This is a genomic window from Thiorhodococcus drewsii AZ1, assembly GCF_000224065.1.
Lineage (GTDB): Bacteria > Pseudomonadota > Gammaproteobacteria > Chromatiales > Chromatiaceae > Imhoffiella > Imhoffiella drewsii.
The window spans coordinates 1-50,827 of sequence record NZ_AFWT01000034.1 but is presented as its reverse complement, the minus strand read 5'-3'; the positions used below and the strand labels follow the sequence as shown (position 1 = coordinate 50,827).

Annotated in this window: 38 protein-coding genes, 1 pseudogene and 1 CRISPR repeat array; of the genes and pseudogenes, 12 read left to right on the top strand and 27 right to left on the bottom strand. The window is 62.3% G+C overall.

The window, feature by feature from the left end:
• Nucleotides 1-208, bottom strand: a pseudogene (locus THIDRDRAFT_RS18225) (IS3-like element ISAzo10 family transposase); the annotation flags it as partial.
• A 23-nt stretch (nucleotides 209-231) separates the two neighbouring features.
• Nucleotides 232-726, bottom strand: coding sequence for a transposase (locus tag THIDRDRAFT_RS18220; RefSeq protein ID WP_007042375.1), 495 nt, complete (start codon nucleotides 724-726; stop codon nucleotides 232-234).
• Nucleotides 727-878: 152 nt separating this feature from the next.
• On the opposite strand from THIDRDRAFT_RS18220, the gene THIDRDRAFT_RS18215 reads away from it, so the two are divergent.
• Nucleotides 879-2,165: a TerD family protein gene (locus tag THIDRDRAFT_RS18215; RefSeq protein ID WP_007042374.1), complete on the top strand. Its 1,287-nt coding sequence runs from the start codon at nucleotides 879-881 to the stop codon at nucleotides 2,163-2,165.
• A 146-nt stretch (nucleotides 2,166-2,311) separates the two neighbouring features.
• Complete coding sequence (locus THIDRDRAFT_RS18210) at nucleotides 2,312-2,827, top strand: OsmC family protein (RefSeq protein WP_216725651.1); 516 nt, start codon at nucleotides 2,312-2,314, stop codon at nucleotides 2,825-2,827.
• A gap of 159 nt (nucleotides 2,828-2,986) precedes the next feature.
• On the opposite strand, the gene THIDRDRAFT_RS18205 is transcribed toward THIDRDRAFT_RS18210, so the two are convergent.
• The 8 genes from THIDRDRAFT_RS18205 to THIDRDRAFT_RS18170 all read right to left on the bottom strand — a co-directional run bounded on the left by THIDRDRAFT_RS18205 (nucleotide 2,987) and on the right by THIDRDRAFT_RS18170 (nucleotide 16,256).
• Nucleotides 2,987-3,694: a P-loop NTPase family protein gene (locus THIDRDRAFT_RS18205; protein ID WP_007042372.1), complete on the bottom strand. Its 708-nt coding sequence runs from the start codon at nucleotides 3,692-3,694 to the stop codon at nucleotides 2,987-2,989.
• 237 nt (nucleotides 3,695-3,931) lie between these two features.
• Nucleotides 3,932-4,423 carry a CreA family protein gene (locus tag THIDRDRAFT_RS18200; protein ID WP_007042371.1) on the bottom strand — a complete coding sequence of 164 codons (492 nt, stop codon included), beginning with the start codon at nucleotides 4,421-4,423 and terminating at the stop codon, nucleotides 3,932-3,934.
• Between the two features lie 27 nt (nucleotides 4,424-4,450).
• A complete protein-coding gene (locus tag THIDRDRAFT_RS18195; protein WP_007042370.1) occupies nucleotides 4,451-5,644 on the bottom strand; it encodes a protoporphyrinogen/coproporphyrinogen oxidase in 1,194 nt (397 codons plus the stop codon).
• 10 nt (nucleotides 5,645-5,654) lie between these two features.
• Nucleotides 5,655-6,161, bottom strand: a complete 507-nt coding sequence (locus tag THIDRDRAFT_RS18190) for a hypothetical protein (protein ID WP_007042369.1) — start codon at nucleotides 6,159-6,161, stop codon at nucleotides 5,655-5,657.
• Nucleotides 6,162-6,166: 5 nt separating this feature from the next.
• Entirely contained in the window at nucleotides 6,167-6,775 is a 609-nt protein-coding gene (locus tag THIDRDRAFT_RS18185) for a Tll0287-like domain-containing protein (RefSeq protein WP_007042368.1), read from the bottom strand.
• Between the two features lie 176 nt (nucleotides 6,776-6,951).
• Nucleotides 6,952-8,481 (bottom strand): methyl-accepting chemotaxis protein, encoded by a 1,530-nt coding sequence (locus THIDRDRAFT_RS18180; RefSeq protein WP_007042367.1) that lies wholly within the window; start codon nucleotides 8,479-8,481, stop codon nucleotides 6,952-6,954.
• 292 nt (nucleotides 8,482-8,773) lie between these two features.
• Complete coding sequence (gene uvrA, locus THIDRDRAFT_RS18175; RefSeq protein ID WP_007042366.1) at nucleotides 8,774-14,410, bottom strand: excinuclease ABC subunit UvrA; 5,637 nt, start codon at nucleotides 14,408-14,410, stop codon at nucleotides 8,774-8,776.
• Between the two features lie 229 nt (nucleotides 14,411-14,639).
• Nucleotides 14,640-16,256, bottom strand: a complete 1,617-nt coding sequence (locus tag THIDRDRAFT_RS18170) for an RNA-binding domain-containing protein (RefSeq protein ID WP_007042365.1) — start codon at nucleotides 16,254-16,256, stop codon at nucleotides 14,640-14,642.
• A 169-nt stretch (nucleotides 16,257-16,425) separates the two neighbouring features.
• Between THIDRDRAFT_RS18170 and THIDRDRAFT_RS18165 the strand changes: the two genes are divergently transcribed.
• Together THIDRDRAFT_RS18165 and THIDRDRAFT_RS18160 are read left to right on the top strand one after the other, a co-directional pair.
• The gene (locus THIDRDRAFT_RS18165) at nucleotides 16,426-16,890 is read left to right on the top strand and encodes a PH domain-containing protein (protein WP_007042364.1); all 465 of its coding nucleotides are present in this window, start codon (nucleotides 16,426-16,428) and stop codon (nucleotides 16,888-16,890) included.
• Between the two features lie 17 nt (nucleotides 16,891-16,907).
• Nucleotides 16,908-17,207, top strand: coding sequence for a hypothetical protein (locus THIDRDRAFT_RS18160; RefSeq protein ID WP_007042363.1), 300 nt, complete (start codon nucleotides 16,908-16,910; stop codon nucleotides 17,205-17,207).
• A gap of 49 nt (nucleotides 17,208-17,256) precedes the next feature.
• Here THIDRDRAFT_RS18160 and THIDRDRAFT_RS18155 read toward each other — a convergent pair whose 3' ends face one another.
• The 6 genes from THIDRDRAFT_RS18155 to THIDRDRAFT_RS18130 form a co-directional block, all read right to left on the bottom strand.
• Nucleotides 17,257-18,861, bottom strand: coding sequence for a glucosyltransferase domain-containing protein (locus tag THIDRDRAFT_RS18155; protein WP_083827519.1), 1,605 nt, complete (start codon nucleotides 18,859-18,861; stop codon nucleotides 17,257-17,259).
• The gene (locus tag THIDRDRAFT_RS18150; protein ID WP_007042361.1) at nucleotides 18,773-19,840 is read right to left on the bottom strand and encodes a lysylphosphatidylglycerol synthase transmembrane domain-containing protein; all 1,068 of its coding nucleotides are present in this window, start codon (nucleotides 19,838-19,840) and stop codon (nucleotides 18,773-18,775) included. The genes THIDRDRAFT_RS18155 and THIDRDRAFT_RS18150 overlap by 89 nt, the downstream gene beginning before the upstream one ends.
• Nucleotides 19,837-20,577, bottom strand: a complete 741-nt coding sequence (locus THIDRDRAFT_RS18145) for an SDR family oxidoreductase (protein WP_007042360.1) — start codon at nucleotides 20,575-20,577, stop codon at nucleotides 19,837-19,839. The genes THIDRDRAFT_RS18150 and THIDRDRAFT_RS18145 overlap by 4 nt, the downstream gene beginning before the upstream one ends.
• Nucleotides 20,574-21,893 carry an FAD-binding protein gene (locus tag THIDRDRAFT_RS18140; protein WP_007042359.1) on the bottom strand — a complete coding sequence of 440 codons (1,320 nt, stop codon included), beginning with the start codon at nucleotides 21,891-21,893 and terminating at the stop codon, nucleotides 20,574-20,576. Before THIDRDRAFT_RS18140 ends, THIDRDRAFT_RS18145 begins: the two co-directional genes overlap by 4 nt.
• Nucleotides 21,890-23,335 (bottom strand): UbiA family prenyltransferase, encoded by a 1,446-nt coding sequence (locus THIDRDRAFT_RS18135; RefSeq protein ID WP_007042358.1) that lies wholly within the window; start codon nucleotides 23,333-23,335, stop codon nucleotides 21,890-21,892. Before THIDRDRAFT_RS18135 ends, THIDRDRAFT_RS18140 begins: the two co-directional genes overlap by 4 nt.
• Nucleotides 23,336-23,521: 186 nt before the next feature.
• Nucleotides 23,522-25,003 carry a leucyl aminopeptidase gene (locus tag THIDRDRAFT_RS18130; protein WP_007042357.1) on the bottom strand — a complete coding sequence of 494 codons (1,482 nt, stop codon included), beginning with the start codon at nucleotides 25,001-25,003 and terminating at the stop codon, nucleotides 23,522-23,524.
• A gap of 112 nt (nucleotides 25,004-25,115) precedes the next feature.
• On the opposite strand from THIDRDRAFT_RS18130, the gene lptG reads away from it, so the two are divergent.
• Nucleotides 25,116-26,180 carry an LPS export ABC transporter permease LptG gene (lptG, locus tag THIDRDRAFT_RS18125; protein WP_007042356.1) on the top strand — a complete coding sequence of 355 codons (1,065 nt, stop codon included), beginning with the start codon at nucleotides 25,116-25,118 and terminating at the stop codon, nucleotides 26,178-26,180.
• Nucleotides 26,181-26,263: 83 nt separating this feature from the next.
• Here the strand turns inward: lptG and THIDRDRAFT_RS18120 are convergent, their stop codons facing one another.
• Nucleotides 26,264-26,728: an RDD family protein gene (locus THIDRDRAFT_RS18120; RefSeq protein WP_007042355.1), complete on the bottom strand. Its 465-nt coding sequence runs from the start codon at nucleotides 26,726-26,728 to the stop codon at nucleotides 26,264-26,266.
• A gap of 101 nt (nucleotides 26,729-26,829) precedes the next feature.
• On the opposite strand from THIDRDRAFT_RS18120, the gene THIDRDRAFT_RS18115 reads away from it, so the two are divergent.
• Nucleotides 26,830-29,367 carry a PAS domain-containing sensor histidine kinase gene (locus THIDRDRAFT_RS18115; RefSeq protein ID WP_007042354.1) on the top strand — a complete coding sequence of 846 codons (2,538 nt, stop codon included), beginning with the start codon at nucleotides 26,830-26,832 and terminating at the stop codon, nucleotides 29,365-29,367.
• Between the two features lie 20 nt (nucleotides 29,368-29,387).
• Nucleotides 29,388-30,005 carry a response regulator transcription factor gene (locus tag THIDRDRAFT_RS18110; protein ID WP_007042353.1) on the top strand — a complete coding sequence of 206 codons (618 nt, stop codon included), beginning with the start codon at nucleotides 29,388-29,390 and terminating at the stop codon, nucleotides 30,003-30,005.
• A 243-nt stretch (nucleotides 30,006-30,248) separates the two neighbouring features.
• Here THIDRDRAFT_RS18110 and THIDRDRAFT_RS18105 read toward each other — a convergent pair whose 3' ends face one another.
• Entirely contained in the window at nucleotides 30,249-30,977 is a 729-nt protein-coding gene (locus THIDRDRAFT_RS18105; RefSeq protein ID WP_007042352.1) for a class I SAM-dependent methyltransferase, read from the bottom strand.
• On the bottom strand, nucleotides 30,974-32,197 hold the full coding sequence (locus THIDRDRAFT_RS18100) for a BtaA family protein (protein ID WP_007042351.1): 1,224 nt from the start codon (nucleotides 32,195-32,197) through the stop codon (nucleotides 30,974-30,976). Before THIDRDRAFT_RS18100 ends, THIDRDRAFT_RS18105 begins: the two co-directional genes overlap by 4 nt.
• 420 nt (nucleotides 32,198-32,617) lie before the next feature.
• Here THIDRDRAFT_RS18100 and THIDRDRAFT_RS18095 point away from each other — a divergent pair, with 420 nt between their 5' ends.
• Together THIDRDRAFT_RS18095 and THIDRDRAFT_RS18090 are read left to right on the top strand one after the other, a co-directional pair.
• Nucleotides 32,618-33,601: an aldolase catalytic domain-containing protein gene (locus THIDRDRAFT_RS18095; RefSeq protein ID WP_007042350.1), complete on the top strand. Its 984-nt coding sequence runs from the start codon at nucleotides 32,618-32,620 to the stop codon at nucleotides 33,599-33,601.
• 2 nt (nucleotides 33,602-33,603) lie between these two features.
• Complete coding sequence (locus tag THIDRDRAFT_RS18090) at nucleotides 33,604-34,893, top strand: citrate synthase (RefSeq protein WP_007042349.1); 1,290 nt, start codon at nucleotides 33,604-33,606, stop codon at nucleotides 34,891-34,893.
• 175 nt (nucleotides 34,894-35,068) lie between these two features.
• Nucleotides 35,069-36,347: a CRISPR direct-repeat array (repeat unit 32 nt; unit sequence GTTTCAATCCGCGCCCCTGCACGAGGGGCGAC).
• 184 nt (nucleotides 36,348-36,531) lie between these two features.
• Here THIDRDRAFT_RS18090 and cas2 read toward each other — a convergent pair.
• The 8 genes from cas2 to THIDRDRAFT_RS18045 form a co-directional block, all read right to left on the bottom strand.
• Complete coding sequence (gene cas2 / locus THIDRDRAFT_RS18085) at nucleotides 36,532-36,822, bottom strand: CRISPR-associated endonuclease Cas2 (protein WP_007042348.1); 291 nt, start codon at nucleotides 36,820-36,822, stop codon at nucleotides 36,532-36,534.
• A 14-nt stretch (nucleotides 36,823-36,836) separates the two neighbouring features.
• Nucleotides 36,837-37,871, bottom strand: coding sequence for a type I-C CRISPR-associated endonuclease Cas1c (gene cas1c, locus THIDRDRAFT_RS24820; protein ID WP_007042347.1), 1,035 nt, complete (start codon nucleotides 37,869-37,871; stop codon nucleotides 36,837-36,839).
• Nucleotides 37,872-37,874: 3 nt separating this feature from the next.
• Complete coding sequence (cas4, locus tag THIDRDRAFT_RS18070) at nucleotides 37,875-38,561, bottom strand: CRISPR-associated protein Cas4 (protein ID WP_007042346.1); 687 nt, start codon at nucleotides 38,559-38,561, stop codon at nucleotides 37,875-37,877.
• Nucleotides 38,562-38,601: 40 nt separating this feature from the next.
• Complete coding sequence (gene cas7c, locus THIDRDRAFT_RS18065) at nucleotides 38,602-39,720, bottom strand: type I-C CRISPR-associated protein Cas7/Csd2 (RefSeq protein WP_007042345.1); 1,119 nt, start codon at nucleotides 39,718-39,720, stop codon at nucleotides 38,602-38,604.
• Nucleotides 39,721-39,732: 12 nt separating this feature from the next.
• Nucleotides 39,733-41,550, bottom strand: a complete 1,818-nt coding sequence (cas8c, locus tag THIDRDRAFT_RS18060; protein WP_007042344.1) for a type I-C CRISPR-associated protein Cas8c/Csd1 — start codon at nucleotides 41,548-41,550, stop codon at nucleotides 39,733-39,735.
• On the bottom strand, nucleotides 41,547-42,200 hold the full coding sequence (cas5c, locus tag THIDRDRAFT_RS18055) for a type I-C CRISPR-associated protein Cas5c (protein WP_245535885.1): 654 nt from the start codon (nucleotides 42,198-42,200) through the stop codon (nucleotides 41,547-41,549). Before cas5c ends, cas8c begins: the two co-directional genes overlap by 4 nt.
• A 118-nt stretch (nucleotides 42,201-42,318) precedes the next feature.
• A complete protein-coding gene (locus tag THIDRDRAFT_RS18050) occupies nucleotides 42,319-44,637 on the bottom strand; it encodes a CRISPR-associated helicase/endonuclease Cas3 (protein WP_007042342.1) in 2,319 nt (772 codons plus the stop codon).
• Between the two features lie 268 nt (nucleotides 44,638-44,905).
• A complete protein-coding gene (locus THIDRDRAFT_RS18045; RefSeq protein ID WP_007042341.1) occupies nucleotides 44,906-45,517 on the bottom strand; it encodes a 2OG-Fe(II) oxygenase family protein in 612 nt (203 codons plus the stop codon).
• Nucleotides 45,518-45,789: 272 nt separating this feature from the next.
• On the opposite strand from THIDRDRAFT_RS18045, the gene THIDRDRAFT_RS18040 reads away from it, so the two are divergent.
• Genes THIDRDRAFT_RS18040 through THIDRDRAFT_RS24030 form a run of 3 tightly spaced genes read left to right on the top strand, consistent with a single transcriptional unit; the run spans nucleotide 45,790 to nucleotide 50,700 of the window.
• A complete protein-coding gene (locus THIDRDRAFT_RS18040; protein ID WP_007042340.1) occupies nucleotides 45,790-46,947 on the top strand; it encodes a porin in 1,158 nt (385 codons plus the stop codon).
• Nucleotides 46,947-47,363 (top strand): type 2 periplasmic-binding domain-containing protein, encoded by a 417-nt coding sequence (locus THIDRDRAFT_RS18035; protein WP_007042339.1) that lies wholly within the window; start codon nucleotides 46,947-46,949, stop codon nucleotides 47,361-47,363. Before THIDRDRAFT_RS18040 ends, THIDRDRAFT_RS18035 begins: the two co-directional genes overlap by 1 nt.
• Before the next feature lie 22 nt (nucleotides 47,364-47,385).
• Nucleotides 47,386-50,700, top strand: a complete 3,315-nt coding sequence (locus THIDRDRAFT_RS24030) for a PAS domain S-box protein (RefSeq protein WP_007042338.1) — start codon at nucleotides 47,386-47,388, stop codon at nucleotides 50,698-50,700.
• The last annotated feature ends 127 nt before the right edge of the window (nucleotides 50,701-50,827 follow it).

Here is a 50,827-nt window from a genome sequence, read left to right as displayed (position 1 = left end):
CGTTGCAGACCCCAAGGATCGTGGAACGCTCGGCGTCGCTGAGGCGATTGGCCAGGGTGCGCCCCTGGGCCGCCGCCGCGCGGGCATCGGCCTGGATGCCGTCCTCGCCACGCCAGCGCTGCAGGGTGCGTACCGACAGCCCCACGACCTCGCAGGCGGGTTTCAGGCGCGCTCCGGCGGCGCAGGCCTCCTCGATCCAGGTGCTCACGGCGCGTCGCTGCTCCACGTCGATCAGGCGTCCGCGTCGCCCAGCCAGTGGCGGACTTTTTTTTGGAGCACCAGCAGGGCCGCCGCCTCGGCGAGCGCCTTCTCCTTGCGCAAGAGTTCCTGCTCGAGCGCCTTGAGACGCTGCTGGTCGGCACGCGCCTTGGTGCGATCCACGGGCGCGGATCCGGCGGCATTGGCCTGCTCGCAGGCGCTGCGCCAGGCCATAATCTCGTGGACATAGAGCCCCTGACGGCGGCAATAGGCGCTCAGTTGCGTGTCATCAAGGGTCGCCGTCTCCAGCACGATGGCGAACTTCTCGCCACTGCTGCGTTCGCCCGATCCGCTGCTGGGACGCTCCTGGGTGCCTTGGCGCGCCTTCAGGGCGCGTGAGCGCCAGCTGTAGAGGGTGTCCTTGGGAATCTGCGTCTCGCGCGCCAGATCGCGCACCGGCACGCTCTGCGGCGGCAGCATCTTGGCAATCAGGTTGGCTTTCAGCTCAGGCGAATAGCTTGTACTCATGGTCTGTCACTCTGTCAGGGATGCCGCCAGCGCGAATCCGGCAGCATCCAAATACCCCCAAGGTTGCACATCATCTCCCGGGTGGGAGGCGGCATCTATCCTGACAGAGGGGGGCGGTAAGCCGTTTGTGAGCGACGACGAGGAAAGCTGAGATGACGGATGTGTTGGTGCGAGGCGCGAATGTTCAAATCGATCGTGAACAAGTTCTCGTGGGTGTTGGTTGGGATGCGGACGCACCCTGTGAGATCGACGCCAGCGCGTTTCTGTTGAGCGCGAGCGATCGGGTTCGGTGCGACGCGGACTTCGTGTTCTATAACCAGCCCGTGGCTGAATCTGAGTGCCTCATGCTTAACGCCGAGCCCAACAACGGCGAGGATCGCAGAGCGTTTGCTGTCGATTTGACGGTCGTCCCCGATGATGTCGCCAAGATCGTGATTAGCATCACGCTCGACCTTGGGCGGGGTGGCGAGCGCCCGAGCTTCGGGATGTTGAACCAGGTGTATATCCGACTCGTCGATCCTGTTGGCGACTGCTTCGCACGATACGATCTACAGGAATCGAACGACGAGCTCGCGCTGATCCTCGGGGAGCTGTATCGATATCATGGCATCTGGAAGTTCCGGGCCGTTGGCCATGGCTACAACGGCGGTCTGGAGGCGCTTGCTGTTGCGTTCGGGGTGAACGTGGATTCCTCGGGCGACGGCGAAGACCATGCGGAAGAAAACGATCAGGATGAAGTTCAGGTCCAGACGCCGACACTGAAGCGCAGAAAAACGCGCCAGCAGGCGCTTATGGAGCGTGCGGCCGAGCTACAGAAGGCGCTCAGGTCTCTCATGCCGCTGATCCAGGCTGCTACGGAAAGCCAGTGCAACGAAAGCAACACCAGGATGGTGATCGACAGGATGCTGATGGAGGCTTTCGGATACAGCATGGATGAGGTTAAGGCCGAGCAGCGCATTCAAGGTCGGAAGGCCGATTATGTCCTATCGGTCGATTCCGAAGACCTGATGGTTGGTGAGGCCAAGCGGGCCGGAATGTCGTTGCGTGACAAACACATCTTTCAGGCCACGTCCTACGGTGCCTATTCCGGCATTCGTTGGGCCTTTCTGACCAATCTAACGACCTGGCAGGTCTACCACATATCGGCCCACGATAAGGTGGAAGCGAATCTGGTGTTCTCCGTGGATCTGCAGCCTGATATCAGTCTTGATGATTGCGCCAGACTTGCCCTGATCTCCAGGTACGGACTGGCCCGCAAACGTCTGCTTGAGCAGCATTGGAACGAAGTCAACGCGCTGGCCCGCGAGAACGTTATCAGGGCGATTCTGACCGAGGACGTCATCAACAGATTGCGGATCGTGATCAAGCGCGATTCCGGCTGCAACTTCGACAACGAGCAGGTGCAACAGGTCGTCGAGGAACTGCTGGCCGGCTTGTGATTGGCTGCTGGGCAGCTCTCAATTCATTGGGGTCGGTCTGTGGATCTGGGGCTGCGCGGCTGATCCTGGCAACGGCCGGGCGTTGATCGTCCGGGTTTTGCCCGCATCCCTCCTGTCTGTCAACAACAATGAGATAGCGAGGGTGGATGATGCATTCCGATGAGTTGCGCGCGCTCCAGGCACCGTTGAAGGAGCGATATCGAGAGGATCCCGAGTCGGCGATCGTCACGCTCAAGGCAGAGGGGCGGCTCGGCGAGAACCTCGCCTGCTCGGTCGATACCGGTCGGGCGCTGGTCGAGGCGGGGTTGCATCCGGCGACCGGCGGCAGTGGGAGCCAGGCGTGTTCCGGTGACATGCTGTTGCAGGCCCTTGCCGCTTGCGCTGGCGTCACCTTGCAGGCCGTCGCCACGGCCTTTGGGGTCACGCTGCGTTCCGGGCGGGTATTGGCCGAGGGCGATCTGGATTTTCGCGGGACGCTCGGGCTCGCCAAGGACGCTTCGGTCGGTTTTCGCGAGATCCGCATGCGTTTCGAGTTGGATGCGGATGCCGACGAGGAGACGCTCGACAAGGTTGCCGCTGTGACGGAGCGCTACTGCGTGGTGCTCCAGACCCTGCGTAGCGCACCACCGGTCGTCGTTTCTCGGGGAGCGATGGATCGCTGATTCGAAAGGCGGCCATGAGAACCGCAAAGGTGCGCCGATTGCTAAGAACGACCAAGGCGCGTTACATCCGCTGCATTGCTGTGTGGATGAGCGCCACGGCCTGCCCGATACGTCGTAATCCTTTGCGGTTCCCCGTGCTGCCCGCGTTGCGTTCGACGGTCAGTCTTCCGCTGGAGCCAGCAGTGCCTCATTCAGAGTGTCAAGCTGTTGGTAGGCGCGCTTGATCCAGACCTTGACCCGTTGGCGGTCCATGAGCCCGAGCCCGGCTTCTTTGTTGTTGATCGCGGCCCAGAGACTGATGCCGCCGTGATCGATCTTGTGCATGGAGCCGGCGTGCAGTTCGGGCAGGTCGATCTGATACGCCCCCATCTCCTCGGCCTTGGCGCGAGCCTCGGATGCCTCGTAGGCAGAGAAGTTCTTGCCGCGTCCCTGATTGCGGACGACGACGTAGGCGGCACGCTCGCCGTAGCGGTCGAGTAGGTTGTCGAGCAGGGCGATACCGTCGGCGCCATCGTCGATCACATGCCAGAAGACGATCGGAATGTCTTCCTCGCTTGCCAGTTCAAGGAGATCGGCCTGGTCGATCCAGCGATGTAGCGGTGCCGAGGTCTGCGCGGCCAGATCCACCAAGACATTGCGCTCGGTTTCGAGTGCGGACTCCATCAGGCGGTCGGCACTTTCGGCGTCTTCGAGCAGGATCGGATTGCTGAAATCGGCATAGAAGCGAAGCAGGGCGCCGTGGGAGCGATCGGTGTCGAAGGCCGCGAAGGGCAGGTCCCTGTCGATGTGATACTGCGCCAGGACGCGCGCGAGCACCGATTTGCCGACGCCGCCTTTCTCTCCGCCGATGAAATGGATCTTGCTCATCTTGTCGTCTCTGTATGGTTTGGAGGCGCGGATCGGGATCCGCGAGGCGCGAATAGTACCGGCTTCGCCCCTGCCGGTCATCGCGGCGATGTTGCGGTCGGATCGGGGAGGGTTGAACCGCGAAGGCGCGAAGGGTTTTTGGCGACCCGAGATCGATGTCGCGGTCTCTCGGAACGGACAGACTCGAGTGATGCTTCGCGCCCTTTGCGCCTTTGCGGTTCTATCGATAGAGCGGGATCACTTGGATTTGGCTGGCGCCGGTGCGCTCGGCCAGGGCTGAATGGCCACGGCGGAGACGCTGTTCTTGGGCGAACCTTCGATGATGCGGTCGCTGTAGGTCAGATAGACGACGGCGTTGCGCGGCGCGTCGTAGAAGCGCACGACCTGAAGGGTCTTGGTGATGAGCGAGGTGCGTTTCTTGAACACCTGTTCGCCGTCGTGCTTGCCGGAGCGGATGTCGTCCGTGAGCTGGACCGGGCCGATCTGGACGCATTCGAGCGAGGCGTCGGAGGTATCCTCGGCCATGCCAACTGCACCGGAGACGCCACCAGTCTTGGCGCGGCTCAGATAGCAGGCGATGCCGGGCAGGTCTTCGTCCTGAAAGACCTCGACGACGATCTTGTCGTTGGGCCCCATCAGTTTGAATTTGGTCGAGACGCTGCCGATCTCTTCGGCGGCGGCGGATCCGGTCAGGCAGACCAGGGTCAGTGCGGCGAGTGTCTTGCGCATGCTGTTTATCCTTGGATGCGGTTGGAGTCAGGCGCCGAAGAGTCGGTCCGATTCGCTGCGGCTGCGGGTCAGCGCGTCTTCCATCGAGACTCCGAGGAACCAGTTGCCGGTCACGGCGAGCCGGGTTCCGGCGAGTGTCGCGTCGAGTCGCTTCACCAGATCGAAATGGCCGCTGCGCAGCGCCGGCAGGCGGTTGTGGACGCGTGTCTGGGCGGCGATGTGCTTCGGGTCGACCCCGAGCGCGGTGCAGGCGCGCGTCACCTGGGTCTCGGAATCGAGCATGCCGGGCTTGAAGTGGAACGCGAAGCCGCGATAGTCGTCCGGCTTGAAGTCGCGCGAGACCGCCGAGTAGAAGGCGTCCTCGATGGCGATCAGGCCGGCGATGGGCTTGAGTGGCACGTCCTCGTTACGGAAGGCTAGGATCAGGGTCTCGATCTCGGACATGCCGATGCCCGAGATGGTGTCACGCACCGTCTCGAAGCCGCTCGGCATGAGCGCGGTGGCGACGTCCGGCGGCACGGCCAGGGTCAGGAAGCGGGCGCGTACCTGGCTGCCGTCCTCGTCGTGCACTAGAAAGCCCTCGGCGTCGGTCGTGATACGGGCGATACGCTGGCCGGTGCGGACCTCAATGGCGTCCTGGGCGGCGATGGCTTCGGGGACGGTGGAGATGCCTTTGGCGAAGGTGAACGCCTTGATGACCTCCTTGCGGCGCGGCTTGCGCCGGAACAGCGCCTCGGCCGGATAGTCGTCGGCAGGTTGGCAGATGACGGCCTGGAAGGCGTAGCGCAGCAGGTCGCGATAGTTGCGCCGGCCGAGCACCTGGCCGTAGTAATCGGCGACGCTGCGTCCGTCTTTGGGGGCGGAGAAGAGACGCGGGATGGAGCGCGCGGCCTCGAAGAAATGCAGCGCGGACAGGATCGAGCGCCGCTTGCCGTCCTTCCAGAGCTTGTAGCCGACCTTGAGCTTCTCCTCGACCCTTGGTGTCAGGCCCAGGTCGTCGAGTATGGAGAGCATGTTGCCGTAGCTGTTGAAGCAGGTATGGCCGCCGCCCTCGGTCCAGAAGCCGCCGAGTTCGTCGAAGCGCTGGCTGTTGATGCAGCCGCCAACACGGTCGCTGGACTCCAGCACCAGGGTGGAGTGGCCGCGTTTCGCGGAAAAATGGGCGGCGCCGAGCCCGCTGATGCCGGCGCCGATGACGATGTGATCGAAGTCTGTGGTCATGAGTACCGCTTTAGTCGCCGCTGTCTTTGGTGTCCGGTTCGGGTTCGATCTCGGTGAGCGAGAGATGGCTCGTGTCCGGCGTTTGGACCGCCGATGGAGGCGCCTCGCAGTCTTCGAGGCTCCAGTCCGAACCCTGTACCAGGCTGAGATGGCTGAGGTCGAGGTCGGGCATCTTAACCGTGGGGGGCTCTTCGAGAAAGCCGTCCTGCGGGGCCAGCGAGAGCTGGCTGTCGGTCTCGGCGGACGATGAGGGTGCCGGGTCTTGGCTCTCCTCGTCGTCCGCTTCGATCGGGATCAACCGCAGGATCGCTCCCAATTGGTTGAAGACCTTTTCGAATTGATTCGCGGTTGGCGCATCGACATCGCGCTTGATGAAGACCGGCTTGCCGCTGAAGAGACGGTCGATACCCGCCTCGTCGAGTTTGAAGAGCGACTGCAGGCGTTTGCGGGCCAGCACCGGGTCCGCACCGGGGATCATGCGGCCGTCGAAGGCGATGTCGAAGCGTTGTTCTGCCATTGGACTCACTCGAGATGCAGGTTGGATAGGGCTAAGTTGATGAGCGGCTTAGAAAGCGTAAAGGCGCCGCGAACGTCGCCCGGGGCGTAGCCGCGTGCCTGGTCCTCAGGATAATTCTTGTCCAGTGCGGCCGTCACCTCGGGCGAGAGGTTGCTGCCGTGACAGGCCAGGCAGACCTCCTGGGTTGGGATTGCCTTCATGAATCGAAAGCGCTGGCCCTGTTCGGTGTCGACGATCTCGGAATAGGCCATGGTTTTGACCGATTCGCCCGCCGCTTTGCGCTCCTCGAAGGTCGTGAGCACCGCGCGCTCCCAGTCGTCGGGTGTATTTTGGGTGGTGTTGCGTACCTTGAGGCTGGTACGACCGACCTCCCAGCCGCTGCTGTGGGCGAGGCTGGATGCGATGGCGGGTGCACGCTCCTTGCAGACACTGATGGCCTTGATCGGTCCCCCTTGTTGCATGGCGGACTGCAATTCGCCCTGCAGGCGGGTGGCGAATTGTTTCACGATGCCCTTGGCCTCGGCGATATCGGGATCCATGGCCGGGTCGGCGGCAAGCAGGGTTCCGCTGGTCGTCAGCAGGGCAAGCGCGAGCGAGTGACGGGTCATTTTCATCGAGTGTGCTCCTTGTTATCGGTTTGAGTTTTGAGCGTTCCCTTTCCACAACGGATCAGGTCAAGCGTTTGCAGTGTGACGTCCGAACGGCTCCCTGCCTTTGATGGATCGCATCCGGGGAGTTCCCAGGTGCGACCTGAGTGGCCCGGCGTTGGCGGATGCGCTTGCGTATCCTGTCAATGGCGGTAGGTCGTCGCCATTCGATCGAGCGTCTTGGATACCTTCTGTAGCGTCGAGGCCGAGGAGAGGTTGGTTTTCGACTTTTCGATCACGTTGGCGTTGTGGGTGGCGATGTTGCGGATACTGCTGTCGATGCTCTCGACCACCTTGCTCTGTTGATCTACCGCCTGGGCGACCTGGTCGTTCATGATGCTGATCTGTGAAACGGACTCCAGGATCTCGTTGAGCGCGAGCCCCGCCTGGAGAATCTCCGTTGAGGTCGCCGTGCTTTTCTGGTGCCCGTAATCCGTTTGGGCGACGGAATTCTCGATGTCGGTTTGGATCTTTTGGATCATCGCCTGGATCTCCTTGGTGGAGTCCTGGGTGTGTTGCGCCAGTTCTCTGACCTCGTCCGCGACCAGGGTGAACCCGCGTCCATGCTCGCCTGCACGCGCCGACTCGATTGCGGCATTGAGCGCGACTAGATTGGTCTGCTCGGAGATGCCTCTGATCACGTCTACGACCAAGCCGATGCGCTCGGCGTTGCTTTTCAGTAGCCGAATCGAGTTGTAGGCCTCCACCATGATCTGCTGTAGCTCGGCGGTGGAGCGCACGGCGCGGTTGAATCTGTCCTGCCCTTCGAAGGCGCGGAGGTTGGCGGCATCGGCGACATCCGCCGCCGATCGGGTGTTGGCGGCGACCGCCTCAATGCGCTTGGACATCTCGCCGATGGCTCTTGCGGCCTGCTTGGTTTGGGCGTGCTGCTCCGAGATGTCCTCCTCTGCGGTTCGGGCAATGTGTCCCAGTTGCTTGGATACCGAGCGGATCTCGTCGGCGGCATTCGAGACGTTTCGAGTGAGGATGGCGAACTTGCGAAGGGTGTCGTTGAAGGCGCCGAGTATGGGTGATTTGTCCTCGTCGATAATCTGAAGGGTTAGGTCTCTCTTGTCGTCCAGGACAGAGATCGCGCCCATCAGCATGTCGGCCACCTGCTCGTCGCGGCGCATCAGGATCGCGTAGGCGATCAGCACCAGGCCCTCGACGGCGATGAAGGTGACATGCAGGGCGGTAAGGCTCCAGGAACAGCCGTCATTGAAGAGCATGATCGGCATGCCGCTGACCGTCGTTCCGTTCAGCTGCAAGGCGGTGAATCCGAGGTGGTGTACGCTGATGAGGGCGACCGCGACCAGGATGTACACCCAGTTGCGATAGATGAGCAGGATCGCCAGGGCGCAGAAGATGTGGAAGTGCATCTCGATCCGTCCCAGCTCGGACTGGATCATGATGGCCGATAAGGCCATGAGCAGGATGGCCGAGACCAGTCCGAACGATGGCGTGCCGCGCAGCAGCAGATAGGCGGCGACGGTCAGGGTGCCGACCATGAGCGAGGCGGAGAGCGCGAAATCGCTCGTGCCATAGCCGATGGGTACCAGGAAGATGGTGACCGGCAGGTGGGCGAGCAGGATCAGCAGAAGGATTTTGTCGTAGCGCAGCGTCTTTGCGTTTTTGGTGGACGTTCGATGTCGGAGGGTCGCGGCAGTGTGCATGGCGGTGTTCCTGGTCGTCTCGCACTCAATGGCATCGGTCAGTGTGTTCGGTGGGCTGTCCGCCTACCGTCGCGATTGTCGCGTCCTTACACCAAACGCCGATTATTCGGGCTGGATTGTGCCGTCTTGGTCAACGCAGAGTCTATAAGCGGATTGTGGATTTATGTCACGTGGTAGACCCCGGTTTGTCGCTGCGCGGGCGGAGCCGATCTCGAGGTCCTGGGACCGTCCCACGTCGGTCGGTCTGATCCGATCGGAGTGTGGTGCCCCGGCGTCGGCGCTTCAGCGGCGTTCAGCCGTCGAGATGACGCCTCAGTGCCAGTGCGGTCGGTAGATCATCCGCCGTCGCAATCTCCTCCGGTGTGCCCTGGGCGACGATGAGTCCTCCGGCGTCGCCGCCTTCGGGGCCCATGTCCAGCACCCAGTCGGCCTCGGCGATCAGGTCGAGGTTGTGCTCGATCACCAGGACCGAATGACCGGCATCGACCAGACGGTGCAGCACCTCGACCAATCGCGCCACGTCTGCCATGTGCAGACCCACGGTCGGTTCGTCGAGGACATAGAGTGTCGGGCGGTTGGTCGTGCCTTCGGCGTTCGGGCGTGCCTTGGCCAGTTCGGTGACCAGCTTGATGCGCTGGGCCTCGCCGCCCGAGAGGGTCGGGCTCGGCTGGCCGAGCGTCAGATAGCCGAGCCCCACGTCCTGGAGCAGCGTCAGCGGATGGCGAATGGTGCGGTGTGCGGTGAACACCTCGGCCGCGCGTTCGATCTCCAGATCCAGGACCTGGCCGATGTCGAGCCCCTGGTAGCGGACCTCGCGCGTCTCGCGATCGAAACGGCTGCCGCCGCAGTGATCGCAGGTCATGCGCACATCGGGCAGGAAGCTCATCTCCAGTTTCTGGACGCCCTGGCCCTCGCAGACCGGGCAGCGTCCGTCCGCCGTGTTGAACGAAAATCGCGCCGGTCCCCAGCCTCGGATACGGGCCTCCTGGGTGGCGGCGAAGAGCCTTCTGATAGCGTCCCAGAACCCGACGTAGGTCGCCGGGCAGGAGCGCGGCGTCTTGCCGATCGGGGTCTGATCGACCTCCAGAATCCGAGTCAGCCGCTGCCATCCGGTGATACCTCGGCAGCCGACCAGCTCGGCCTTGCGGGCGCGGCCCTTGGCCGTGCGTTGGTTGCTCAGAAGCTGGGTCAGGGTGCCGACCAGCACCTCGCGCACCAGGGTCGATTTGCCCGAGCCCGAGACGCCGGTCACGCACACCAGACGCCCGAGCGGCAGACGGGCCTCCAGACCCTTCAGGTTGTTGCGCTGCGCGCCTTCGATGGTCAGCCAGTCGGTCGTCTTGTCCACTGGACGCGGCGGCCGTGAGCGTCCGTGCGGACGTCCGAGGAAGCGTCCGGTGATGGAGTCTGGGTTGGCGATCAGCTCCTCGGCCGTGCCTTGCGCGATGATCTCGCCGCCGCGCGTTCCGGCGCCGGGTCCCAGGTCGATGACGTGCTCGGCGCGGCGGATGGTTTCCTCGTCGTGTTCGACCACCACCAGTGTGTTGCCCTTGCCCTCCAACCGACCGAGCGTGTCGAGTAGCAGACGGTTGTCGCGTGGATGCAGTCCGATGGTCGGCTCGTCGAGGATGTAGCAGACGCCCTGCAGATTGGAGCCGAGCTGGGCGGCGAGCCGGATGCGCTGGGCCTCGCCGCCCGAGAGCGTAGGCGCGCCGCGATCGAGCGAGAGATAGCCGAGACCGACCTCGCGCAGAAAGGCCAGTCGGTCGCGGACCTCGGCGATCAGATCCTGGGCGATGGCCGACTCGCGCGCGTCCAGCTCCAGCCTGGCGAGCTGGTCGGCGGCGTCGTCGATGGTGAGTGCGGACAGCTCGGCGATCGAGCGTTCGCGAAAACGGACCGCCAGTGCCTCGGGCTTGAGTCGCGCGCCCGAGCAGGCGGGGCAGGGACGCGAATCGGCGGTGCCGGAATCCAGCCACTGACCTTCCTCGCCGCTCTGTTCGGCGTCGAAGCCGGCCAGTACCTGGCCGGTGCCGAGACAGGCGGGGCACCAGCCGTGAGGCGAGTTGTAGCTGAATAGGCGCGGATCCGGCTCGGGGAAGGCCCGTCCGCAGGAGGGGCAGGCGCGCTCGGTGGAGTAGGGCGTCTCGTCGCCCCAAACGCCGTTCTCGACCCTGACCGCGCGGACCTGGCCCTTGCCCAGATCCAGCGCCTGATCGAGCAGGGCGCGCAACTCGGGCTCGGCGGATGACGTCAGTAGGATCTCGCCCAGGGGGAGATCGATGGAATGTTCGCGGAAGCGGTCGAGTCTTGGCCAGTCGTCGGTTGGGACGGGGGCACCATCCACCCGCAGACGGTCCCAGCCCTTGCCGGCCGCCCAGGCGGCGAGTTCCTTGTAGAGGCCCTTGCGGGCGACCACCATGGGCGCCATGAGGGCGATCCGCTGGCCGGCCTGCTCGCGTTGCAGACGATTCAGGATGGCGTCGCGGCTCATGGGTTCGATCGGAACGCCGCAGTTCGGACAGTGCTGGATGCCCAATTTGACGTAGAGCAGGCGCAGATAGTGATGGATCTCGGTGAGCGTGGCCACCGTGCTCTTGGCTCCGCCACGGCTGGTGCGCTGCTCGATCGCGACCGTCGGTGGGATGCCGAAGATCGCGTCGACGTCGGCGCGCGCTGCTGGCTGGACGAACTGGCGCGCATAGGCGTTGAGCGATTCCAGATAACGCCGCTGGCCCTCGTTGAAGAGGATATCGAAGGCAAGCGTGCTCTTGCCGCTGCCCGAAACGCCCGTGATGACGGTGAGCCGTCCGCGTGGGATGGAAAGCGTCAGGTCCTTCAGGTTGTGCTCGCGTGCGTGACGAATGGAGATGGCATTCTCGGGAATGGCGAGCGCCCGTGCCCGAGCGACGGCGGGATCCGTCTTGCGATAGGTCGTGCCCGATGCCTCGGCGATGGCGGGTTCCTGCTGACGCTGCGCCGAGCGCAGGGCGCGTCCGGTATGGCTCGACGGATGGGCGGCCACCAGATCGGGCGTGCCCGCACAGACCAGGTCGCCGCCGCCGTCGCCGCCCTCCGGCCCCAGGTCGATCAGCCAATCGGCGGCGGCGATGACGTCGAGGTTGTGCTCGATGACCAGCAGCGAGTGTCCCTGATCGATCAGATGACGGAAGGCCTGCAGCAGCACGGCGATGTCGGCGAAATGCAGTCCGGTGGTGGGCTCGTCGAGCAGGAACAGCAATCCGCCGTCACCGGCCTTGCGTCGTGCCGACTTGGCGAGATGTCCGGCCAGCTTGAGCCGCTGCGCCTCGCCGCCCGAGAGTGTCGGCACCGGCTGGCCGAGCCGTAGATAGCCGAGTCCGACCGCCTGTAGCGGTTCCAGCACGCGCTGCAGGTCGCGGTCCCCGGCGAAGAAATCGAGCGCCTCGGTGGTGGTCATTTCCAGCACCTCGGCGATGGAGCAGGCGCGGCTGGGGTCGGTCGCGCTCGGCACCTGGATCTCCAGCACAGCGTCGCGATAGCGGCGTCCGTTGCAGTCCGGGCAGCGCAGATAGACGTCGGCCAGGAACTGCATCTCCAGGTGCTCGTAGCCGTTGCCGCCGCAGGTGGGACAGCGTCCGTTGCCGCTGTTGAAGCTGAAGGTGCCGGCGGTGTAGCCGCGCTCTCGGGCTGCGGGCTGGGCGGCGAAGCGCTTGCGCAGCACCTCGAAGGCGCCGACATAGCTGGCCGGATTGGAACGCGAGGTGCGCCCGATGCTGGACTGGTCGAGCAGCAGCACGTCGGTGATGGCGGCATCGCCCTCAATGGCGTCGTGCTCGCCCGGCGCTCCCTCGGGATGGGCCTTGAGCTGGCACAGCGCCTTGTAGAGCACCTCCTGCACCAGGGTCGACTTGCCCGAGCCTGAGACCCCGGTGACCACCACCAGTCGGTCGAGCGGGATGGCGACGTCGATGCCCTTGAGGTTGTGGGCGCGGGCGCCGCGCACATGCAGCCAGCAGTCGGTATCCGAGGGTTCGCGTGCCGGACGCAGCTCGGCGACCTGGCGGCGTCCGGCGAGATAGTCGGCGGTCAATGAATCGCGGGCGTCGAGCAGGGCCGAGGGCGATCCTTGGAACACGATGTTTCCGCCATGCTCGCCCGGCCCAGGTCCGATGTCGATGATACGGTCGGCGGCCAGCATCACCTGGGGATCGTGTTCGACCACCACCAGCGAGTTGCCCCGATCGCGCAGACGGTGCAGGACCTGAGTCACCCGGTCCATGTCGCGCGGATGCAGTCCGATGCTGGGCTCGTCGAGCACGAACAGGCTGTTGACCAGTGAAGTGCCCAGCGCCGTCGTCAGGTTGATGCGTTGCACCTCGCCGCCCGAGAGCGTGCGCGACTGGCGGTCGAGCGTCAGATAGCCGAGCCCGACCTCGCACAGATAGCGCAAGCGGGCGCGGATCTCGGTGAGCAGCAGATCGAGCGCCTGATCGAGCGGGCCATCGAGACGCAGCGACTCGAAGAAGTCGCGGCAGCGGGCGATCGGCAGTCGCATGAGGTCATGGATGGCGAGTCCGGGCAGCGCATCCCAGACGACTGGGTTCATGCCGGTGCGGGCGTGGCGGAAACGCTCGGATGCGGGCAGGACCTGATCGGCCAGCTCGGCCGAGCCGATGCGCCAGTCCAGCGCCTCGTCGCGCAGTCGGGCGCCCTGACAGCTTGGGCAGGCGTCGTAGCTGCGATAGCGCGACAGCAGTACCCGCACATGCATCTTGTAGCTGCGTCCCTCCAGCCAGTCGAAGAAGCGGCGCAGTCCGTACCAGACCCCCGTCTCCCATTCGCCTTCGCCCTTGATGATCCAGTCGCGGTCGGCGGCGCTCAGGTCGTGCCAGGGGATGTCGCTGGGCAGTCCGCGCTGCTTGGCGAAGCGCATCAGGTCCTCCTGAACCTCTGAGTAGCTGTCGGACTGGATGGGCTTGATGGTCCCTTCGATCAGGGATTTGGACGGATCCGGGATCACCAGCGACCAGTCGATGCCGATGGTGCGTCCGAATCCGTGACAGGTCTCGCAGGCGCCGAAGGGTGAATTGAAGGAAAAGAGATTGGGTGCCGGGTCGCGGTATTGGATGTCGCAGTCAGGACACTGGAGGTCGGACGAGAAACGCCTGGGTACCCCGGCTTCCTTGCGTTCGTCCAGCGGATAGACCAGCAGCCGGCCGTGCCCCTTGGTCAGTGCGGTCTCGATGGCCTCGAGTGCACGGCTGAGGTTCTCGGGCGTGAGCCGTAGACGGTCCTGGATCACCTCGATCCGCTCGGCCTCCTCGTGCAGCAGTCGCACATATCCCTGCTGGGCCAGCATCTCCTTGACCTGGTCGAGTCCGAGCGAGGCCGGAACCTGGACCGGGAAGACGATGAGGACGCGTTGCTCGGCGAAAGCCGGATCGGCGCTCAGTGCATTCCAGACCGATTCGGGCGAGTCCCGTCTCACCTCCTGTCCGCATCCCTCGCAGAAGAGTCGGGCGCCACGGGCGAACAGCAGCTTGAGATGGTCGTTCAGCTCGGTCATGGTCCCCACGGTCGAGCGTGAGGTGCGCACCGGATTGGTCTGGTCGATGGCGATGGCGGGCGGGATGCCCTCGATACGGTCTGCGGCCGGCCGGTCCATGCGGTCGAGGAATTGCCGGGCATAGGCCGAGAAGGTTTCGACGTAGCGGCGTTGTCCCTCGGCGTAGAGCGTGTCGAAGGCGAGCGAGGACTTGCCCGAGCCCGAGACGCCGGTAACGACGATCAGCTGGCCGAGCGGCAGGTCGAGATCAAGATTCTTGAGGTTGTTCTGGCGTACGCCGCGAAGGCGGATCGCGTTTGGGTGGTTGGATTCGGTGGGGGTGGCGTCGGTGCCGGATCGAGTGGTGTCGTTCAAGGGGGCGCGTCTCTGCTGGTGCTGCATGGACCGTCCTGGTTGCTCCCCAGGGCGTGCAAACCTTTATGGGGGCCGTGCAGCGAGATTTCCTATCCTGTCTCTCGAGACCCCAGCGGCCTGGGCCGCACGGGGTCTTCCCGACATTGTCTCCCAGCCAGCGAGGCAGTGTCACCTGGTGCCGGACGTCAGGTGACCGGTCCGGGTCCGGCCGCGCGAACCGGGGCGGTCGCGCCGACTACCTCAGTCGAGAGGCGTGTCAGAAACGGCTGCGGATATATTTGAGCGCGCGGCTGAGGGGGAGCTCGATGTTCGATGGGCCGTTACGGATGATGAAGAGTTCGCGCTTCTTGTCGTCGCGCAGGATCGCGGGTGCGTCGGCACGCTCGCATTCCACTGCGCCGATCCGCAGTCCCTCGAAGTCGAGCAGGAAGAAGCGAACGGAATGGGCGTACTCGGCGCCCAGATGCTGATTGAGCAGGTTCTTGAAGTGCAGTTGGCACTTGTCCTCGTTCTCGAACTTATCGGCCTCCAGCCCGAGCGGCGTGCCGTCGTCGGCGACGCCGATCAGCAGGATGCCACCCTCGGTATTGAGGAAGGCAGCAACGCCCTTGAGCCATGCAAGCTCGATCTCTTTGCCTGGTGTCTTGTTGTGCAGGTTCATCCGCATGGTGGATTTGAATTCCAGATGCGGGCCCTCGCCCGAGGCGATCAGTTCGCGGAGATCCTGGTCGGGATGCCGGCGGTTGATCGTGAGCTTGGGCAGATCGCGCAGCTGGCGGCTGTACCGGCGCACGACCAGCATTGCCAGGCTGAGGCTGGCGGCGAGGATGCCGAGCGCGGTCAGCAGGATGATGTGCCAGCGGTTCTGCAAGATGGTGATGGTGGCCGACACGGGCACGGTGACGCCGATCCAGACGCCTTCCAGGTCGCTGGTGAGCGGACGGAATCCGCCCCACCAGTCCTCGCCGCCGCTGTGAAAGCGGATCAGATCCTGCGTCGGCTGGCCCGCCGCCTTCCAGGCGGCCACGGCATCGAACTGGAGCGGGCCGCCGAGTCGTGACAGGGCCGAAAAGAAGCCCTCGCCGTGGCGATCACTGGAGGATGAGCGCTCGTCTGGAGGCGGTGGAATGAAGACTCCGCCGCTGCCGCTGAAGAGGAAGCCCTGTCCCTCGGGGGTGATGTCGAGACGGTCGATCGCCTTGACGATGGTCTGTAGCGTGACGTCGAAGGCCGTGACCCGCATCTGTTTGCCCTGCTTCCAGGCGATCGAGGCGGTTACGCCGGGTACCCTGAGCGAGGCGAAGACGTAGGGCGGACTCCAGACGACCCGGTCCGGATGTGCCAGGGCCTGGTTGAACCAGGGGCGGGTGCGCGGATCTTCGTTGAAGCGATCGGCCTGCTGGTCCTTGCGCAGCAGGTTGGCGTTCCAGTGCGAGAGGTGCGACTGACTCCGATCGCCCTTTTGGCGTACTCGGGTCAGCCAGCCGTCGCCATCGCGACGCAGAAAATATTCCTGTCCGTCCGCCGAGGCGTCGACGGTGCCGGCGATCTGCGGAATGTGAGCGAGCGTCGGGACCAGACGTTCTGTGAGATCCTGCTCATCGGTCGGTTCGAGGTTGGCGCCAGCCAGTCCGTCGCGCACGATGAGCAGCTGTTGTTGGACCGGCAGCAGCAGGTTGCGGACCTCGTCGCGAACCATGGCGGTCGCGTTGTCGATTCGGGTTCCGGCTAGATCGTGCTTGATATCGTCGATCAGCAGCACGTTGATCATGACCAGCAGACCGACGGTGAAGGCGACCAGTAGGATGAGGTCGCGCAACAGTCGGGAGCGGATGGGACCGGGCGAGAGTTGCAGGAGCGATTGGGTTTTCATGGGGGCCGATTATAGCCGGGCCCCGCGTCTTGCCGGTTGCTTTCTCGGTGTCGTGCCTGCTGCTAGTATCCCCAGCCTCAGCGAGCGTTCTTCGTCGCCTGAATCTGCCGGTGGACGGCGCGCAGCCCTCAAGCCATTCCCGTTTTTCATGATTTCAACGGAGATATCGATGTCCGAGCCCAACTATGACGCGCACCCCTCGCTCTTACGGACCCGTCCCTTCTCAACCCTGATCACCTTGCTGCTGATCGCGGGAGGACTGTTGGTTGCGGTGTTGGGCGTTCAGTTCATACCCCCCCAGTTCACCGGCCAGTTCGATTCAAAAATGGTGCAAATTGCCGGGATTGCCGTCTTCGCCATCGCGACCCTGAAGCTTCTTGTTTCCTGGGTGACCACCCGCTCTGATCGTTTGGTCATCACCGACGAAGAGCTCATCTGGACCCATGGTCTGTTGAGCAAGCAGTACACCGAGATCGGCATGGGGTCGGTGCGCAGCGTCCGGGTGAGTCAGAGCCTGTTTCAGCGCATCGTCAACGCGGGCGATGTCGAGATCTTCACCGCCGGCGACGATCCCGAGCTGGTGGTGCGCGGTTTGCCCAATCCGGGCCGGATCCGTGATCTGGTCAACGGTTGAATGACAGGCCGAACGCCATGAGAAGCGACAATCGCAGTGACCTCAAGCTGTTCGGGATCCTTCTGCTGGTGGTCGTGCTGCTGCTGGCGGCGCTGATCCTGCTGGTTCTGCCGGCGGCGGCGCCGGTCGTGGCGACGCTCGACGAGGGCATGGGGCTGAAGGCCGCCGTTCCCTGGGGCTTTGGCGTCACCGTCGGGCTGTTCGTGCTCTTTGCGCTGGTCGCGGGCGACGGTCTGCTCGGCGAGATCCAGTTCATGCTGGGATCGTTTTTCTCTTTCTTTCTCATCCTCACCCTGCTGATCGCTTGGGTGTTCTGAGGGCTGGTCGAACGTGAAGCGGTCCAGGAGAACAATGAGGAGCGAGCTGCTACTGGTCTGAGATTTTGATCAAGACGACGCCATCAACGACCTTGATGGATCCTTCCAAAGGCCATTCCGGCATCGTCGAGTAGTGTGGCGCTATCCGGGCGCGAGTTTCCTGATCGACTGCAATATAACGATGGTATCCGATAAGGTTCATGTATTTGACCATTCGATAGGGGTTTCCCCCGTCCCACTCGAAGAACGAGGCGCCCGCCGTGGTTGTCGGTAATGCGGGATAGACGCTTTCGAATTTCTTGGCGCCGCTGAAATCGATGGTTATCGGTCCTCGCTTTGGGAGGTTAGGGGTGCGAAGTATGTCCGTATTGATGGCGGATGCGAGTAGCATGTCGTGTTTTTGTGCGAGGGCGGATCGCGCTTGGTGGATCGATTGGATGTATAGTCCCTCCAATGCAATCAATAGTGCGGCGGCTAAGGCGGCTTTTCGCGTGGTGTCCGAATTTGTCGAGTGATAGAAGAGGAGCAGTAGAACCAATAGGGCGAAAGGCGCCCCGAGTAGAGTGCGGAGTGGAAGCTCATGCCCTGATAGCAAGCAAAATGCTGCGGGCGATGCAAGAATTAAGGTAACTCCTAATAAAACCCATAAAATTTTTTGTCGGGAGTCTCTGGCGGCATACAGTGCAATAGCCGCTCCTGTTAATATGGTTGTAGGTATTGCGTAGGATGCGGTGCCGAACGGTTTCCACCAAGCGAAGTAAACGTTCCATAGGTTTTGCATCATGCCTGATAGGGCATTTTGAGGGGCTGAAAATAAAGTTTTTATATTGACGAAGCTGCTGCCATATGGCGATGGGGGTATGCCGTATATTTTCATTGCGATCGCGGCGATCGCGAGATAAATAATGCATCCCAATAGCAAAATGCTCGTGGCCGCGATGACGTGTCTGGTGTTTTTCGTCGCAGGACTGAATGTTGGTTTCAGTCTGTTCTGGAGGAAGACTCCGGTTATGATGACTGGATATATCAGCACCGCGCTTTGATATGCGCCTGCTGCGATGGAAATAAGGGCGGCCGGCGCGATGATGTGCCAAACGCCTTTGCTGAATGACGTGTCGATGGGGCGTGAAGCCAGTAGGATTGAAGTCGAAATGGCTAATGTCGCGACGCCCAATGGGATGACGTTTGCGTTGAATTCGAGCTGGGCTGGCCAGATTGGAAAGAGGATGAATGCGGCAAATGCAGAATAATGAAAGAGTGCGGGTCTAAAAATGCCGAAGGCTCTCAGGATGTATAAATAACCAAGTGCGATGCAGAGTCCGAATAGGATGTATGGTCCGAGTGGCGTGATGACCTGAGGCCAAAAGCTTTCCCTTATCAGCGGGAACAGCCAGCGGCCTAAGTCGACAAATTTAGATGCTGATTGGTACGCCAGTATCTCGTCATCGATCGATATATTGAAATTTGTGATTTCGTAGGCATATGAAACGAAAAATATCAGGAATAGGTGGCCGAATATCTTTAGGTCTTCTTGAGTCAGGTTTAGCACTTTTCGATTTGCTGTTTTAATCTGTTTTACGGCATTCATTGCCGGATGTTTTTGTGTTGTTGAGCTGTGAGCGCGTACTGTTTTCGCCGTTCCCGGTTTGCTCATCGCGACTGTCGCGAAATCGTATCGATAACATCAAAAATCCCAGAAAAACAGCGAACCAGAGTGTCGCCACCCTGATCACCAGGGTTGCCGCAACGGCATCCGAGTTATCCATTCCTTGCCAAAGCAGTAGACCGATCATGACGCCCTCCGCGCCGCCCAATCCGCCGGGCATGAAGCTTAACGCTCCAGCCAGCATCGACAGGGCATAGACGAAGATTGCGAATGCGAGCGAGACGTCCATTTCCATCCACCGTAGGATCAGGAAAAAGGCCACGGCTTCGGATGCCCAGGCGATGAGGCTCAACAGCATTGCGCCGGCCAGCAGTCTTGGCTGATGACAGCGACGTGCCTGGTGCGCGATCTGGAAGAGGTGGCGCAGTAGGTTGGCGAGCTTGGAATCGCCGCTCAATCCTGCTTCCAATCGGTGCAGTAATGCTTGGTTCGACAGGATCAGCAACCCCAGCGCCACGCCGGCCGTGCCGAGTCCGATGATGGGCCAGGCATCCGGATAGAGCGTCAATCCAAACAAGGTGAGCAGCACGACTGCGAGCAGATCCGAGAGGCGCTCGCTGAAGAAGGCGGCGAAGCTGTGCGGATAGGGCACGTTCCAGCGTTTGAGAAGCAGGCCGCGCAGTGCCTCGCCGGCCTTGCCGGGTGTGGTGGTCAGGGCGAAGCCGGCGAGGTAGATACGCAAACTGGGGCGCCAGGGGACCGCGTGCCCCATGATGTTGAGGTAGGTCTGCCAGCGCAGGAATCGCAGACCGTAGTTCAGCAGCGACAGCGACAGGGCGATGAGGATGCCGATGAAGCCGATCTGACCCACTGCCGCCGTCACTTCATGCCAGCCGCCCCACAGTGAGGCGCCCAGATAGCCCAACGCCGAGAGCACGACCGAATAGATGACCGCCCGGTAACGCCAGCCGGACAGGAATGGCTCGCTTGAGGGCGGCGCGATGGCGCGATCGGTGTCTGGCGTCACAGCGACAGTCGCTTGAAGATGGCGCCAGGAATGGAGCGGATGATGAGCATGATCCAGGTCCAGAAGCCGGGCGCATAGAGCACGTCCCTCCGACGTTCGATGCCGCTCAGTATGCGCTTGGCGACCACGTCCGGCTGGGCGACCAGCGGCGCGGGCAAGGGGAGTCCCTGGGTCATGGGGGTTGCGACGAAGCCGGGACGGATATCGATCAGATGCGCCCCTGCCTTGAACAGCCGCGCTCGCAGACCCTCGCAGAAGGTCGATACCGCCGCCTTGGCGCTGCCGTAGAGATAGTTCGATGGGCGTCCCCGATCACCCGCGACCGAGGTGATCACCGCGAGCGTTCCGCCGCGTTGTTGTTCCAGTTGGTTGGCGAGGAGCGTCAGCAGGGCAATGGTCGCGGTGGCGTTGAGACTGAATTCCTTCACGGCCAGCGCCGCATCCCGCTCGCAGGCGGTCTGGTCGGGTAGGGTGCCGTGTGCGATCAGCACGATGTCGATCGTGCCGAGTGCATCTATGCAGGCCGCGAGCATGGCTGGATGGGCGTCGATCTGGGTTACATCCAGCGCATGCGTGTGGCTGGCGCCCGCGCCTCGGGCACTCAGGTCGGCGGCGGTCTGCGTCAGCCTGTCTGGATGACGCGCGACGAGAAAGAAGGATGCGCCCTGGCTGGCCCAGGCGCGCGCGCAGGCGGTCGCGATGGCCGAGGTGGCGCCGATGATGAGGATACGTTTCATGTGGTCACTCGTGTCCAGAAGCGGGAGTTGAGCGCTGGATCGCGCAGTGCTTCGAGTCGTTCCCAGGCTGGATAGCCGTGGCGGAAATCCTCGCCGCGCATGTGCGCATCCTTGGCTGGATAGAGTCGCCCCCCGGCCTCGCGCACGATGGCATCGAGTCGTGGGAACAGGTAGGTGTCGAGCCGTTCGGACTGAGGAAAGTCCAGCGCCAGCGTGGTGCCCGGCGCCGGGAAGGACAGCAATCCCGGAGAGGCGATCGTGCCGCAGCGCTTGAGCACGGCGAGAAAGGAGCCGGTTCCCGAGGCGGCGATCGCGCTGAGCAATGCATGGATGGCCGGCTCTGCCTCGCCATGGGGGATCAGGCATTGGTACTGCTGGAATCCCTTGGGTCCGTAAAGACGGTTCCACTGATGAATACCATCGAGTGGATAGAAGAAGGGGGCATAACCGAGACGCTGGGCTTGGCGGGTGCGCGGATGCTTGCGCCAGTAGACTGCGTTGAAGGCACGCAGCGACAGTCCGTTGATCAGCGAGATGGGCGGTGTCAGTGGGATCCCGAGGCGGGCTGGATCGGCGACTTCGAGTGCCCCTTCGGTAGCGAAATCGCCCGCCATATAGACGCCGCGTCCGGTGGTTCGCCCGGAGGCGGCGCAGTCGATCCAGGCCACGCCATATTCATGCCGACGGTCGAGCTCGTCGGAGAGCGTGAAGAATTCGGCCAGGGTCTCGAAACGCTCGACCTGGCCGTCGATCTGGCTGGAACGGATCGGCAGCAGTTGGATCTCGGCCCATTCGATGAGGCCCGTGAGACCGAGCCCGCCGATGGTAGCCGCGAACAGTTCGGCGTTGTCCTGGGGCGAGCAGACCAGCCGCCCCTCCTGCGAGCGCAGCAAGCCGAAGCGTCGGACGTGACGCCCGAAGGTGCCGCGCACATGATGGTTCTTGCCGTGGACGTCGTTGGCGATCGCGCCACCGAGCGTGATGAGTTGGGTGCCGGGCGTGACGGATAGGAACCAGCCGTGCGGGATGGCGAGCGCCAGGATCTCCTGGAGTGTGACGCCGGCCTCGGCGGTTAGAATGCCCGTCGTCCAGTTCGCCTGGATGAATCGATCGAGGTGGCGCAGATGCATGACCCGGTCGCTGGCGGCCAGGCAACTGTCGCCGTAGCTGCGGCCGTTGCCGAAGGGCAGTGTCGAGCCATGCGCGCGGACGAGCGCATCCAGCGTCTCGGGAAGCATTTCGCGCCAATGACAGGGATGGGGCGTCTGGGGGAACGGCGGATATTGACCCCAGGACAGCAGTTGCGGTGCGCTCATGTCGCGATCCAGAAGATGAGCCCGAAGAGGGCGCCGATGACCAGGCTCGTCCGGTCGCGGATGGCGAATACGACCGGGTCGTCGTGCATCTGTCCGCGATGGGTGAGCATCCACACCCGTGTGATCCAGAGCAGCAGGAGCGGACAGGCGAGCCAGATGACCTCGGGGTGGCGGTAGAGTGCGGTGGTGCTCAGGTCGTTGATATAGAGCGCCAGCACCATGACGGCGACATAGCCCGAGGAGCCGCCGAGCGAGGCGAGCATCTCCAAATCGCTCGGATAATAGCCGCGTCCTCGGGCCTTCTCGGCGTGGCCCTTCTCGCGTGCCTGGCGCAGTTCGGCATAGCGTTTGACGATCGCCAGGCTCAGGAACATGAACATCGAGAATGCCAGCACCCAAAAGGACAAGGGGATCGCGAGCGCAGCACTGCCGGCGATGATGCGCAGCGTATAGAGTGAGGCGAGTGCGATGATATCGATCACCATCCGGCGCTTGAGCGCCAGCGAGTAGGCCAGGGTGAGCGCATAGTAGGCCGCCAGCACGGCGGCGAACGCCCAGGGCAGGAACCAGAGTGCGCCCGCGAAGGCGGTCAGCAGCAGCGCTGGAATGGCGATCAGCCCCGAGCGGATCGAGAGGCGTCCGGCGGCGAAGGGGCGGTGACGCTTGGTGGCATGATGCCGGTCGTCGCCCAGGTCCAGCAGGTCATTGAGCAGATAGACGCTGGAGGCACAGAGCCCGAAGAGCAGGAAGGCCAGAAGCCCTTGGCCGACCAGTGCGATCTCGGTCAGTCGGTGTGCGGCGAGCAGCGGCACGAAGATCAGCAGATTTTTCGCCCATTGATGGAGCCGCAGTGCCTTCGCCCAGTCGCCTAGTGCCGGTCGGTTGGAGCGCATGACGGCCGCAACATTGTCGAGCTGGCGCGCGAGCCGTTCGAGCCTGTGCTCGGGGTTCACGACATAGGACAGCCGTGCCGCCCTCCAGACAGGCAGATCCTCATGGGTGTTGCCGGCATAGTCGAATCCGCCTTCGCCGAAGCGCTGGACGAGCACCTCTTTCTTGTGCTCCGCCGAGAGATTGCGATCGGCATCGCTGGCGATGATCTCATCGAACAGCTGCAGGTGATCGGCGACGCGCTCTGCCAGCGTGCGATGGCTGGTGGTGGAGAGGACGATATGGCGTCCCTTGCGGCGCTCGGCCTCGATGAGTTCGATGACTTCCAGATCGAACGGCAGGCGACTGACGTCGAGATGCGTCGCCTGGGCCAACGCCTGTTTGAGTCTGGTCTTGTCGTGTGTGAGCCAGAGCAGGACGCGCGGGAGTCGAGCTGGATGCGCGCGGACGAACGCCAGTCCAGTTTCCAGTAGCAGATCGGAGCACAGGAGGGTGCCGTCGAGGTCGATGACCAGCGGCGGTTCTGGATGGATATCGGGGGCCGAATGCATCAATGCTTCCCTTCGATGACGAGCGCCTTCACGAGCGATTGGGCATGACGGCCGCATTGTGGCAAGTGAGCGCAGAGTGGCGGCGACTCTAGCACTCGGCCGTCGGGCCTTCCAGCCTGCGCGCTCGCCGTCACCACCTCATGCGATCTACGCTTGATTCGGAGGTGGTGCGGCGAGGATCCCTGTTTAGGCGCGATCCAACAGCAACTGAGTCAAGAGCGCGACCGGGCGTCCGGTGCCACCCTTTTCCTTGCCGGTCAGCCAGGTGATGCCGGCGATGTCCAGATGTGCCCAGCGGTATTTCTTGGTGAAACGCGAGAGGAAGCAGGCGGCGGTGATGGCGCCGCCGTCGCGGCTGCCGACGTTGGCCATGTCGGCGAAATTGCTGTCGAGCTGGGATTGATAGTCGTCCCACAGCGGCATGCGCCAGGCGCGGTCGCCGGCCGTTTCGCCAGCGGTCAGGATCTCGGCGGCGAGCTTGTCGTCCTGGGTGAAGAGTCCGGCGGCGTGCTTGCCGAGCGCGACCACGCAGGCGCCGGTGAGGGTGGCCAGGTCGATGACGATCCCGGGCTCGAAGCGCTCGCAATAGGTGAGCGCGTCGCAGAGGATGAGACGGCCCTCGGCGTCGGTGTTGAGGATCTCGATGGTCTGACCGGACATGCTGGTGACGATGTCGCCCGGCTTGTTGGCGTCGCCGTCGGGCAGGTTCTCGGAGGAGGGGACCACGCCGATCAGGTTGATCGGCAGCTCCAGCTCGCAGGCGGCTTGCATGGCACCGAAGACGCTGGCACCGCCGCACATGTCGTATTTCATCTCGTCCATCTCGGCGGCGGGCTTGAGCGAGATGCCACCAGCGTCGAAGGTCAGCCCCTTGCCGACCAGGACGATCGGCTTGTCGCCCGACTTGCCGCCCCGGTAGTGCATGCAGATCAGCTTGGCCGGCTGGCGACTGCCGCGCGAGACCGACAGCAGCGCGCCCATGCCGAGCGAGGCCATCTGTTCCTCTTCGAGCACCTCGACCTGCAGCTCCTTGAAGCGGTTCGCGAGGTCGCGCGCGGTGTCGGCCAGATAGCTCGGTGTGCAGATGTTGCCCGGCAGATTGCCCAATTCCTTGGCCAGAGAGATTCCGGAGGCCATGGCCGAGCCATGTCGCGCGGCCAGTTCGGCCGGGGCGATTTCCTGTTTCTTGGGTACCCAGAGGGTCAGGCGTTTGAGCGGTGTCTTGAGCGGTTGCTTGTCGTCCTTGGTGCGGGTGTAGCGGTAGGCCTTGTCCTCGGCGGTGAGCACGACATCGCGCACGCTGGTGTAGGTGTCGGTCGGCAGCGGATCCGGTAGCGCGAGCACCGCATCTCTGGCACGGCTCTGTTGCAGCTGAGGGAAGAGGGCGGCCAGCGCCTTGCGGAATGCGGTGCGGTCGAAGCCCTTCTTCTTTCCGAGGCCCAGCAGCAGCACCCGATCGGCGGAGATCTCCGGCAGGTCGTAGAGCATGAGGGTCTTGCCGACCTCGCCATCCATGTCGCCCTTCTTGAGGATGTCGGCAATCCGATTGCCGCTCTTGGCGTCGATGTCTTCCGCTACGCCGGTTAGCTTGCTCTTCTCGAAGACCCCGAGGACGAGGCATGGGGTCTTCAGCGTGGCGAGTTCGCCTGTCTTGATCTTGAATTCCATCGGGGGCTCCTGGCGGGTATCTGGCGAGGCGGACGAGTCTGCTCTGGTCGGCTCGAACAAATGTTAGGATATCGAATATTTAGTCTACCGATAATGATGCCTATAGGTCGAAGTGAGAATCCTCGATCGTTATCTTGCCTGGGCCGTGATCGGCGGGACCCTGCTGACGCTGGGTGTCCTGCTGCCGCTGTTGGGCGTCTTCATCCTCGCCGATGAGGTCGACTCGATCGGCGTGGAACGCTATACCCTGGTCGACGCGCTGCTGTTCATGCTGTTGAGCCTGCCGCGCTACGCCTATCTCATCTTTCCGATCGCGACCCTGATCGGCGCCTTGATCGGACTCGGGACGCTGGCGAGTCGCTCCGAGCTGGTGGCCATGCGGGCGGCAGGGATGTCGGTGTCGCAGGTCGTGCGGGCGTCCATGCTCGGTGGCGTGCTGTTGGCCGTTTTCGCCGTGGTGCTCGGCGAGGTGGTCGCCCCGGTGGCGGAGCAGCGCGGGATCGAGCTACGCCGTCAGGCCCTTTCGGGCGATGTGGCCCAGCGCACGCCAGACGGCTTCTGGGCGGTCGATAAGGGCTCCTACGTCAACATCCGCGAGATCCGTTCGGGAACGCGTCTGAGCGACATCTCCATCTATCGCATCGATGCAGCCAAGGGCACGCTCGTCGCGACCCACGCCGAGGGCGCGCGCTATCGGGATGGGGGCTGGATTCTGGAGAACATTGCCCGCAGTCGGGTCAGCTCCGCCGGAGTCGAGGTCGAGCGTATTCCGAAGGCGGGCTGGGACTCGATGCTGGATCCAGGGCTGCTCAAGGTGGTGGTGGCGGATCCGAACGCCTTGCCGGTCTGGGGGCTTTACACGTACATCCGCTTCATGTCGGTCAACAAGCAGGATGCTGGCTCCTACGAGGTGGCCTTCTGGAATAAGGTGCTGCATCCGGTCCTGACGCTATCGATGATCCTGATCGCCATTCCGCTGCTGCTGGGGTCTTCGCGCAGTACCGGCATGGGGCGGCGGATCTTCGTCGGTATCATGGTCGGGATTTTCTACTACCTGGTGAGCCGGACCTTTGCCTATCTGTCCCTGCTGTTCGGAATGAATCCCTTTCTGGCGGCCATCGCGCCGCCCTTGCTCTTCATCTCGGGCGCGCTGCTGCTCTTGCGGCGCGTGGGGTGAGGGTCGTTCCGTCCTGTCCTTGTTTTGGAAAAGAGGGTCTGCGGGCTGAGTCCCCAAACGGAGCGCTTGGGGACGAGGGGACGTTAGGCGGATTTTTCCAACATCACGAGCTGGGTGTGGGACTTGCGGTCGTGCCAGGCCAAGCCATCGCGATCAAACAGGCTCCACCAGAGGCCCAGACCGGCGGGCACGAAGCTGACGATCGACCAGGCGAAGCGCACGATGGCGGTACCGAGACCCAGGTTGGAGCCCTTGTCTCCGACCACCCGAATCCGCCAGGCGCGCATGCCCAGCGTCTGGCCGCCGTGGGTCCAGAAGTAGACGTAAAATGCGCCGATCACGGCCAGCAGATAGAGACGCAGGAGCAGGAGCGGCAGGGCCTCCTCGTAGATATGGTGCCCGGTGATGACCTCGTAGGGGATGACGACGACGGCGTTGGCCAGCATCAGCACGCCCAACAGCAGCACGATGTCGTACAGGAACGCACCCAGTCGTCTCGGGAGGGAAGGTTTATTGGCTTGGGAAAGGTCGAATTCCATGTTGCTCATAGTCGATCGGTTGATTAGGGAGTTAGCTTCAGGCGGAAGCGGCTATTTTGATTCGAATCACTATTAAACCATTTCTGTTCCGGCTTTTGCGACGGGTGCCTATGCCCTGGATCGCAATCTGTGTCGGTCTCGCCGCCGGGACGGCCATCTGGACCGTGCTGGATCAGATCCAGAGCAAGCAGGTCGACAAGATCTTCGGCCAGGAACTGGAGGCCCAGCTCGACCTGCGGGCGCGCGAGAGCCTCATCCGTTTCGACCGCTATCTGTCGAGTTATGCGGCCACCACGCGTCTGCTCGCCAATCACCGCAAGCTCTCCGAATACTTGGAGCCCCTGTTCTGGTCGCGCGACGAGGCGGTGACGCCCGTCATCTATAAGGACTTTCGTCCGCTGTGGCTACCCGATTTTTTCGAGCGCGACGCACTCACCGCGCCGAGCCAGGTGCTGCTGACCGATGTTCAGGGCCGGGTGCGCGAGATCTTTCAGCCGACCGCCGAGCCGGTTCCGAAGGAGATTGCCACCCAGGTTCCGACCCAATATCTCGACGAGCGCGATGTTCGCGCCGTGATCGACCGTTTCGACGATCGTCTCTATCTGCTCGCGAGCGACGCGGTGGAGGACGCCGGCGGATACGACATGGGCTATCTGGTGGTGTTGGTGCCGGTCAACGACGCCTTTATCGGCGCCTCGCAGCGCGGGCTCGACCTGGGGCGCGCGGCGGTGGCGCTGGTCGACAGCGACGATCAGCGCATCGTCGCCAGCGTGGATTCGACCACGCTCCCGCCCGGCACCACCCTGGCCGACTGGATCGACACCTATGTCATCACCTCGCAGTCGCTACCCGAATACGAGGGCTCGGACTCCAACTTGCTGTTCGCGACCTTCGTGCCTCATGCCAGCGTGGAGAAGATGTCGCGTCACGTGCGCATCTTCGAGCGACGTCAGCGGTTCTTTGCCGCCGCCGTGTTCGTGGTCGTGTTTACCGGCGTTATCTATCTGGTCTCCTCGCGCCTGAACAAGGTGCTCAAGCGCATGACCCGCTTCGCCCAGCGCGCGCTCGGTATCCCCGAGCCCGGCTTCAAGCGTGGAGGTAACCAGCTGGTTTTGCTGGAGGAATGGATCCAGCACTTCACCCAGCTGGTGATGGCGGCGCGCGAGGAGATGAGCCAGCGCCACCAGGCCGAGATGCGCGAGAGCGAGGCACTCAAGGCGGCCGTGATGGAGGCGTCGCTCGATGCCATCGTCACCCTGGATCGTTACGGCAAGGTGATCGAGTTCAATCCGGCCGCCGAGCGACTGTTTGCGCTGGCTCGGACCTTTGCGATCGGTGCCGTATTTGCCGATCGTTTCCTGCCCGATGTCGCTCAGGCGGCCTTCAAGCGTTTGCTCGATCGCTCGCGTCATCTGCATCGCGAGCCTTTAGGCCGGGGTGAACTCATCGCGCTGCGCGCCGATCACAGCGAGGTGCCGGTCGAGATCTCGATCGCGCCGATCGAGTTGGAAGACGAGCATTTCCATACCCTCTACATCCATGACATCAGTAGCCGCAAGCGCGCCGAGCAAGAGATCAAGAGTCTGGCCCGCTTCGCCAGCGAGAGCCCCAACCCCATTCTGAGGGTGAGCGCGGAGGGACTGATCGTCTACGCCAACAACGCAAGCCGACCGCTGCTGATCGCCTGGGGCGCCGATCCGGGCGAGTATCTGACCGACGACTGGGCGCGCGAGGTGGCGCAGGCGCTCGAGACCGGCCTGCCGCTGGAGCGCGAGCTGGATCTCTCGGGGCAGGTCTATTCGCTGCTCTTTGCACCGATCCGCGATCTCGGCTACGTCAACATCTATGCCCGCGACATCACGGCCGTGCGTCGCGCCGAGCAGGAGTCGCGCCAGCACCAGGCCGAGCTTGTCCATGTCTGCCGTCTCAGCACCATGGGTGAGGTGGCGACCGGCATGGCCCATGAGTTGAACCAGCCGCTCTCCGCCATTGTCAATTACGCCAACGGCTGTACCCGTCGGCTTCAGGGCGGTGCCGGTCAGGCCGATGAGCTGATCGGGGCGATGGGCCAGATCACTGCCCAGGCCAAGCGGGCGAGCGAGATCATTCGCCGTTTGCGCGCCCTGGTCGGCAAGCAGCCGCCGATCCGGACCCAGGCCGACCTCAACCATCTGGTGCGCGAGGTCTGCTCCTTTCTCGAATTCGAGACCAGTCGGATCGGTGTCCAGATCCAGCTCGACCTCGACGCCGAGGCGATCCCGGTGCGGGTCGATCTGGTTCAGGTCGAGCAGGTGCTGCTGAACCTGGTCGGAAACGCGCTCGATGCCCTGGAGGAGCGTCCCGAGTCCGAGCGCCATCTACGGATCCTGACCCGCATGGAGGCCGACTTGGCCGAGGTCTTGGTGGAGGACAGCGGGCCGGGCATCGCGCCCGATCGCCTGCCCATTCTTTTCGACGCCTTCGTGACCTCCAAGGAGAGCGGGATGGGGATGGGCTTGGCGATCAGCCAGACCATCGTCGAGAATCACGACGGTCGGATCTGGGCCGAGTCCGAGTTGGGACATGGTTCGACCTTCCATTTGACCCTACCGCTCTCGCTCGACGCCAAGGATGCGGAAGCCGATACGATCGAATCGCTGGAACCCTAAGCAAGACGACCCGGATGACAATGACTACCGATGCAACCGTATTCGTCGTGGACGACGACCAAGCCATGCGGACCTCGCTCCAGTGGCTGATCGAATCGACAGGCATGTCGGTTCAGACCTACGACTCCGCCGACGCCTTTCTTGCCACCTATTATCCCGGTCGGGCGGGCTGTCTATTGCTCGACGTGCGCATGCCCGGCATGACCGGACTCGAACTCCAGGCCTATCTGGCGCGCGAGGGCTACCGCCTGCCGGTCATCCTCATCACCGGTCATGGCGACGTGGCGATGGCGGTGAAGGCGATGAAGGCCGGTGCCGTCGATTTCATCGAAAAACCCTTTCACGACGAGGATCTGCTGCGCAGCATCCGGGGCGCGCTGGACTTCGATCAGAAGACCCGCGCCAGTCGCTCGACCAGGGCCGAGATCCTGATGCGTCTCGCCGAGCTCACTCCGCGCGAGCACGAGGTCATGGCCATGGTGACCGACGGCAAATCGAACAAGGAGATCGCCGCCGCCCTCGGTGTCAGCTCCAAGACCGTCGAGGCCCACCGCGCCCGTGTCATGGAGAAGATGCGCGCCGAATCGCTCGCCGAACTGGTGCGCATGGCCCTGATCGCCGACCCGGATGCGCTTTGATTGTAGCTGCCAGCCGCCAGTCGCCAGTCGCCAGCTGTCAGCCTCCCTCGTCACCAAGCTTTGCTTGGTGACGCCGCCTGGAAGCTCTGCTTTACGTCGGTGCGAATTTATTCGCATCTCAGGCGCTCGAAGTCCTGGTAGCTGGTAGCTGGTAGCTGGTAGCTGGTAGCTGGTAGCTGGTAGCTGGTAGCTGGTAGCTGGTAGCTGGTAGCTGGTAGCTGGTAGCTGGTAGCTGTCAGTGACTCAAGACGCTGCGCCGTCCTTGTGTCCGACGAAGACGTAGTAGGGCACCCGCATGCCGGGCAGGTAGGGGACGGGCGCTAGCTGTTCCTGCAACTGGTGGTTGGGGAGCAGTTCGCGCAACAGCCGCAGGTGCTCGGGAGTCGGGCGCACGCCGTCGTGGGCGAACCAGCGCGGCCAGAAGAGGCGTGCGAGGCGTCCGTGCCGCACATTTCCCGGACCGCCTGCTGTATCCGAGACGTAGAAGTCCACCACACCCAGACGCCCGCCCGGAGGCAGCATCTCGATGGCGTTGAGGATGGCTGCGCGCCAGTCCGGGATCATGGTCAGCGCGTAGGAGAAATAGACGCAGTCCGGCGGTGTCTCGGGTCGATAGCGGGTGGCGTCGGCCTCGATCACGCGCACGTTCGCCATGTTTCTGGTGCGCGCGCGCGCCTGTTCCAGGAGCGCGGGACAGAGATCCACCAGCTCGACGCTGGAGAGTTCGGCCAGCCGCGATCCGAAGTACATCAGATTGCTTCCGGTGCCTCCGCCCAGCTCCAGCACCCGCGCGCCGGGAGCCGGATCCAAGCGTCGCAGCAGCGCCTCGCGGCCCTGCAGCAGGCGCTCGCGGAAGCGGTCGTAATCGCGCGCCTGGGGGGCGTAGAAGGCCTGCAGCCGTTCGGCGTGCGAGCCGCGCTTGGGCTGGCCGAGCAGCAGTCGCAGCAGAATGCGGGCGTCGTTCGCGATCATGCGCGCACGTCTGCGATGTGGAAGCCGGCGTAGGTATGGACCCGGTCGAGCATGGTCAGGCGCTGCGCCAGCTCGGGATGGAACGCCAGTCGCTCGGTCAGACGGGTGCGCTGTGGGCCCAGCTCGATGCGGTCCAGATAGCTGGGCGCGGCGTGGGCGCTGCGGAAGATGATGCGCGCGTCGCTGCGCGCCCGGTCGAGGATGGCGGCCCATTCCTCCTCCAGTGCCTCCGGGTAGTAGGAACTCATCCAGTCCATATGGTCGAGCAGCACGAACTTGGAAATGGACTCGTCCGTGCCGCGCAGGAACTCGGTCACGGTGGAGGTATGGATGCTGATGCGCTCGACCAGTCCGCCCTTGAGCGCCGCGAAATTCTCGGGCTTGAGATATTCGGGGCAGCAGCTCTCCGTATAGCGCCCACGCAGATAGACCGACCAGAAATAGTTGGTCGAGATGGGCAGCTGGCGGAAGACGTATTCGATGGAGTCGCGCACGAAGCCGGCGACGCCGAGCGAATGCTGGGCCTGGACCTCCTTGCGCTGGGGATGGGGCACGCCGAGCATGCTCATGGTGAGCTGACGCGACAGGGTCCAGTTGACGCTCGGGGTCCAGATGAGCGGCTGCACGCGCGTGTCGTAGATATGGCGCTGATCGTCGAGCGAGTCGGTCTCGAAAAGCTCCCGCACGCTCCGGGCCAGGCGCGGGCGCACCTTCAGATAGCCGTGGAAGACGCGCGCCACGATGCCGGAAAGCCCATGAAAATAGAAGCTGCCGTTGGGGTTGCCGAACCAGGCCGCGCGTCGATCCCAGAAGGCGACCGCCTGGGGCGACAGCTCCTGGCGCAGCGCATCGAAATAGAGGTCGCGGAACTCCGGGTGATAGCCGTGCCCGAAGACGGCGAAGAAATCGGCATGCTCCAGTTGCCGGATGCCGGCCAGCTTGAGTTCCAGCAGGGCATTCTGACGCGGATTGGCATCGATCGCGTGGATGCGCCGTGGGCCGGTCAGGGCGTAGTCCAGTACGTTGCAGCCGGCGCTGGTGATCACCAGTAGGGTGTCGTCTGCGGTCAGATCCAGGGCGAGCCGGTCGACCGCCGGATCCTCCCAGCAGGTGTTGTAGACCAGCGCTCGCGAATAGATGGCATTGAAGACCTGCTGATCGATCCGATCGGCGAGCGTCGGTTTGGTTTTGGCCACTGGCGTGCTGATGGTCGCTGGCATATTCAGGGAGGGCTCCTCGCGAGGCTTATCCAAGCGCGTCGCGACTGGTTGGCGAAATCGTCCCAGCTTATTCCCGTGCCGTGACGGCTTCATGGCGGTCTGTGGACGGTTGAGTTGCCAGGTCGTGTCGGATCGGTTGCGATGGATTCCCCAGTTGATCGGCAGGGTGCCCGCTCGCGCCCTCTGGAGGCATGTCCGATGGATGCCGCTCTGGACCGCCTGTTTCACTCGATCTTGGAGGTGCTTTTGGGCGATTGCCCGCGCCCGATACCCTGGATTTCGCCCGATTTCGCCCGGTAAATTCCAGGCGTTGACACGGCGGAGCCTTTCTGCGCCCGCCAATCGACATAGGTATTTGCTCGGACAATGCCTTTGGCTCAAAATGGCGAATCGATCAATAGTCTTCTCGGAGAGTCGCCCATGTCCGACAAAGCCCCCTGGATCACCTTTCGGCCCGAACTCAAGGTGCTTGATTGCACCGTGCGGGACGGGGGCCTGGTGAACGCCCATCAATTCAGCGACGCGTTCGTGGGCGCGGTCTATCGTGCCTGCGTCGACGCGGGCATCGACTATATGGAGATCGGCTACAAGAACTCTCCGAAGACCTTCCCGAAAGACAAGTTCGGCCCCTGGCGTCACTGCGACGAGGCCGATCTGCGCCGCGTGGTCGGCGATCACGACCCCGAGAAGACCGGGCTCAAGCTCGCCGCCATGGCCGACGCAGGAAAGAGCGACTGGGAGACCCAGATCGTGCCGGCGGCCGAGAGTCCGCTGTCGATGATCCGCGTCGCCTTCTACGCCCATCAGGTGTCCGAGGCGGTGGACATGATCCGCCACGCCCATGAACTCGGCTACGAGACCACCGCCAATCTCATGGCCGTCTCCAACATCACCGAGGAAGAGATCGATACGGTGCTGGATGCGATCGCCCCGACGCCGGCCACCACCATGGTCATCGTCGACAGCTTCGGCTATCTCTACCGCGAACAGATCGACCGGCTCTACCGCAAATACGCAGGCGCACTTGAAGGCACCGGCAAGGAGATCGGCATCCACGCCCACAACAATCTCCAGCTCGCCTTCGCCAACACCATCGAGGCCATCATCCTCGGCTGCAATCGAGTGGATGCGACCCTGTTCGGCTTTGGACGCGGTGCCGGCAACTGCCACACCGAATTGCTGCTCGGCTTCCTGCGCAATCCCAAGTTCGAGATGCGCCCGCTGATCGAGGTCATCCAGAACCACATCATGCCGCTGCGCAAGGAACTCGACTGGGGACCGTCCATTCCCTACAACATCACCGGGCAGCTCAACCAGCACCCGCGCAGCGCGATCGAGTGGCGCGAGGGCGCGACCCCCGACGATTTTCTGGGCTTTTACGACAAAGTGGTGGCGGAGATCTAGCCATGTCCGACGACGCGATCCTGATCCTGGATGGCCAGCAATACCAATTCCCCGTACATGAAGGCACCGAGGGCGAGCGTGCCATCGACATCCAGGATCTGCGAGCGCGTACCGGGCACATCACACTCGACCCTGGCTATGGCAATACCGGCAGTTGTCAGAGCGCCATCACCTTTATCGATGGAGAGCAGGGGATCCTGCGCTATCGTGGGATCCCCATCGAGCAGTTCGAGCAGGCGCCCAACTTCGTCGAGGTCGCCTGGCTGCTGATTTTCGGCCATCTGCCGAGCCCCGAGGAATACCGGCTCTTTTCGGCGCAGCTGACCGCGAATGCCAACCTCGACGAGAGCATGAAGCACCACTTCGAGGGCTTCCCGCGCTCGGCGCCGCCCATGGCCATCCTCTCGGCCATGATCAACGCCCTGTCCTGTTTCCACCCCGAGTATTTCGAGCTGGAAGGCGAGGATCACTTCCGTGCCGCCGCCGCCGGTCTCATCAGCAAGATTCGCACGATCGCGGCCTACGCCTACCGTCACTCGGTCGGCCAGCCCTATATCTACCCCGATCCGTCGTTGCGCTACGTGCCGAACTTCCTGCATATGCTGTTCTCGCAGCCCTATGCCGAGCATGAATGCGCGCCCGAGGTGCGCGACGCCATCAACCTCATCCTGCTGCTGCACGCCGATCACGAGCAGAACTGCTCCACCTCCACGGTGCGCATGGTCGGCTCCAGTCAGGCCAACCTCTTCGCCTCCTGCGCGGCCGGCGTCTGCGCGCTCTGGGGACCGCTGCACGGTGGGGCCAACGTCGCCGTTCTGGACATGCTGGAGCAGATCCACAAGGGCCGGATCAGCCCCGAGGACTACGTGCGGTTGGCCAAGGACCGCGACAGCAAGGTGCGCCTGATGGGCTTCGGTCACCGGGTCTACAAGAACTTCGACCCGCGCGCCAGAATGCTAGGCAAGGTCGCCGAACGTCTGCTGCCGATCCTCGGCGTCAAGGATCCGTTGCTCGACATCGCCCGCAAGCTTGAAGAGATCGCCCTGGAAGACCCCTATTTCGTCGATCGCAAGCTCTATCCCAACGTCGACTTCTACAGCGGCATCATCATGCGCGCCATCGGCATCCCGACCAACATGTTCACCGTCATGTTCTCGATCGGACGTCTGCCCGGCTGGATCGCCCACTGGTGGGAGCAGTCGCAGACCCAAGGCAACAAGATCGCCCGCCCGCGCCAGATCTACGTCGGGCCGGAAGCCACCGATCATGTGCCAAAGGACGAGCGGGCGTAGGTGAGTGTTTGTGAATCGCTTCCCTGTTTTTTGTGATGGAAGGGAAGCGATTCGAGGCGATGGAGTGCAGGCGTGTGGCCACTATCCGGCCGCAATTGGCTCTGCTGTATAGGTGCGAATCCTTCGCGCCTCGCGCTGCATGCCCGATTCTCGATTTGCCTGTTCGTCAGAGCCTGTTTTAATCCGCGCCCCTGCGTGAGGGGCGACGCTCGACCAGCCTTCACTGCCGGACAGGCAGCTCAGGTTTCAATCCGCGCCCCTGCACGAGGGGCGACCCGAAGGCCAGAACCCAGAAGCGGCAACGTTCTTGTTTCAATCCGCGCCCCTGCACGAGGGGCGACTATCTGAGGGGCTAGTGGTCAGCACCGCCGGGTTGTTTCAATCCGCGCCCCTGCACGAGGGGCGACGCGTCCGGGCCGTCGTCGTGGTCGGCGGCCGGGTTTCAATCCGCGCCCCTGCACGAGGGGCGACTGGACGTAAGGCGCCTCGGCGGCCTCTGTGTCGTTTCAATCCGCGCCCCTGCACGAGGGGCGACGACGCATCCCGCGTTCATCATCGGCGGCGTCGAGTTTCAATCCGCGCCCCTGCACGAGGGGCGACCGCCATCTACGGCGGCACCAAAGCGATGGGCTGGTTTCAATCCGCGCCCCTGCACGAGGGGCGACGCCCAGCTTCATGACCGACTTGGTCAGCCACGCCTGTTTCAATCCGCGCCCCTGCACGAGGGGCGACAGGCGGATGGCGCCGCAGGATCATTGGCGCCAAGTTTCAATCCGCGCCCCTGCACGAGGGGCGACGCTCCTCGGCGATCATCGCGAATTTTTATACCGGTTTCAATCCGCGCCCCTGCACGAGGGGCGACATCCATGATTCGCATCTCTCAATCCAATACTCCTGTTTCAATCCGCGCCCCTGCACGAGGGGCGACCGAGGGATCCAAGCCCAACGCCTTGAGCTTGATGTTTCAATCCGCGCCCCTGCACGAGGGGCGACGTGCGCGGCCAACGCCTGGAGCTGTTCGTCGGTGTTTCAATCCGCGCCCCTGCACGAGGGGCGACCATTCGCCAGGACGCCGAAGGCCGTTACAGTCTGTTTCAATCCGCGCCCCTGCACGAGGGGCGACCAGCCGCGTGGGAGACGATCAGCCAACCGCCGGGGTTTCAATCCGCGCCCCTGCACGAGGGGCGACAGGTCCGTTTCAAATCTGCGAGGAAAGAAAAATGGTTTCAATCCGCGCCCCTGCACGAGGGGCGACCTGCTGAAGGCTCGCACTCAATACCTTGCCCAAGTGTTTCAATCCGCGCCCCTGCACGAGGGGCGACCTTCACCAAGAAGATCACGCGCGACCATGAGAAGAGTTTCAATCCGCGCCCCTGCACGAGGGGCGACCGCATACTGCCGCGAGCGTCAAACCGTGGAAGGGTTTCAATCCGCGCCCCTGCACGAGGGGCGACCGCAGGACCCTAACCCGTTCTTTCTCAAAAATAAACTGATGGTGCTGCGCGAACCTTTGCCGAACAGCATTCGTGCCTGCATCCATTGGGCGTTTTAGTGAATAAATGATTTGTTTTTCAAAGGTTAAGCGTTTTCGCGAGGGGGCGGTGTTTAGACGATCGCTTAGGGGTCGCGTTGGCCGACTCATACGATCAAAGGACCTTCAATGTCGAAACTGGGTTTGGCTCCAAAGTGCTCGACTCTGGGGTGCCAGTTCGAGCCAAGGTTATAGAACCTCAGGCTATCGGTCTCCAGGTCGACGATGTCGAGAAGTCGACTTTTCAGGATGACTAGCTGTGCGGGATCGACTTTGCACTCGAAGACTGAATTCTGGACCCGTTGACCGAAATCGAGGCAGGTTTTTGCAACTCGCCGCAACCGTCTTGTACCGCCTTCCGTCGCGGTGGAGACATCGTAGGTGACCAGTACATACATGATTTTGATCTCGGCTAACGCCAGACGAATGCTGGATATGCATCTAGGTCGCTGCGTAGATGGCGGGCGAGAAGGCGTGCCTGCAAATGCACCAGAAGTCCTACGGATACTTTTTCTTGAAGAAAGGGATGGGTGATTTCTTCCTTCTTGCGCTCCTGCCACGCGACGAGAACGCGTTTGCGTGGCTCATCGCGCAGCAAGACGGCGCCGTTTTCCTTGTACTCGAAGTCACGAGCGGTGATCTGCTGTCGATTCAGTAGTGCGAGTGCGACTCGGTCTGCCAGAAAAGGTCGAAACTCTTCCATAAGATCTAACGCCAACGATGGGCGCCCTGGACGATCTTGGTGGAGGAAGCCAACGGCTGCATCCAGCCCGGTTGCCTCAAGAGCTGAGCGGCAGTCATGGGCGAGCAGTGAGTATAAGAATGATAGAAGCGCGTTGACTGGATCGAGTGGTGGTCGGCGTGAACGACCATGCATGGTCAGCTCTGGATCTTTGACGGTCAGCAGATGGGGAAAGACATTGAAATAGCTGACTGCGGCGTTTCCCTCAATTCCAAGCAGGCTCTCCAGGTCAGTGCAGGTCTGAGCCGTGCGCAGTCTTCGAGCGAGTTCTTCAGTCGCCTGCTTGAGTGCGTCATTTCCTTCTGCCTCAGGGCGATCGCGCTTGGCGCGCAGCAGAGAGGTTCGAGCGTTGGCGATCTTGGCTGTGATGCAGTTCTTGGCGATTTTCAAGGCGCCGACTGGGTCGTCTGCACGTCGGTATTGTTCACGGCGCAGCAGGACGTTCCCCGAAGTGAAGCCGACCGCTGCGGCCAAAAAGCGCCCGTTCGGGTTACAAAAAGAAAGGGTGACTCCGGCCTCCGCGCAGGCGGCCATCAACTGGGCTGAAGCACTGATGTTCCAGCCTAGACACAAGATGCCATCCAAGTTGTGAAGGGGGACTCGCAACTGCGTTTTGCCTTCGTGACGCACCTCGATAGCGGCGCCATCCTTGCTCAGCCAAGACCCTTCGAGTGTGACGAAAAGGGTGTTGAGATGCTGCCTCATTGATCACTCCTTCAGGCTCTGGGTCAAGGCGTCCGAGAGCCAGCGCGCGGCCCCCATGCGACGCCGGTCCATCCTGGGCATGCAGATTTCGATCAGGGAGCAGTCGTCGCATTTTGCTTTGTCGTAGCTGGGTGGTGGAGTCCGACCGGATGCGATGAGAGCATGCAGGCGAGTTGCTGTTTGGTGGGTTAGGGTCCGGATTTTTTCGTCGAATTCGATTTCGGTGCGTCGACGTTTCTGGCCGTAGTAGAGATGGCCGAAGTCAATGTGACAGTCCAGCATCTCTTCCAGGCACAATGCCTGTGCGCACAGTTGTACCTCATCGGCGTGATGGCTTTTGGGCCGGCCGCGCTTGTATTCGATCGGGATGACCGATGCGATGACATCGCGTGGCAATGCTTTCGCGCCGCGCGGAAGGCTGGTGCCTTCGCGCAGATGGAATTCGACCACATCGCATTGCCCCGAGAGTTGCAGAGCGAGCGAATGGACGGCGAGGCCACGAGTGATGTGTACGCCTGCTCGGTGCTCATCTGGTCCATCGTGCGCCCGCTCGTGCAAGATCGCTCCCTCGGCAGTCAGGCGATTCTCTTCCCAGACCTGCTCAAGATGGATGAGCGCGCATTGACGTTCGCAGTAGAGCAAGTGCTGCAATGCCGAAAGTGGGAGCAAGTTGTCATCGCTGTCAGCCATCTTCGCTTACCTGCTCGGTCGCTGAACATTCCCGCTTGTCTCAGATCATGCGAGTCAGTGTGACTCCTTTGCCAAGATCTAGCGGTTTGTCTAGCGATAGACGGCGCTCCAATGGCTCGCCATCGAGTGTGATTTCGTAGTCGGAAAACGCGCGTGCTGGTCCGTCGCCATTCCGGCGAGCAACCTCGATCCGGTCGAACAACTGGTGAGCCGGGGCGTTGCCAAGCCGATCCTGGTGTTTGAATACGAGTAATGCCCGTGCCGACATCTCCCCGCGCGCAGCCGATCGATCTTGATCGAACAGTTGGCTCAGTGCCTTCCATAACAGATCGAGGTCTGCATCGGTGAAGCCTGTTTTTTCCGCGAACGGGGCACTGATGAATCCGTGCGCCCGATAGAGCCCATAAGGCACCGTGAATTTGCGGCCCATGGTGCGGTTGTCGCCGTGCTGTTTCGCTGACTCGGCTTCAGTCGCAACGGCAACGCGGGTGATCGCATGCTCGGATGAGACAATCGGGTCGATACTTCGAGCGAAGGTCAGTTGGACTGGACCTCTGACTTGGCCGCAATTCGGGGCCGATTTCAGGCTGAGGACCGCGCCAAAGGTGCGGATATCGAAGAAGTTTGCGCACATCCACTCACGCCCTTTTTCGGTTTCCTCGGCGGTAGGTTTGCGTCCCTTGGATCCCTTGAGCATCTCTGAGAGGAGCTTTTTGATCTCGGTGCTTGGCTTGACCTCCTTGAGCCATGTTTGAACCAACTTCTTGTCCACGTCCAGGGCAAGCGTCAGGATGTTTTCTCCGTCTTCGTTCACGTCGAGCGATAGCCCGTCGGGAAGATCCAGCTCTTCCAGCGCCTCTTGCATGCTATCTGGCACCGGCCTGCTGACGGTTTCGCCCAGGTTGAATCCCAGCGCCTTGAAGGCTTCGACATGGGACTGGCCCAGCACGGCCTTTTCGCGCACGTAGATATCGTTCGGTCGGGTGTAGTCGTATGACAACGCCACGAAATTGCGGATCTTGCGCTTGATGCAAACGTCCGTCACCAGTCCGTGGCCGGTTTCGGGATCGACTCTGGGGAGGTTGCCTGCATCCGGATCGCCATTCGGGTTGCCGTCCCGGACATCGAAGAAGTAGATGAAGTCGTAACGGTGTTGCATGGCGGCTTGTCCTTAATCAGGGTTGGTCCGTTGGGTCGCGGGAGCGGTTTGGTTCTTGGTCGTGCGGCCAGTGAAGAGATCCTTGCGCTGGTGGTAGTAGCCGATCGCGAACAATCCCTGGTCCTGGAGGCCCAAATGGGTCGGCATCGCCGCGAGTCCAGCCACGATGTCCTGGACCAAGCGCTCGCGGTTGATCTTGGCTCCTGGGTTGAGCTTGCCGAGATGGTGCTGATAGGTGCGAAGCAAGCGTGGAAATACGACGCCAGGAGTGGCCGAGGCGGCACTGTAGAAACGGTCGCGGATGGTGGCGTTGATGCTGCCCAAGGCGTCTTGCTGGGTCTTTTCGAGTACGGCGAAGAGTCGGCCGAGCCGGTAGGCGGGTTCGGGCTTGTCGGGGTCCAGGCTCACGGGGATCTCTCCTTGTCGTTGTCGTGGCAGGCGCGTCAGCCATGCCTTGAGGATGGCTGCACGGTAATAGTTGATCTCGCGATCGGCGCGAATGCGCCCGATCACGGCCGAGGCGAGTGCGTTTGGATATGCGCTGCCGGTCATGATGGCGCGCATCAGTGCGCCGCCGAGCAGTGGTGGAACGTCTTTCGACTCGCGGGCCGTCTCGTTCAGTAGCATCCAAATGGGCGGGAATTCGCGCTCTGGATGTTTCGCGTCCTTGCCGAATTGGGGCACGATGCGCAGTGCCTCGTAGTGCGAATGCAGGCGGTCGAACAGCTCACGCAGGGTCGAAACATGCCAGAAGCGCACGGAGAGGCGAGCGGCATTTGGGGCAAGGCCAAGGAGATAGAAAGGGGTTTCTGGATCATCGCCCAGGTTGCTCAAATTTCCTGCCGAGCCTTCTCGTAGGGCATGCAGCAACGCTTTGATCCGAGCTAATGCGCTCGCGTCCTGGGTAGATTCCGGTAAGTCGCCGCCGAGCAAATTGGCGAGCAAATCCTCTATCAGGGTTGGCTGCTCGGTCCAAAAAACTGCGGTGGTGTCGCCGATGTGTAGCCGGTGTTTGTCGCTTTTGGGGCCGCTCAGGATGCTATTGAGTGCGGTGCAATATTTGAAGGCTGCACTCTCTGAGACGGGCGAATTCCAGCTTTTGTCCTTCCCGTATGACGAGAAGGCGTCGCAGTTGAATGAAACGATTTTCGCGCCTGAGCTTTGAGCGCCAGAGATCCCTTTGATGGCTGGCTCATGGAGTTGGGCCAATGGTTCCATCATTCCTGTAATCAGACACATTCCGTGCTGCGAATCGTCGGCGTTATTCTGTTGCTGCTGTCCTTGCCACCAGGCACTGATTTTTCTGCGCTGATGTACGTAGCAGGTTTCGCCTTGAATCCGGAAGACCCCGAAACCGATTCCAAGCTCAGCGAGTATTGGATGTTCGCGACAGTGCTTGGGGTGCCATTGCTCGATAAAACGGCATATTGCTGAGAAACCGGGATCCTCGATGTTTTGCTCGACTTGCAGATGTCGATCTCGAAACGCGGCTTGTGATTTCTCGGCGCGCGCCCTTAGATGGTTGCGCTTGTCTGCGGAAAGGTTGGGATCGTCGGCCTTGTATCCGAGCAAGTAGGCTGCGTTGTCCCAGAGGAAACAGGGATTTAGTCCAGAGCCTGACGACTTGCTTTGGCCTGGGACCAAGCGCTGTATGGGGATTGGCTTCTTACCGCTGTGATCGCGTACATCGTCGATCTGAATCAGGGCGCCATCCAAAGCCAGGACGATCTCGAAACTGATCTTCTGCAAGCTGTAGCCAGATGGCGCGACTTTGTAGGCTGGATCCTCGACCAATCGATCATAGAGTGCATGCAGCGATTGCAGGATCATGATCCCAGCATCTCCATGGTGGCTTCGAGGCAGGCTTGCACGTCGATCACCCCATCGACCATGCGGGCGCGGAAGAAACGGGGTGTCATGCCGTCGGCGAAGTCGATGTCGTGGAGCATGAAGCCGAGGTCGCGTTCACCGCGCAGGCTTTCAGGGCTAGGTGGGAAATCGCTCTCGACCGGGCCGAAATGGGCGGCGAACTCGCGGCAGCCGAGGTAGGGGCGGTGATAGCAGGCACCTTTGCGCAGACGGCGATTGAACTGATCGAGATGTTTGGCTGCTGGGTCGGTGGGGATAGTGCCGTCGCGTTCTCGTGCATCGAGCAGTTCGAAATGTGCTTCGATGCCGTAACGCACATTCTGGAGGATCAGCGAGGCGCGTTGCTGGCGGTTTTGGGTTTCGTCGGCATAGACGCACAGCGGCGCTGGGCTTCCCTGCATCGCAGCTGAGATTTTTCCAGCTGGCACCTTATGTCCCGAATCGCCGGCTACGGCGACCTCGTTGCGTCGAATATTCGTGAAGCGGATCGGTGAGAGAACGTGGATGCGGTCGATGACCCAGCGGATCTGGGGTTTCCAGTAGATGGCTTCGAGCACGCCACGCGCGCCGGACGGTGTCATAACGTCGTAGGAGACACGTTCCGCTTTCATCTCGGGTCGGGTCCAGCAGGCTGCATCGCCCCAGACCAGCATCCGTACTCCATGGCTCATGCGTTCGCTCCTGAATGGGCTGTCAGCCAAGCGGCGTCCACCCGCCATCCCAAATAGCTCAAGCGACGATGAGCTGTTCCGGATCGTAGACGCCATCCCTCGTCAGGCAGAGGCCCGTGTTCTGGTCGTAATGCAATTCCGGGCTGACCAGTACCGCGAACCGCCCGTGCAGCAGCTCGATAATCCCCCACGCTAGAGCATTTTTCCACTCGAATTGCGGAATCGTCACGCTGTAGCGTTGAAGCCGTCGTGCGATTCCCGCCGGGGGCGGTAAGCGCATCCGGTGAGTAAAACGCAGTTGTTCGATGAGCGTCTGGCTAGTTTCTCCCCATGGGACGATGACAGTCTTTTGCGTGTCCGCGATGAACTGAAAACGCTTGGCAACGGTTGCGAAATCGAACAGAAAGGGGAGTTCGCGATGACCCCAGTTGAAAGAGGCCAGGATCTCTTGCTTGTCCCATTGGTCTTGATGCTGCCAGTAATGCAGCCTGAAATAGGCTTCGATTGCGTCGAGCGCCAGGATGTCGTCGTGCAATGACAGGATCTCGCGGGCGGCATCCGCAGTACGGCGCAGATGTCCGCGTGGAATCGGGTGCTCCGTTTCGTCAGGCTCGAACACCCAGGTGACACCGAGTGTGCTTCGACCCTCGCGGTTGCAGCGGCCAGCTGCTTGAGCGATGGCGTCGATCCCGCCTATCGCCCGGTAGACGACCGGGAAATCGACGTCTACACCCGCCTCGATCAGTTGGGTCGAGACCACTCGGCATGGTTCGTCATTGCGCAGATGCGCGCGAATCTCCACCAGTCGTTCGCTGCGGTGCTGTGAGCACATGGCAGCGCTTAGATGATAGTGACCATCGTCGCCGGCCTCCGCCACGAGCGCCTGATACAGGTCAGCGGCATGGCGACGCGTGTTGACGATGACGAGCACCTGTCTGGTTTCTGTCAGGCGGTTTCCAAGATCTGCCAAGCTCAGCTTGCCAGCGTGACGCACTTCGACCCGCTTCAGGTTGGCGTAGAGCGCTAGTGGGTCGGGCACGATTTCGGTTAGCTGAGGCAGCCCGATCTCGAATTCGCCGGGCCGAAATACGAGAGCGGGCTGGGTCGCCGTGCAGAGCACCAGGGTGCATCCGTAGTGACCGACCAATTCCCTCAAGGCGCGCAGGCAGGGGGCGAGCAACGACACCGGAAGGGTTTGGGCTTCGTCCAACACGATTACTGATCGGGCGATGCGGTGTAGCTTGCGGCATCGAGAGGTGCGGTTGGCGAAGAGCGATTCGAACAACTGGACATTGGTGGTGACGACCAGCGGGGCATCCCAATTTTCGCTGGCGAGGCGGGAGTTCACCGTTTCCTGATCGGGATCGAAATTGGAGTGATGCTCCAGCACGACCTCTTCGCCTAGATCGGCAAAGACATCGCGAAAGACATCCGCGTTTTGTTCGATGATGCTGGTAAAGGGAATGGCATAGATTACTCGGCGCAGCCCATGGCGGGCCGCGTGGCGTAAGGCGAATGCCAGCGATGAGAGGGTCTTACCACCCCCGGTTGGTACCGTGAGTGAATAGAGCCCCGGTGGCTGCTCTGCTTTTTCCATGCAGGCGGTGAGGACTTTGTGGCGTGCATGCTGGACGGATGTGGTTGGTGTGCTGAAGTGTTGCGCGAGCCAATCGGTGAGGTGTCTGTCCATTCGGTCAATGATTCCGAGTGGAACATGCGGCCGGGCCGAGGTGCGCTCGGGTGCCATGAATGACTCGGTTGCCAGGAAGTCTGCATCCGTCAGGCAGGAGAAAATCATGCGGGTGAAGAACGCGATCGAGAACGGGCACGCTTTTCCAGAACCGAGGTCGGCGGGAAGTGCCTTGGCCGGTATCGGTGGGATGCTCAGTAAAGGCTCTGGAACAGAGGGTGCCCAGTCAGGAACATCTTTGCTCAAACGGGCTTGAAGGCAGGATCGGGTCTGGTCGATCGCGTCGGGTAGGCCGGCATGATGGCCGGCAATCGCATAGGCCAGCAGAATGCCTATACCAGGCAATGCCTGGGCCGCGTGTTGCGCTCCAGCGGTCGAGTGGTCCACTTTGCCGCTCGACTCGATGGTGTGTGAATCGTCTTCGCTGGCTGCACTGTTTGACAGATAGTTTTGAAACTCATCCGAGAACTTGCCGAGATCGTGCCACAACCCGAGTAGCCGGGCGGAGACGATGGCAAGGTCTCGCAATGCCGCCTCGTCCGGAGGAATCATCTCGCCAGCATAGCCAGATGCGAGGTCTGACACCTTTTCGAGATGTCCAGTATCGACCGAATCGGTAATCAGTCGCTCCCAAAACGCTGGATCCGCTGGGTGGCTAGGATTGGTGTGCGCGAAGTAGGGCGGCATGAATAGATCCTCGGCGCAATGTTTTGGTGGGTTTTGAAGTAGGTCATTGCCTAGCATCAGGCGTAAATGGTTGATGGCTCGGTGGCGCCGACAAGAGGTTGGCCCGCTTTGAATGCAGGATGGTCTTGAGGTCTGACGGCGTGAAGTTGTCCATCGTGTCCCTGGTTCCTTGATCCTGTTTTGGTGAAGGCGTGCGACCAGCAGCTCGGCTGGTTGTACCCGGATTTCGCACGCGCTCCATCCGGGCGACAGGTCGTTTTCTGCGTCCTCAGGCGAAGACGACCCAGGTGGTGGCGATGTATTTGGCGCCTTCGCGCACGGTGGCGGCGCGGTGTTCGTGGGTCCAGAAGGGCGGGAAGAGCACCAGCGTGCCGCATTCGGGACGGACGCTGATGCCTTGGTGGAGGAATTCGGTCTCGCCGCCGGGGCCGGGGACGTCGTTGAGATACCAGAGTGCGACCAACTGGCGCTGGCTCATCTCGTGGCTGCCGCTGTCGATGTGCCAGTGGTAGTAATCGCCTGGCAGATAGCGCTGGACCTGATAGCCTTCATCCTTGAAGGGCCCTTTGAAATAGGGGTATGCCTCGCGGAACTCGCGGATCGCGGCGGCCAGCGAGCGGAAGAACATCTGGTCGACGTCCTTCCAGTCCTCTTTGTTGCTCACCACCAGATCGCGGGTGCGCTTGATGCTGGCGTTTTCGGCGCGTAGCTGGCCGATCCGACCGGCGACCTGCTGCTCTGGGTTGGCCTCGAAGCGCTCGATCACCGCTTCGCAGAAGGCGGGCGGCAGTGCGAGCGGACGCACGAAGATGAAGCTGCCGGGACTCGCTTCCCGGATGCTGGTGAGCGTGGGGCGAGGGGCGTCTTGGGGCTGGGTCATGTTTCTGGATCCTGTTCGTGGTCTGCCTGAGCGGATTGTCCTGAGGCCTACGGTTATCGGTCAAAAGACGCGCGTCTGATCGTGCCCTTGGAGTCCACATTCAGTGATTCTCTCTGGAGGGGCATTTGGAGGTCGATGCGGCTTGACGTGCGGATTCCTGGCGCTTTAGGGTTGCCGGCCTGAATCCTTTCCTTTCTATTGGCTTTAGGCCAATCAACAGGTTGCGATCTGTCTGTGAGATCGATGCGTGGAGCGGCACCGGGGAGCTTGACGTGAAACACAGGGCCTTGGTCGCTCTTGGGTGTTTGGTCTCGATGCTGTCCACGGGGGCTCAGTCCTATGAGCTCTCCGACTCCTTTCGAATCAACGGTTTCGGGACGATCGGCGTTTCGACCAACGATAGCGATAGGTTGCAGTTTCGGCAGAGTCCGGAGCAAACGACCGGTGTCGGCAAGGCCGAGTTTAATTTCGCCGTCAACGACGTGGCCGGTCTGCAGGGGCGCTATCAGCTGTCAGAAACGCTCTCGATCACGGCCCAGGGCCTGGTCCATTACATGGGGGCCGACGCTTGGGACGGCGATCTCGACTGGGCCTATCTCACCTACGAGGCGCCTCTCGGTATCTCTGCGCGCGTCGGCAAGTTCCGTTTTCCCAATTTCAGAAGCAGCGAACTCGCCTACGTCGGCTATGCGCGCACCTATGCGCGTCCACCCCTGGTCTTCTACGGTGTCGGGGGTTACGAGAATGTCCTGGGCGCGCAGATCGAGTACGAGAGGTGTGTCGGGCCGCTCGATCTGGGGCTGCAGGCGACCTTCGGGCGATCACGCAACGACTCGCCGATCCGTGGCGACGGGGTCCATGACGAGCTCGAAAGCGACGATATCAAGATCCTGTCGCTCAGGCTGGAGGACAGCCGAGGCTGGTTACAGGTCGCCTATACCGAGCTGACCACCGAGCTGACCACCATCGGTGTCAGGCCGACGCCCGTCGATCGAGGCAGCGCGGGTGTCCGTATGTGGAGCGCCGAATGGCAGGTTCGGCTTGGCGATTTCGTGCACGAGGGAGGTTACGGAAAGGGGCTCGTCGACCGCGTTCAGCCCGACGAAAAGGTCTTCTATGCCTCCATCGCCCGTCCATTCGGCGAGTTCACGCCCTATCTGCTCTATAGCTACAAGAGGTTCAGCGATGTGCCCGGGCCGCAGTTGCCCGGGCCGCGGACCGGCATGCCGAGGGGTGGGGCGGATCGATCCAGCATCACCGACGAGATCTATTCGTTCGGTGTGCGTTACGACTTTCGCCCCGGTCTGGCGCTCAAGCTGCAATTCGATCATGTCGAGGTCGGTGCTGGCACCAACCGACTGAGTCTGAATCAGACGGGGGAAGAGGGCTCCCACAATGCCGTCTCGCTCCTCCTGGACTGGATGTTCTGATGCGTCGGCTCATGCTCGCATTCGGTCTGCTTTTCGCCAGCATTGCCTTGGCGCAAGTGGAGCTGGCCGTGATCGTCAATTCCGAGAGTCGGCTTGACGGTATCAGCGATGCCGAGCTGTCACGCATCTTCCTCTCCAAGACCAAGCGGTTGCCGACCGGCGAGGTGGCCCATCCGGTCGAGCTGTCCTCCGGTCCGGACAAGGTCGGCTTCTACCGGAAGGTCTCCGGCAAAAAGGACATCGAGCTCAGAAAATACTGGGCGACCATGATCTTTACCGGCAACGGTCACCCGCCGAAGCAGTTCCGCTCAGCCGAGGATTTGCTCCATTACGTGACGGCCAATCCCGGGGCCATCGCCTATCTTCCAAGGGACGCCGTCGACGATTCGGTCAAGGTGCTGAGAATCATCAAATAGATATGCCATTCGATCGAGCTTGATGCGTCCACGCTTCTCCATCTTCAGCAAGATGCTGATTACGCCCGTGATCGCGGTGATGCTGTTCACGGCCTTTCTCGGCTACACCTATTTGCATCTCCAGCAGAGTCGGCAGCAATCGCTGGAGATCCAGCGACGGCTGTTTCCGGTGATGCAGCTCGCGAACGAGAATCGCATTCTGCTCGATGCCGTTGCCAAGACCTTCGAGGATGCCGTCGGCGCGCGGGAACCGGCCTGGCTCGAGAACGCGACCGTCACCCGCGAGACCATCGAGCAGAATCTCGCTCGACTCCGGGTCTTGCTGCCGAACGAGCCGCGATTCCTCTCGGGACAGATGCGCCAGGACTTCGCGCGGTATTTCGACTCCGGTATGGAGCTGTCCCGCCTGTTGATCCGCGATCTGGATAAGATCGAGCAGATCGAACATCTGACGCTGGTGATGACGGGGGCGCGCGGGGTCGTCCGGGCGAGCTTCTCGGATTTCGCCGACGAGCAGCAGGCCAAACTGCTCGGCGTCTTCGAGCGGACAGCCGCTCGGAGTCAGACCCTACTCGTATCGGGCATTCTGCTGGGCGGTCTGTCGATTGCGCTCATGCTCTATGTCTCGATCACGCTGTCGCTCGCGACCAAGCGCTCCATCAAGGGGCTGCTGAGATCGCTCACCGAGATCGCCGAGGGCAAGCCCGACTTCACCAGGCGCCTGGTTCAGCAGAGCGAGGACGAACTGGGCGAGTTGGTGCGGCGGTTCAATCGCTTCACCGACAAGCTCGAAGCGGATCACAATGCGCTCATCGCGGCCAAGCAGAAGGCGGAGCACGCGATCGAGGTGCTCGGCGAGACGCAGCGCATCGCCGGGCTCGGAAGCTGGGAGTTGGATGTCTCGTCCCAGCGCTTTCGCTGGTCCGAAGAGGTATTCCGGATCGCCGGCCGGGACGGGGCGAGCGAGCCGCCGAGCCTGGAGGGCTATATCGAATGCCTTCACCCGGAGGACCGCGCACGCTTTCGCGACCGGATTCAGGGGGCGATCGCGGGCGATGCCTACGAGATGGAACTCAGACATCTCAAGCCCGGCGGCGACTACAACTACGCCTTCGCCAGGGCCAGGCCCGTCTTCTCGGGCAAGCGGGTGGTCAAGGTCCAGGGCACCGTCCAGGACCTGACCCGGCTCAAGCGCGCCGAGCAGGCGATGCGCAACAGCGAGCATCAGCTGCGGCTGGTGACGGATACCTCTCCCGCCCACATCGCCTATGTCGCGCTGGATACCCTGCAATACCTCTTCGTGAACCGGCGCTTCGAGCTGACCTTCGGCCGGCGGCGCGAGCAGATCGTCGGGCGGCATGTCCGGGAGATCATCGGCGAGGCGGCCTTCGCCTACGCCGAGCCCTTCATCGCCGAGGTCCGACAGGGCCGGCAGGCATCCTATGTCAACACCTTCGAGCGGAACGGCGAAACGCGCTGGATCAACGTGCACTATGTTCCGGATTTCGACGAGGAAGGCGCGGTCAGGGCCATCGTGGTGATGAGCCACGACATCACCGATCTGAAGAACGCCGAGGCGCGGCTGCGTCAGAGCGAGGAGCGGTTCCGCGGTCTGTTCGAGAACATGATCGAAGGCGTTGCCCTACACGAGATGGTCCATGGTGAGGATGGCGCGGCGATCGACTACCGGATCCTGGACGTCAATCCCATGTACGAGACGCATACCGGATACGCATGCGCCAATGTGATCGGTCGTCTGGCCTCGGAGGTCTATGGCAGCCGTCCGCCGCCATTGCTGGACGTCTATTCTCAGGTGGTCGAGAGCGGCGAGCCGACCGGGCTGGAGCTCTATTTCGAGCCGGCCCACAAGCACTTCCATGTCTCGGCCTTCTCGCCTTCTCCCGGCCAGTTCGCGACCGTGTTCGAGAACATCACGGATCGCAAGCAGAAGGAGGAGGAGCTGAGCCTGGCGAAGGAGGCGGCCGAGGCGGCCAGCCGCGCAAAGAGCGAGTTTCTCGCCAACATGAGCCACGAGATCCGCACCCCGCTCAATGCCGTGATCGGGTTCGCCGAGCTTCTGGAGCGCACCGAGGTCGACGCCCAGCAGAAAAGCTATCTGGAATCCATCGAGTCCGGCGGCCGGACACTCCTTCGCCTCATCGACGACATCCTCGATCTTTCCAAAGTGGAGGCGGGCAAACTGCGCCTGCAGCCTGAGCCCATGCTGATCCGTCGGATGTTCGAGGACGTCTGCTCGATCTTCGAGCCCAAGGCGCGAGTCAATGGATTGTCGATCCGACTCGATATTGCGGGTGAGGTGCCGTCCTGCGTTCTGCTCGATGAGATGCGCATGCGCCAGGTTCTCTTCAATCTCGTTGGCAATGCGATCAAGTTCACGCATCGGGGCTCGATCGCGATCGCCGTTCGAGGCGAGGGCGTCGAGCGCGATCCGTCTCGGATCCGATTGCGAATCGAGATCCGGGATACCGGGATCGGCATCCCGGAGCACCAGCGCCAGACCATCTTCGGCAGCTTCGAGCAGCAGGAGGGGCAGAGCAATCGGCGCTATGGCGGAACGGGCCTGGGGCTGACAATCTCCCGCAAGCTGGTGGAGATGATGGGGGGCGAGATCGGGCTCGAGAGTGAAATGGGGGTGGGTTCAATCTTCGCGATCGTCTTGGAGCGCGTTCAGGTCGTCGAGCCTTGCGCACTGGTCTTCGCTCAGCCGGCGGGCGTGACGGAGGTCGTCGAATTCGAGTCGGCCAGGGTGATGGTGGTCGACGACATCGATTCCAATCGTCAGCTGATTCGGGAGATGCTCCAGGATCTGGGGCTGACCGTGGTCGAGGCGTCCAATGGCGAGCAGGCGTTGGATCTGTGCCGCTCGGATCCGCCCGACCTGATCCTCATGGATATTCTGATGCCCGGTATGGATGGGTACCAGGTCGGCGAATCACTCCGCAGCATGCCGGAGACATCCGGGATACCCATCGTTGCCGTGACGGCGTCGGTCGCCTTGTCCGGGCGTCTCGAGGGTATCGCTCCATTGGATGGAATGCTGACCAAACCGGTGAATGCCGTCGAACTGGTGGCGGAGTTGCGCCGATTTCTGCCGATCCGCAGCGTCGTGCGATCGAGCGCGACCAACCTGTTGGGGCCGATGGTCGGTCTTGAACGCGATTGCGACGATGCGGTCAGGGTCGAGATCAAGGGGCGTATTCTGCCCCTGGTTCGGCGGACGATGAAGAGCGGCCTGTTCGACGATGCCCAGGCAGTCGCGGATGTTATGCGCGAGATCGGCCTAGGGCGTGTCATCAATTCCTCGATCGTGCCATGATTCTCGTCCATCATGATCGAAACATTGAGGAGAGCCGAGATCGCACAACGCCGCCATGCCCTGCGCGATGACCAATGGGAGCGCATCAAAGACCTGTTGCCAGGGCGCCCTGGCCACGTTGGTGTCA

Bases quoted from the DNA above. Each gene is read 5' to 3' on its own strand.
- THIDRDRAFT_RS18220 (WP_007042375.1), bottom strand. From the start codon at position 726: ATGAGTACAAGCTATTCGCCTGAGCTGAAAGCCAACCTGATTGCCAAG.
- THIDRDRAFT_RS18215 (WP_007042374.1), top strand. From the start codon at position 879: ATGACGGATGTGTTGGTGCGAGGCGCGAATGTTCAAATCGATCGTGAA.
- THIDRDRAFT_RS18210 (WP_216725651.1), top strand. From the start codon at position 2,312: ATGATGCATTCCGATGAGTTGCGCGCGCTCCAGGCACCGTTGAAGGAG.
- THIDRDRAFT_RS18205 (WP_007042372.1), bottom strand. From the start codon at position 3,694: ATGAGCAAGATCCATTTCATCGGCGGAGAGAAAGGCGGCGTCGGCAAA.
- THIDRDRAFT_RS18200 (WP_007042371.1), bottom strand. From the start codon at position 4,423: ATGCGCAAGACACTCGCCGCACTGACCCTGGTCTGCCTGACCGGATCC.
- THIDRDRAFT_RS18195 (WP_007042370.1), bottom strand. From the start codon at position 5,644: ATGACCACAGACTTCGATCACATCGTCATCGGCGCCGGCATCAGCGGG.
- THIDRDRAFT_RS18190 (WP_007042369.1), bottom strand. From the start codon at position 6,161: ATGGCAGAACAACGCTTCGACATCGCCTTCGACGGCCGCATGATCCCC.
- THIDRDRAFT_RS18185 (WP_007042368.1), bottom strand. From the start codon at position 6,775: ATGAAAATGACCCGTCACTCGCTCGCGCTTGCCCTGCTGACGACCAGC.
- THIDRDRAFT_RS18180 (WP_007042367.1), bottom strand. From the start codon at position 8,481: ATGCACACTGCCGCGACCCTCCGACATCGAACGTCCACCAAAAACGCA.
- uvrA (WP_007042366.1), bottom strand. From the start codon at position 14,410: ATGCAGCACCAGCAGAGACGCGCCCCCTTGAACGACACCACTCGATCC.
- THIDRDRAFT_RS18170 (WP_007042365.1), bottom strand. From the start codon at position 16,256: ATGAAAACCCAATCGCTCCTGCAACTCTCGCCCGGTCCCATCCGCTCC.
- THIDRDRAFT_RS18165 (WP_007042364.1), top strand. From the start codon at position 16,426: ATGTCCGAGCCCAACTATGACGCGCACCCCTCGCTCTTACGGACCCGT.
- THIDRDRAFT_RS18160 (WP_007042363.1), top strand. From the start codon at position 16,908: ATGAGAAGCGACAATCGCAGTGACCTCAAGCTGTTCGGGATCCTTCTG.
- THIDRDRAFT_RS18155 (WP_083827519.1), bottom strand. From the start codon at position 18,861: ATGAGCAAACCGGGAACGGCGAAAACAGTACGCGCTCACAGCTCAACA.
- THIDRDRAFT_RS18145 (WP_007042360.1), bottom strand. From the start codon at position 20,577: ATGAAACGTATCCTCATCATCGGCGCCACCTCGGCCATCGCGACCGCC.
- THIDRDRAFT_RS18140 (WP_007042359.1), bottom strand. From the start codon at position 21,893: ATGAGCGCACCGCAACTGCTGTCCTGGGGTCAATATCCGCCGTTCCCC.
- THIDRDRAFT_RS18135 (WP_007042358.1), bottom strand. From the start codon at position 23,335: ATGCATTCGGCCCCCGATATCCATCCAGAACCGCCGCTGGTCATCGAC.
- THIDRDRAFT_RS18130 (WP_007042357.1), bottom strand. From the start codon at position 25,003: ATGGAATTCAAGATCAAGACAGGCGAACTCGCCACGCTGAAGACCCCA.
- THIDRDRAFT_RS18120 (WP_007042355.1), bottom strand. From the start codon at position 26,728: ATGAGCAACATGGAATTCGACCTTTCCCAAGCCAATAAACCTTCCCTC.
- THIDRDRAFT_RS18115 (WP_007042354.1), top strand. From the start codon at position 26,830: ATGCCCTGGATCGCAATCTGTGTCGGTCTCGCCGCCGGGACGGCCATC.
- THIDRDRAFT_RS18110 (WP_007042353.1), top strand. From the start codon at position 29,388: ATGACTACCGATGCAACCGTATTCGTCGTGGACGACGACCAAGCCATG.
- THIDRDRAFT_RS18105 (WP_007042352.1), bottom strand. From the start codon at position 30,977: ATGATCGCGAACGACGCCCGCATTCTGCTGCGACTGCTGCTCGGCCAG.
- THIDRDRAFT_RS18100 (WP_007042351.1), bottom strand. From the start codon at position 32,197: ATGCCAGCGACCATCAGCACGCCAGTGGCCAAAACCAAACCGACGCTC.
- THIDRDRAFT_RS18095 (WP_007042350.1), top strand. From the start codon at position 32,618: ATGTCCGACAAAGCCCCCTGGATCACCTTTCGGCCCGAACTCAAGGTG.
- THIDRDRAFT_RS18090 (WP_007042349.1), top strand. From the start codon at position 33,604: ATGTCCGACGACGCGATCCTGATCCTGGATGGCCAGCAATACCAATTC.
- cas2 (WP_007042348.1), bottom strand. From the start codon at position 36,822: ATGTATGTACTGGTCACCTACGATGTCTCCACCGCGACGGAAGGCGGT.
- cas1c (WP_007042347.1), bottom strand. From the start codon at position 37,871: ATGAGGCAGCATCTCAACACCCTTTTCGTCACACTCGAAGGGTCTTGG.
- cas4 (WP_007042346.1), bottom strand. From the start codon at position 38,561: ATGGCTGACAGCGATGACAACTTGCTCCCACTTTCGGCATTGCAGCAC.
- cas7c (WP_007042345.1), bottom strand. From the start codon at position 39,720: ATGCAACACCGTTACGACTTCATCTACTTCTTCGATGTCCGGGACGGC.
- cas8c (WP_007042344.1), bottom strand. From the start codon at position 41,550: ATGATCCTGCAATCGCTGCATGCACTCTATGATCGATTGGTCGAGGAT.
- cas5c (WP_245535885.1), bottom strand. From the start codon at position 42,200: ATGAAAGCGGAACGTGTCTCCTACGACGTTATGACACCGTCCGGCGCG.
- THIDRDRAFT_RS18050 (WP_007042342.1), bottom strand. From the start codon at position 44,637: ATGCCGCCCTACTTCGCGCACACCAATCCTAGCCACCCAGCGGATCCA.
- THIDRDRAFT_RS18045 (WP_007042341.1), bottom strand. From the start codon at position 45,517: ATGACCCAGCCCCAAGACGCCCCTCGCCCCACGCTCACCAGCATCCGG.
- THIDRDRAFT_RS18035 (WP_007042339.1), top strand. From the start codon at position 46,947: ATGCGTCGGCTCATGCTCGCATTCGGTCTGCTTTTCGCCAGCATTGCC.
- THIDRDRAFT_RS24030 (WP_007042338.1), top strand. From the start codon at position 47,386: ATGCGTCCACGCTTCTCCATCTTCAGCAAGATGCTGATTACGCCCGTG.